Source organism: Hydrogenophaga sp. Root209, assembly GCF_001428625.1.
Classification (GTDB): Bacteria; Pseudomonadota; Gammaproteobacteria; order Burkholderiales; family Burkholderiaceae_C; genus Hydrogenophaga.
Window position 1 is genome coordinate 56,124 of sequence record NZ_LMIE01000002.1, and the last position, 54,923, is coordinate 111,046.

The 54,923-nt window shown below is 64.6% G+C and carries 58 protein-coding genes and 1 tRNA gene (2 of these 59 cut by a window edge); 27 read left to right on the forward strand and 32 right to left on the reverse strand.

The window, feature by feature from the left end:
- The 3 genes in view from ASE11_RS02990 to ASE11_RS25690 are tightly spaced (at most 3 nt apart) and all read right to left on the reverse strand, a layout consistent with a single transcriptional unit that may run on beyond the window.
- On the reverse strand, nucleotides 1-347 hold the 5' end (the start) of the coding sequence (locus ASE11_RS02990; RefSeq protein ID WP_082585481.1) for a DUF4417 domain-containing protein. It extends 856 nt beyond the left edge of the window; only the first 347 of its 1,203 coding nucleotides appear in the window; its start codon is at nucleotides 345-347; its stop codon lies beyond the left edge, outside the window.
- A gap of 3 nt (nucleotides 348-350) precedes the next feature.
- Nucleotides 351-701: a hypothetical protein gene (locus ASE11_RS02995; protein ID WP_156406214.1), complete on the reverse strand. Its 351-nt coding sequence runs from the start codon at nucleotides 699-701 to the stop codon at nucleotides 351-353.
- Complete coding sequence (locus ASE11_RS25690) at nucleotides 691-1,263, reverse strand: hypothetical protein (protein WP_162258019.1); 573 nt, start codon at nucleotides 1,261-1,263, stop codon at nucleotides 691-693. The genes ASE11_RS02995 and ASE11_RS25690 overlap by 11 nt, the downstream gene beginning before the upstream one ends.
- Before the next feature lie 657 nt (nucleotides 1,264-1,920).
- Here ASE11_RS25690 and ASE11_RS03005 point away from each other — a divergent pair.
- The 3 genes from ASE11_RS03005 to clpA all read left to right on the forward strand — a co-directional run bounded on the left by ASE11_RS03005 (nucleotide 1,921) and on the right by clpA (nucleotide 6,148).
- Entirely contained in the window at nucleotides 1,921-3,120 is a 1,200-nt protein-coding gene (locus ASE11_RS03005; protein ID WP_321166256.1) for a methyl-accepting chemotaxis protein, read from the forward strand.
- Nucleotides 3,121-3,353: 233 nt separating this feature from the next.
- Nucleotides 3,354-3,719 (forward strand): ATP-dependent Clp protease adapter ClpS, encoded by a 366-nt coding sequence (clpS, locus tag ASE11_RS03010; RefSeq protein ID WP_082585483.1) that lies wholly within the window; start codon nucleotides 3,354-3,356, stop codon nucleotides 3,717-3,719.
- Between the two features lie 92 nt (nucleotides 3,720-3,811).
- Nucleotides 3,812-6,148 carry an ATP-dependent Clp protease ATP-binding subunit ClpA gene (gene clpA / locus ASE11_RS03015; protein ID WP_056265857.1) on the forward strand — a complete coding sequence of 779 codons (2,337 nt, stop codon included), beginning with the start codon at nucleotides 3,812-3,814 and terminating at the stop codon, nucleotides 6,146-6,148.
- A gap of 65 nt (nucleotides 6,149-6,213) precedes the next feature.
- On the opposite strand, the gene ASE11_RS03020 is transcribed toward clpA, so the two are convergent.
- The gene (locus tag ASE11_RS03020; RefSeq protein WP_056265861.1) at nucleotides 6,214-6,699 is read right to left on the reverse strand and encodes a DUF1499 domain-containing protein; all 486 of its coding nucleotides are present in this window, start codon (nucleotides 6,697-6,699) and stop codon (nucleotides 6,214-6,216) included.
- A 14-nt stretch (nucleotides 6,700-6,713) separates the two neighbouring features.
- Entirely contained in the window at nucleotides 6,714-8,261 is a 1,548-nt protein-coding gene (locus tag ASE11_RS03025) for a helicase HerA-like C-terminal domain-containing protein (RefSeq protein ID WP_056265865.1), read from the reverse strand.
- A 99-nt stretch (nucleotides 8,262-8,360) separates the two neighbouring features.
- Here ASE11_RS03025 and ASE11_RS03030 point away from each other — a divergent pair, with 99 nt between their 5' ends.
- The 8 genes from ASE11_RS03030 (at nucleotide 8,361) to ASE11_RS03065 (ending at nucleotide 15,501) form a co-directional block, all read left to right on the forward strand.
- Nucleotides 8,361-9,086 (forward strand): YebC/PmpR family DNA-binding transcriptional regulator, encoded by a 726-nt coding sequence (locus ASE11_RS03030; protein WP_056265868.1) that lies wholly within the window; start codon nucleotides 8,361-8,363, stop codon nucleotides 9,084-9,086.
- Nucleotides 9,083-10,357, forward strand: a complete 1,275-nt coding sequence (gene purD, locus ASE11_RS03035) for a phosphoribosylamine--glycine ligase (RefSeq protein ID WP_056265870.1) — start codon at nucleotides 9,083-9,085, stop codon at nucleotides 10,355-10,357. Before ASE11_RS03030 ends, purD begins: the two co-directional genes overlap by 4 nt.
- Nucleotides 10,358-10,432: 75 nt before the next feature.
- Complete coding sequence (gene hemF / locus ASE11_RS03040) at nucleotides 10,433-11,350, forward strand: oxygen-dependent coproporphyrinogen oxidase (protein WP_056265872.1); 918 nt, start codon at nucleotides 10,433-10,435, stop codon at nucleotides 11,348-11,350.
- The gene (gene nadD / locus ASE11_RS03045; protein ID WP_235501180.1) at nucleotides 11,347-11,994 is read left to right on the forward strand and encodes a nicotinate (nicotinamide) nucleotide adenylyltransferase; all 648 of its coding nucleotides are present in this window, start codon (nucleotides 11,347-11,349) and stop codon (nucleotides 11,992-11,994) included. The genes hemF and nadD overlap by 4 nt, the downstream gene beginning before the upstream one ends.
- Nucleotides 11,991-12,755 carry a ribosome silencing factor gene (gene rsfS, locus ASE11_RS03050; protein ID WP_056265877.1) on the forward strand — a complete coding sequence of 255 codons (765 nt, stop codon included), beginning with the start codon at nucleotides 11,991-11,993 and terminating at the stop codon, nucleotides 12,753-12,755. Before nadD ends, rsfS begins: the two co-directional genes overlap by 4 nt.
- On the forward strand, nucleotides 12,752-13,219 hold the full coding sequence (gene rlmH / locus ASE11_RS03055) for a 23S rRNA (pseudouridine(1915)-N(3))-methyltransferase RlmH (RefSeq protein ID WP_056265881.1): 468 nt from the start codon (nucleotides 12,752-12,754) through the stop codon (nucleotides 13,217-13,219). Before rsfS ends, rlmH begins: the two co-directional genes overlap by 4 nt.
- A gap of 85 nt (nucleotides 13,220-13,304) precedes the next feature.
- Nucleotides 13,305-13,922 (forward strand): Maf family protein, encoded by a 618-nt coding sequence (locus ASE11_RS03060; protein ID WP_056265884.1) that lies wholly within the window; start codon nucleotides 13,305-13,307, stop codon nucleotides 13,920-13,922.
- A 28-nt stretch (nucleotides 13,923-13,950) separates the two neighbouring features.
- Nucleotides 13,951-15,501 (forward strand): Rne/Rng family ribonuclease, encoded by a 1,551-nt coding sequence (locus tag ASE11_RS03065; RefSeq protein ID WP_056265886.1) that lies wholly within the window; start codon nucleotides 13,951-13,953, stop codon nucleotides 15,499-15,501.
- A 9-nt stretch (nucleotides 15,502-15,510) separates the two neighbouring features.
- Here the strand turns inward: ASE11_RS03065 and msbA are convergent, their stop codons facing one another.
- A complete protein-coding gene (gene msbA / locus ASE11_RS03070; protein ID WP_082585484.1) occupies nucleotides 15,511-17,358 on the reverse strand; it encodes a lipid A export permease/ATP-binding protein MsbA in 1,848 nt (615 codons plus the stop codon).
- 152 nt (nucleotides 17,359-17,510) lie between these two features.
- Here msbA and tolB point away from each other — a divergent pair, with 152 nt between their 5' ends.
- The 8 genes from tolB to ASE11_RS03110 all read left to right on the forward strand — a co-directional run bounded on the left by tolB (nucleotide 17,511) and on the right by ASE11_RS03110 (nucleotide 23,620).
- Nucleotides 17,511-18,824 (forward strand): Tol-Pal system beta propeller repeat protein TolB, encoded by a 1,314-nt coding sequence (gene tolB, locus ASE11_RS03075; protein ID WP_056265890.1) that lies wholly within the window; start codon nucleotides 17,511-17,513, stop codon nucleotides 18,822-18,824.
- A 63-nt stretch (nucleotides 18,825-18,887) separates the two neighbouring features.
- Entirely contained in the window at nucleotides 18,888-19,472 is a 585-nt protein-coding gene (gene pal / locus ASE11_RS03080; protein WP_056265893.1) for a peptidoglycan-associated lipoprotein Pal, read from the forward strand.
- A 2-nt stretch (nucleotides 19,473-19,474) separates the two neighbouring features.
- The gene (ybgF, locus tag ASE11_RS03085) at nucleotides 19,475-20,239 is read left to right on the forward strand and encodes a tol-pal system protein YbgF (protein WP_056265897.1); all 765 of its coding nucleotides are present in this window, start codon (nucleotides 19,475-19,477) and stop codon (nucleotides 20,237-20,239) included.
- 67 nt (nucleotides 20,240-20,306) lie between these two features.
- Nucleotides 20,307-21,419 (forward strand): YeeE/YedE family protein, encoded by a 1,113-nt coding sequence (locus ASE11_RS03090; protein WP_056266258.1) that lies wholly within the window; start codon nucleotides 20,307-20,309, stop codon nucleotides 21,417-21,419.
- Nucleotides 21,416-22,252 (forward strand): ThiF family adenylyltransferase, encoded by an 837-nt coding sequence (locus tag ASE11_RS03095; RefSeq protein WP_056265899.1) that lies wholly within the window; start codon nucleotides 21,416-21,418, stop codon nucleotides 22,250-22,252. Before ASE11_RS03090 ends, ASE11_RS03095 begins: the two co-directional genes overlap by 4 nt.
- 42 nt (nucleotides 22,253-22,294) lie before the next feature.
- Nucleotides 22,295-22,370: transfer RNA gene (locus ASE11_RS03100), tRNA-Lys, on the forward strand.
- Between the two features lie 135 nt (nucleotides 22,371-22,505).
- Nucleotides 22,506-22,691, forward strand: coding sequence for a hypothetical protein (locus ASE11_RS03105; RefSeq protein ID WP_056265902.1), 186 nt, complete (start codon nucleotides 22,506-22,508; stop codon nucleotides 22,689-22,691).
- A 158-nt stretch (nucleotides 22,692-22,849) separates the two neighbouring features.
- Nucleotides 22,850-23,620 carry a DUF4145 domain-containing protein gene (locus ASE11_RS03110; protein WP_082585485.1) on the forward strand — a complete coding sequence of 257 codons (771 nt, stop codon included), beginning with the start codon at nucleotides 22,850-22,852 and terminating at the stop codon, nucleotides 23,618-23,620.
- A gap of 42 nt (nucleotides 23,621-23,662) precedes the next feature.
- Here the strand turns inward: ASE11_RS03110 and ASE11_RS25695 are convergent, their stop codons facing one another.
- Nucleotides 23,663-23,989 (reverse strand): hypothetical protein, encoded by a 327-nt coding sequence (locus ASE11_RS25695; RefSeq protein ID WP_156406216.1) that lies wholly within the window; start codon nucleotides 23,987-23,989, stop codon nucleotides 23,663-23,665.
- A gap of 299 nt (nucleotides 23,990-24,288) precedes the next feature.
- Between ASE11_RS25695 and ASE11_RS03120 the strand changes: the two genes are divergently transcribed.
- The gene (locus ASE11_RS03120; protein WP_056265910.1) at nucleotides 24,289-24,639 is read left to right on the forward strand and encodes a hypothetical protein; all 351 of its coding nucleotides are present in this window, start codon (nucleotides 24,289-24,291) and stop codon (nucleotides 24,637-24,639) included.
- 140 nt (nucleotides 24,640-24,779) lie between these two features.
- On the opposite strand, the gene ASE11_RS03125 is transcribed toward ASE11_RS03120, so the two are convergent.
- The 24 genes from ASE11_RS03125 to dapC form a co-directional block, all read right to left on the reverse strand.
- Nucleotides 24,780-26,084 (reverse strand): phage major capsid protein, encoded by a 1,305-nt coding sequence (locus ASE11_RS03125; protein ID WP_056265913.1) that lies wholly within the window; start codon nucleotides 26,082-26,084, stop codon nucleotides 24,780-24,782.
- Nucleotides 26,081-26,341, reverse strand: a complete 261-nt coding sequence (locus tag ASE11_RS03130; RefSeq protein ID WP_156406217.1) for a hypothetical protein — start codon at nucleotides 26,339-26,341, stop codon at nucleotides 26,081-26,083. The genes ASE11_RS03125 and ASE11_RS03130 overlap by 4 nt, the downstream gene beginning before the upstream one ends.
- Before the next feature lie 118 nt (nucleotides 26,342-26,459).
- Complete coding sequence (locus ASE11_RS25700; RefSeq protein WP_156406218.1) at nucleotides 26,460-26,621, reverse strand: hypothetical protein; 162 nt, start codon at nucleotides 26,619-26,621, stop codon at nucleotides 26,460-26,462.
- Nucleotides 26,618-26,872: a hypothetical protein gene (locus ASE11_RS03135; protein ID WP_056265920.1), complete on the reverse strand. Its 255-nt coding sequence runs from the start codon at nucleotides 26,870-26,872 to the stop codon at nucleotides 26,618-26,620. Before ASE11_RS03135 ends, ASE11_RS25700 begins: the two co-directional genes overlap by 4 nt.
- The gene (locus tag ASE11_RS03140) at nucleotides 26,869-27,132 is read right to left on the reverse strand and encodes a hypothetical protein (RefSeq protein WP_056265924.1); all 264 of its coding nucleotides are present in this window, start codon (nucleotides 27,130-27,132) and stop codon (nucleotides 26,869-26,871) included. The genes ASE11_RS03135 and ASE11_RS03140 overlap by 4 nt, the downstream gene beginning before the upstream one ends.
- A 1-nt stretch (nucleotide 27,133) precedes the next feature.
- Nucleotides 27,134-27,442, reverse strand: a complete 309-nt coding sequence (locus tag ASE11_RS03145) for a P27 family phage terminase small subunit (protein WP_056265928.1) — start codon at nucleotides 27,440-27,442, stop codon at nucleotides 27,134-27,136.
- 100 nt (nucleotides 27,443-27,542) lie between these two features.
- Entirely contained in the window at nucleotides 27,543-27,920 is a 378-nt protein-coding gene (locus ASE11_RS03150; protein WP_056265931.1) for an HNH endonuclease, read from the reverse strand.
- Nucleotides 27,917-28,456 carry a hypothetical protein gene (locus ASE11_RS25705; protein ID WP_156406219.1) on the reverse strand — a complete coding sequence of 180 codons (540 nt, stop codon included), beginning with the start codon at nucleotides 28,454-28,456 and terminating at the stop codon, nucleotides 27,917-27,919. Before ASE11_RS25705 ends, ASE11_RS03150 begins: the two co-directional genes overlap by 4 nt.
- A gap of 13 nt (nucleotides 28,457-28,469) precedes the next feature.
- Complete coding sequence (locus ASE11_RS03160) at nucleotides 28,470-29,846, reverse strand: primase-helicase family protein (protein WP_156406220.1); 1,377 nt, start codon at nucleotides 29,844-29,846, stop codon at nucleotides 28,470-28,472.
- Nucleotides 29,843-30,031 carry a hypothetical protein gene (locus tag ASE11_RS03165; protein WP_056265942.1) on the reverse strand — a complete coding sequence of 63 codons (189 nt, stop codon included), beginning with the start codon at nucleotides 30,029-30,031 and terminating at the stop codon, nucleotides 29,843-29,845. Before ASE11_RS03165 ends, ASE11_RS03160 begins: the two co-directional genes overlap by 4 nt.
- Entirely contained in the window at nucleotides 30,028-30,216 is a 189-nt protein-coding gene (locus ASE11_RS03170; RefSeq protein WP_056265945.1) for a hypothetical protein, read from the reverse strand. The genes ASE11_RS03165 and ASE11_RS03170 overlap by 4 nt, the downstream gene beginning before the upstream one ends.
- Nucleotides 30,213-30,509, reverse strand: coding sequence for a helix-turn-helix transcriptional regulator (locus tag ASE11_RS03175; protein ID WP_235501181.1), 297 nt, complete (start codon nucleotides 30,507-30,509; stop codon nucleotides 30,213-30,215). Before ASE11_RS03175 ends, ASE11_RS03170 begins: the two co-directional genes overlap by 4 nt.
- 42 nt (nucleotides 30,510-30,551) lie before the next feature.
- On the reverse strand, nucleotides 30,552-31,286 hold the full coding sequence (locus ASE11_RS03180) for a hypothetical protein (protein ID WP_056265949.1): 735 nt from the start codon (nucleotides 31,284-31,286) through the stop codon (nucleotides 30,552-30,554).
- A gap of 36 nt (nucleotides 31,287-31,322) precedes the next feature.
- On the reverse strand, nucleotides 31,323-31,652 hold the full coding sequence (locus ASE11_RS03185; protein WP_056265953.1) for a hypothetical protein: 330 nt from the start codon (nucleotides 31,650-31,652) through the stop codon (nucleotides 31,323-31,325).
- The gene (locus ASE11_RS03190; protein WP_156406221.1) at nucleotides 31,645-31,884 is read right to left on the reverse strand and encodes a hypothetical protein; all 240 of its coding nucleotides are present in this window, start codon (nucleotides 31,882-31,884) and stop codon (nucleotides 31,645-31,647) included. The genes ASE11_RS03185 and ASE11_RS03190 overlap by 8 nt, the downstream gene beginning before the upstream one ends.
- Entirely contained in the window at nucleotides 31,881-32,156 is a 276-nt protein-coding gene (locus ASE11_RS03195; protein ID WP_156406222.1) for a hypothetical protein, read from the reverse strand. The genes ASE11_RS03190 and ASE11_RS03195 overlap by 4 nt, the downstream gene beginning before the upstream one ends.
- Before the next feature lie 102 nt (nucleotides 32,157-32,258).
- Nucleotides 32,259-33,569 (reverse strand): integrase, encoded by a 1,311-nt coding sequence (locus ASE11_RS03200; protein WP_235501182.1) that lies wholly within the window; start codon nucleotides 33,567-33,569, stop codon nucleotides 32,259-32,261.
- 284 nt (nucleotides 33,570-33,853) lie between these two features.
- A complete protein-coding gene (locus ASE11_RS03205) occupies nucleotides 33,854-34,102 on the reverse strand; it encodes a GlsB/YeaQ/YmgE family stress response membrane protein (RefSeq protein ID WP_056265966.1) in 249 nt (82 codons plus the stop codon).
- A 106-nt stretch (nucleotides 34,103-34,208) separates the two neighbouring features.
- Entirely contained in the window at nucleotides 34,209-36,212 is a 2,004-nt protein-coding gene (locus ASE11_RS03210) for an ABC-F family ATP-binding cassette domain-containing protein (RefSeq protein ID WP_056265968.1), read from the reverse strand.
- Nucleotides 36,209-37,114: a 50S ribosomal protein L3 N(5)-glutamine methyltransferase gene (gene prmB, locus ASE11_RS03215; protein ID WP_056265972.1), complete on the reverse strand. Its 906-nt coding sequence runs from the start codon at nucleotides 37,112-37,114 to the stop codon at nucleotides 36,209-36,211. The genes ASE11_RS03210 and prmB overlap by 4 nt, the downstream gene beginning before the upstream one ends.
- Before the next feature lie 7 nt (nucleotides 37,115-37,121).
- Entirely contained in the window at nucleotides 37,122-38,294 is a 1,173-nt protein-coding gene (dapE, locus tag ASE11_RS03220) for a succinyl-diaminopimelate desuccinylase (RefSeq protein ID WP_056265976.1), read from the reverse strand.
- 4 nt (nucleotides 38,295-38,298) lie between these two features.
- Nucleotides 38,299-39,459, reverse strand: coding sequence for a PilT/PilU family type 4a pilus ATPase (locus tag ASE11_RS03225; RefSeq protein WP_056265979.1), 1,161 nt, complete (start codon nucleotides 39,457-39,459; stop codon nucleotides 38,299-38,301).
- A 37-nt stretch (nucleotides 39,460-39,496) separates the two neighbouring features.
- Nucleotides 39,497-40,330 carry a 2,3,4,5-tetrahydropyridine-2,6-dicarboxylate N-succinyltransferase gene (gene dapD / locus ASE11_RS03230; protein ID WP_056265983.1) on the reverse strand — a complete coding sequence of 278 codons (834 nt, stop codon included), beginning with the start codon at nucleotides 40,328-40,330 and terminating at the stop codon, nucleotides 39,497-39,499.
- 36 nt (nucleotides 40,331-40,366) lie between these two features.
- On the reverse strand, nucleotides 40,367-41,590 hold the full coding sequence (dapC, locus tag ASE11_RS03235; RefSeq protein WP_056265987.1) for a succinyldiaminopimelate transaminase: 1,224 nt from the start codon (nucleotides 41,588-41,590) through the stop codon (nucleotides 40,367-40,369).
- A gap of 164 nt (nucleotides 41,591-41,754) precedes the next feature.
- On the opposite strand from dapC, the gene smc reads away from it, so the two are divergent.
- The 3 genes from smc to ligA are packed head-to-tail and all read left to right on the forward strand — an operon-like array spanning nucleotide 41,755 to nucleotide 48,504.
- Complete coding sequence (gene smc, locus ASE11_RS03240) at nucleotides 41,755-45,273, forward strand: chromosome segregation protein SMC (RefSeq protein ID WP_056265991.1); 3,519 nt, start codon at nucleotides 41,755-41,757, stop codon at nucleotides 45,271-45,273.
- A gap of 11 nt (nucleotides 45,274-45,284) precedes the next feature.
- A complete protein-coding gene (locus ASE11_RS03245; protein WP_056265996.1) occupies nucleotides 45,285-46,418 on the forward strand; it encodes a cell division protein ZipA C-terminal FtsZ-binding domain-containing protein in 1,134 nt (377 codons plus the stop codon).
- 10 nt (nucleotides 46,419-46,428) lie between these two features.
- A complete protein-coding gene (gene ligA, locus ASE11_RS03250; protein ID WP_056265999.1) occupies nucleotides 46,429-48,504 on the forward strand; it encodes an NAD-dependent DNA ligase LigA in 2,076 nt (691 codons plus the stop codon).
- Nucleotides 48,505-48,512: 8 nt separating this feature from the next.
- Here ligA and ASE11_RS03255 read toward each other — a convergent pair whose 3' ends face one another.
- Nucleotides 48,513-48,827 (reverse strand): hypothetical protein, encoded by a 315-nt coding sequence (locus ASE11_RS03255; RefSeq protein WP_056266003.1) that lies wholly within the window; start codon nucleotides 48,825-48,827, stop codon nucleotides 48,513-48,515.
- Nucleotides 48,828-48,901: 74 nt separating this feature from the next.
- On the opposite strand from ASE11_RS03255, the gene def reads away from it, so the two are divergent.
- The 4 genes from def to ASE11_RS03275 all read left to right on the forward strand — a co-directional run.
- Entirely contained in the window at nucleotides 48,902-49,441 is a 540-nt protein-coding gene (gene def, locus ASE11_RS03260) for a peptide deformylase (protein ID WP_056266007.1), read from the forward strand.
- A gap of 97 nt (nucleotides 49,442-49,538) precedes the next feature.
- Nucleotides 49,539-50,960, forward strand: coding sequence for an efflux transporter outer membrane subunit (locus tag ASE11_RS03265; protein ID WP_082585496.1), 1,422 nt, complete (start codon nucleotides 49,539-49,541; stop codon nucleotides 50,958-50,960).
- On the forward strand, nucleotides 50,957-52,078 hold the full coding sequence (locus tag ASE11_RS03270) for an efflux RND transporter periplasmic adaptor subunit (RefSeq protein ID WP_056266015.1): 1,122 nt from the start codon (nucleotides 50,957-50,959) through the stop codon (nucleotides 52,076-52,078). The genes ASE11_RS03265 and ASE11_RS03270 overlap by 4 nt, the downstream gene beginning before the upstream one ends.
- Nucleotides 52,079-52,088: 10 nt before the next feature.
- Nucleotides 52,089-54,923, forward strand: the 5' portion of a protein-coding gene (locus ASE11_RS03275) for an efflux RND transporter permease subunit (protein ID WP_056266018.1). It continues 321 nt past the right edge of the window; the window shows 2,835 of its 3,156 coding nt (coding positions 1-2,835); the start codon lies at nucleotides 52,089-52,091; the stop codon falls past the right edge of the window.

A 54,923-nucleotide genomic window follows, 5' to 3' on the forward strand; every position in this document is an offset into this window, starting at 1 on the left:
AGTTCGATGGGCCGCCGGCGAGAGACTCGGCCCTCGATCAACGTGACGCAGCCAGCGTGCGCCGGTTGAGTATTAAATTCCCTGCGTGGTATGTCATTGAGCTGAAACCCGCGGACTTCATGCACCCGCCTTGCAAACCTGGTCGGTGCCTTCGGGCAGACCATGTCGCACGCGCTTGGGTCAGCGCAATGGCACAAGTCCATGCAGGTGAGCATGGCGGACCCGTTGGGCAGATGTAGTCCGCCGCATGCTTGGCGGTCCAGGCATGAGCCGCAACCCAGGAGCGCCGTTGGTGAATCGACGTCTTTCAGAAGCCAGACGCCGCTATGTGCTTCCTGGGGCAGCATGGATCAGAGCTCCGCTTCAATGTCGACGATGCCGAGATCGTCAAAGCACTCATACACGCGGCCAGCCAAGATGCCGTTATGTGTGTCGAGCGCTCTCAACAGGTCACTGGCGGGGCGGTCGATGCCGCCGACCAGGCTGACGTCCTGTGAGATGACGACGTTGCCGTCACTCAAGCGGCGGATGAGAACTTCGCTTCCATTGCAAAGGCTTGCCGCACCTTGCAGAGAGGACCGGAACACTCGATATGGGCGCTTTGGCTCGTCGGCGAAGAGGTCATCTGTTTTCCGCAGCATCTGAAGGTTCCATGCTTTTTTGTGCGGTTGGCGCTTGTTGCGCAGAAAATCAACTCCCATACGTGAGACCCCCTATGACAGGTGAATAGAACTTGCGTTTGCCGGCTTTGCGCTCACGCAGCAGGCCCATCGATTGCAATGTCACCAAGCGGTTGTTCCATGCGGTCACAACACCAGGTTCGTTCGAGAGTTGACAGACGGTCTGCGCATCTGCCTCGCCAGCTTGGATGACGAGTTGAAGGGTGCGGGCGACCTTGGGATCGAGCGGGCCGCGCAGTTCGGCCTGAGAGAGTTCGTCGACAGAGTACTTTGCGCTGATGTATGGGGTGCGCACGGCCTCCGCGACCAGATCTGCTTCTTCCTTATTTGTCTCGGAGAGGTTGGCCAGCACGACTGCGGCTCGCTCGCATTGAGGATGACGGCGAATGCCCTGCAGGAGATGTCGAAGGGCGCTACCTCCCAGGACTTCCACCGCATGAAAGTCAAGGACAACGGGCGTGTCTGGGACGTGCTTCGCAAGCTCATCGGCAAGGCAGGTCAGAGCGCGTTCGCCACCGGATACACCAGTGAGGACTGGCTTTGCTGCTAGCGCGCCGACATCAAGCGTGTTCATTTCATTCATTCATGTGAGTGAATGAAATATACATCATCGGCGAGGTATGTCAAGTAGCAGCAATGCTCAGCAAACAGGGGCGTAGCCGATGAGCGCGTGAGGCGGTTGACGCCCATGCATGCAGAGGCTTTCGCTCTGCCATGAGGCTCGATCCATCCGTATCGGTAGGAAATCGATCCCGGGTGCAGCACCTGCTCGGGCAGTTAATCGGCCGCGATACGCGTCTCCATTCGCGGTCGGCCTGACCATGCGTCTACACGCAGCCCTCGGTGGCGTCATAGACCAGCTTGTAGGGTAGGTTTGCGGCTTCACGCGTGGCGCGCGCGAAGTGCTTGTTGCAAGTCGCAGCATCGTGGAGCGAAGCCGGGCGAATGAGTTGCCGCTGCGGCCCGCGATGGCTCCATGGTTGGCTCCATGGAGCATTGCCAGCGCAACGCCGTGCCGCGGCCTGCGCAGTGCTGCAACCGCTTGAGGACTCATGATCGACAACATGTGATCGCGCTGCGCCAAGATGGTGCGCAGTGAGATTTGGCGTGTAGAACGGGGGGCAATTGCAGGCTTGAGCGGATTCAAGCGCTTGGCTTCGGTGTCGAAACAAGGGAGGCCTTCGTCGCCACCACCGCCGCTCGCCTGCAATCGTCGCTGCCTCAGGGCGAGGCGCACCAGTTGGTCACTCAGTTCCTCCAGGCTCACGCAGCCATGGGCGAGGGCTACCGCAAGGGTTTTGCGGCCTTCCCGGCGGCTGGTTTTGATGCCGCCGTGGGCGATGGGGCCGTCAAAGGCATGGACCGCGCGCCCTCCGAGCTCCTTGACAAGGCCGTTGGCGAGATCGCCGCACGCTCCACAGCATCGGCTGCTGCCGCGTCCAAGGACAGCCAGCGCGCGAGCGCGCTGAGCCTGGGCCTGATGCTGATCGCCACGCTCGCGGGCATCGGCGCGGCCGTGCTCATCGGCCGAAGCATCACGCGGCCGATCAATCAGGCCCTTCGCGTGGCCCAGACAGTCGCGGCCGGCGATTTGAGTTCGACCATTCATGTCACGAGCACCGACGAGACTGGCGAACTGCTGCAGGCTCTCAAGGCCATGAACGAGAGCCTGGCTGATGTGGTGGCCCAGGTGCGCCAAGGCAGCGAGAGCGTGGCCACCGCCAGTTCGCAGATTTCTCAGGGCAACCATGAGCTTAGCCAGCGCACCGAGGAGCAGGCCAGTTCCTTGCAGGAAACCGCTGCATCCATGGAGCAGCTCGGCACCACGGTCACGCGGAACGCCGACAATGCCCGTCAGGCCAACCTGCTCGCGCAGGAAGCCCGTCGCGTGGCCACCGAGGGCGGCCGGGCGGTGTCGGACGTGGTGCTGACCATGAAGGGCATCAACGAGAGCAGCCGCCGCATCGGCGACATCATCGGCACCATCGACGGCATCGCTTTTCAGACCAACATCCTCGCCCTCAACGCCGCCGTCCAGGCGGCGAGGGCAGGCGAGCAGGGCCGAGGCTTTGCGGTGGTGGCCGCAGAGGTGCGCAACCTGGCGCAACGCAGCGCGCAGGCGGCAAAGGAAATCAAACTCCTGATCAATGCCAGCGTGCAACAGGTGGAACAAGGCACGGCGTTGGTCGACCAAGCCGGCGCGACGATGCAGAAGACCGTGAGTTCCATCGGGCGTGTCACCGACATCGTGGGCGAAATCAGCGCGGCCAGCACCGAGCAGAGCTCCGGCGTGGCTCAGGTGGGACAGGCAGTGAGCCAGATCGACCAGGTCACACAGCAGAACGCTGCATTGGTTGAGGAATCGGCGGCCGCGGCAGCGAGCCTGAAGCACCAGGCGCAGCAACTGGTGCAGGCGGTGGCCGTCTTCAAGCTGGCCTGAACCCGGCACCTGGGCTCAGCGCGCTACCGATGGGCAGGCGCGTGAGCAAACCAACGAAAAACCGGCAAGAAGGCACCCAGCTTGGCGGTTTTCATCCGGGCTTTCGCCTCACAATGAGGCATGGAAAAGACCTTCCTCCAGCGTTCGACCTCGCTATCGGGGCGGGGCGTGGTCTTGAGTGAGAAGTCATACCTATTCCCGCGTGGCGATGTGGGCAGATGGGCGCCGCTAGAATGGTTTTCATGGCCACCCAGAACCCCAAAAAACCCGAAAACCCGACGGCGCCACCCAGCGTCAGCAACGACGAGTCGGTGGTGCTCGAACGGCGCGCCCAGCGCACCCAGCCACCCCAGATGTTTCAGGTGGTCTTGCTCAACGACGATTTCACGCCCATGGAGTTCGTGGTGCACGTCATTCAGGAGTTTTTCAGCAAGGACCGTGAAACGGCCACCCAGATCATGCTCAAGATCCATCTGGAGGGAAAAGGCATTTGCGGCGTGTATTCGCGTGACGTGGCCAGCACCAAGGTGGATCAGGTTCTTCAGGCCGCACGGGCTGCCGGACACCCGCTTCAATGCATGAGCGAGCCAGTTGAATAAAGCACAACGCTCCCCATCTGCCCCTTGATTCATTTCATTTTGTTTTTCAGACGTTTGCTTCTCCGTTCACCCAAGCCCAAAGGACGTGCCCAATGATTGCCCAGGAACTTGAAGTCAGCTTGCATATGGCCTTTGTCGAGGCCCGGCAGCAGCGGCACGAATTCATCACGGTCGAGCACCTGCTGCTTGCGCTGCTGGACAACCCCAGCGCCGCCGAAGTGTTGCGCGCCTGCTCAGCCAACATCGACGACCTCCGCAAGTCCTTGACGAATTTCATCAAGGACAACACCCCACAGGTGGCCGGCACCGACGAGGTGGACACGCAGCCCACGCTGGGTTTCCAGCGTGTGATCCAGCGCGCCATCATGCATGTGCAGTCCACCGGCAACGGCAAAAAGGAAGTCACCGGCGCCAACGTGCTGGTGGCCATCTTCGGCGAGAAGGACTCGCACGCCGTGTACTACCTCCACCAGCAGGGCGTGACCCGCCTGGACGTGGTGAACTTCATCGCCCACGGCATCCGCAAGAGCGACCCTCCCGAGCCAACGAAGTCGGGTGAGAGCGCGGCCGAGAACGAAGAGGCTGGTGAAGCCAAGAGCAATGAAAAGGCCTCGCCGCTGGAGCAGTTCACCCAGAACCTCAACCAGATGGCCAAGGACGGCAAGATCGATCCGCTCATCGGGCGCGAGTACGAAGTCGAACGCGTGATCCAGATCCTGTGCCGCCGCCGCAAAAACAACCCGCTGCTGGTGGGTGAAGCCGGTGTGGGCAAGACCGCGATCGCCGAGGGCCTGGCCTGGCGCATCACGCAGGGCGACGTGCCCGAGATCCTGGCCGATTCAAGTGTGTTCTCGCTCGACATGGGCGCCTTGCTGGCCGGCACCAAGTACCGCGGCGATTTCGAACAGCGTCTCAAAGGCGTGCTCAAGTCGCTCAAGGACCGGCCCAACGCGATCCTGTTCATTGACGAGATTCACACCTTGATCGGTGCGGGCGCTGCCTCCGGCGGCACGCTGGACGCGTCCAACCTGCTCAAGCCAGCGCTCTCCAGCGGTCAGCTCAAGTGCATCGGCGCAACCACCTTCACCGAGTACCGCGGCATCTTCGAAAAAGACGCGGCCCTCAGCCGCCGCTTCCAGAAGGTGGACGTGGTCGAGCCGACCGTGCAGGAAACGGTGGACATCCTCAAAGGCCTGAAGTCGCGCTTTGAAGAGCACCACGGTGTGAAGTACGCCGTGGCTGCCCTGCAGGCCGCGGCCGAATTGAGTGCCAAGTACATCAACGACCGCCACTTGCCCGACAAGGCGATCGACGTGATCGACGAGGCGGGCGCCGCCCAGCGCATCCTGCCGGTGTCCAAGCGCAAGAAAACCATCAGCAAGACCGAGGTCGAGGAAATCGTGGCGAAGATCGCGCGCATTCCCCCGGCCAACGTTTCCAACGACGACCGCAGCAAGCTGCAGACGCTGGAGCGCGATCTCAAGAGTGTGGTGTTCGGCCAGGACAAGGCGCTGGAGATCCTCGCCTCGTCTGTCAAGATGGCACGCTCCGGCCTGGGCAAGAGCGACAAGCCGATCGGGGCCTTCCTGTTCAGCGGCCCCACGGGTGTGGGCAAGACCGAAGCCGCCAAGCAGCTGGCCTACATCATGGGCATCGACTTGATCCGCTTCGACATGTCGGAGTACATGGAGCGCCATGCGGTGAGCCGCCTGATCGGTGCGCCTCCCGGCTACGTGGGCTTTGACCAGGGTGGTCTGCTGACCGAGGCCGTGACCAAGAAGCCGCATTGCGTGCTGTTGCTCGACGAGATCGAGAAGGCGCATCCGGACATCTTCAACGTGCTGTTGCAGGTGATGGACCACGGCACGTTGACCGACAACAACGGACGCAAGGCCGACTTCCGCAACGTCATCGTGATCATGACGACGAACGCGGGCGCCGAGACCATGAACAAGGCGACCATCGGCTTCACCAACCCGCGCGAGGCGGGCGACGAGATGGCCGACATCAAGCGCCTGTTCACGCCCGAGTTCCGCAACCGCCTGGACGCCACCGTGAGCTTCAAGGCGCTGGACGAGAACGTCATCATGCGAGTGGTCGACAAGTTTCTGCTGCAGCTGGAAACGCAACTCAGCGAGAAGAAGGTCGAGGTCACGTTCACCGATGCCCTGCGCAAGCACCTGGCCAAGAAGGGTTTCGACCCGCTGATGGGTGCGCGTCCGATGCAGCGCCTGATTCAGGACACGATCCGTCGCGCCCTGGCCGACGAACTGCTGTTCGGTCGCCTGACCGAAGGTGGCCGTCTGACGGTGGACATCGAGACCAAGAAGGACGAAGCCGGCAAAGAGGTGCAGGAAGTCCTGCTGGACATCCAGCCGCTGTCGAAGAAGGAAGGCAAGGCCAAGCCCGAAGAAGCCACGGCGGGTTGAGTCAGCTCGTCCCCCAGCAAAAAGGCCCGGTGATCCCGGGCCTTTTTGTTGGGTCGCAACGCGGCTCAGGGTGCCGCGAGGTAAGCGGCGCGAATGGCCTCGATGCGCTTGCGGTTCACGCCGAAGTCTTCCCGTCCCAGCCGGCTGGCGCTGCGCAGCTCGACCACGCCGCTGGCGGGGTTGGCCCAGAACTCCACGTCATCGACGAACTTGAGCCAGCGCGTTTGCGCCTGCGCGTAGAGATAGTCGGGGCGCTGCGCGACGATGGTCACGCCGGGCATGTCTCGCAGCACGGTTTCCAGCGCCTTGAGCGAGGCAGCAGCGCCGGCCGCCTTGAACGGCAATGGATCGATGGTGGCGTAGGCCCGCTGTGGGTGGTCGGGCACCAGTTCGGCCTGGCTGCTCACGCTGTTGCGGGTGCGCGAGGGCGGCTTGAGGCGACCGTCCTTCACACCGAGGTCTGCGGGCTGTTGACCGCTCAACAGGCCGACCTGCGCTGCCACGAGCGCCAGCACGATGGCGGCCAGGACGAGGTAGAAGGCGAATTTCATCGTGGTGACGCCGATCAGCGTTTGCCGCCCAGCAGCCCACCCAGCACGCCGCGCAGGATCTGCCGGCCCAGGCCGCTGGCCACCGTGCGCGCCGCCGTCTTGGCCATCGTCTGCACCAGGCCGTCGTACTGGCCGCCGCGTGGACCGGTGCGGCCGAACAGGGCTTCATTGACCATGCCGCCAAAGCCCCCGCCGGCGGCTTCGGGTTCCTGCTTCGCGGCGCCAGGAATGCGGGGTGCCCTGGGCGCGTCCTTGGTGGCTTCGGGCTCGGCTTCCACCCCGCGCCTGCCCGCATGGTTGGCGAACATCTCGTAGGCGCTTTCTCGGTCAAGCAGTTTTTCGTAGACACCGGCAACCAGCGAGTCCTGGCGCAGCTGCTGGCGCTGTGCATCGGTGATCGGGCCGAGCTGGCTGCCTGGCGGGATGACGAACACTCGCTCGGTCTCGCTGGGCCGGCCCTTGGCGTCGAGCAGGCTCACCAGCGCCTCGCCCACGGCCAGTTCTGTGATCGCGGCCTCGATGTCCAGCCCGGCTTTGGGGCGCATGGTCTGCGCGGTGGACTTCACCGCCTTCTGGTCGCGAGGTGTGAAGGCGCGCAGCGCGTGCTGCACCCGGTTGCCGAGCTGACCCAGCACGCTGTCGGGGATGTCCAGTGGGTTCTGGGTCACGAAATACACCCCCACGCCCTTGGAGCGCACCAGGCGCACCACCAGTTCGATGCGCTCGATCAGCACCTTGGGTGCCTCGTTGAACAACAGGTGGGCCTCGTCGAAGAAGAACACCAGCTTGGGCTTGTCGGGGTCGCCGATCTCGGGCAGGGTCTCGAACAGCTCGGAGAGCATCCACAGCAGGAAGGTGGCGTACAGGCGCGGCGCGTTCATCAGCTTGTCGGCTGCCAGAATGTTGATCACACCCTTGCCGTCCACCGTCTGCATGAAGTCGCTGATGTCGAGCATGGGCTCGCCAAAGAATTTGTCGCCGCCTTGCTGCTCGACCTGCATCAGTCCACGCTGAATGGCGCCGATGCTGGCCGCGCTGATGTTGCCGTACTCGGTGGTGAACTGCTTGGCGTTGTCGCCAATGTGCTGCAGCATGGCCCGCAGGTCTTTCATGTCCAGCAGCAGCAGGCCGTTGTCGTCGGCGATCTTGAACACCAGGTTGAGCACGCCGGCCTGGGTGTCGTTGAGGTTGAGCATGCGGGCGAGCAGCAGCGGGCCCATGTCGCTGACCGTGGCGCGCACCGGGTGGCCGAGTTCGCCGAACACGTCCCACAGCGTCGTGGGGCAAGCCTGCGAGGCGGGCAGGGTGATGCCGCGGTCCTGCAGCACCTTGCTGATCTTCTCGCCGAAGCTGCCCTTCTGGCTGATCCCGGAGAGGTCGCCCTTGACGTCGGCCATGAACACCGGCACGCCGATGTTGGAGAACTGCTCGGCCAGCGTTTGCAGCGTCACCGTCTTGCCGGTGCCTGTGGCGCCGGTGATCAGACCGTGGCGGTTGGCCAGTCCCGGCAGCAGCTGGCAGGTGGTGTTGGCGTTCTGGGCGATCAGCATCGGTTCGGCCATGGCGGAGGTTCCTTGTGTGCGGGTTCGGAGCAGGGCGGGTGAAAACGTAAAATCGCAGGCTTATTAGATCAAAGCCAGAACGGGCAAAAGGACAATTTCGTGGCCGGACACAGCAAATGGGCAAACATTCAGCACCGCAAGGGCCGCCAGGACGAAAAGCGCGGAAAGATCTGGACCCGCGTGATCCGTGAGATCACCGTGGCCGCGCGCCAGGGTGGCGGGGACCCCGCCATGAACCCGCGCCTTCGCCTGGCCATTGACAAGGCCAAGGCCGCCAACATGCCGGCCGACCGCATCAAGTACAACGTGGAAAAGGCTTCCGGCACGCTCGAAGGCGTGAGCCTGGAAGAGATCCGCTACGAGGGCTACGGCATCGGCGGCGCGGCGGTGATCATCGACACCATGACCGACAACAAGGTCCGTACCGTCGCCGAAGTGCGCCACGCCTTCAGCAAACACGGCGGCAACCTGGGCACCGACGGCTCAGTGGCGTTCCAGTTCAAGCACTGCGGACAACTCGTGTTCGCGCCCGGCACCTCCGAAGACCATGTGATGGAAGTGGCGCTGGAGGCCGGCGCCGACGACGTGATCACAGACGCGGACGGCGCCATCGAGGTGCTGACCTCGCCGACCGAATTTGAAGCCGTGAAAGACGCCCTGGAGGCTGCCGGTCTCAAGCCCGAGATTGCCGAGGTGACGATGCGCGCCGAGAACACGGTGGTGCTGACCGGCGACGATGCCGTGCGCATGCAAAAGCTGCTGGACGTCCTTGAAGATCTGGACGACGTGCAAGGCGTCTTCCACAACGCTGAAATTCACGAATGAAAGTCCTCGTCATTGGCGGCGGTGGCCGCGAACACGCGCTGGCCTGGAAACTCAAGCGCGACGAGGGCGTGAGCCAGGTCTTCGTGGCCCCCGGCAACGCCGGTACGGCGCGCGACCCGGGCCTCATCAACCTCGACATCACCGACAAGATTGCGCTGCGCGAATGGGCACAGGCGCAAGAGGTGGCGCTCACCGTGGTGGGCCCCGAGGCGCCGCTGGCAGCCGGCGTTGTGGACGAGTTCCGTGCGAACGGCCTGTCCATCTTCGGTCCCACCAAGGCCGCCGCACAGTTGGAAAGTTCCAAGGCGTTTTCCAAGGCGTTCATGCAGCGCCACGGCATTCCGACTGCGAAGTACCAGGCCTTCACCGACCCGGTTCTGGCGCACGCCTATGTGGATGCCGAGGGTGCGCCCATCGTCGTCAAGGCCGACGGCCTGGCGGCCGGCAAGGGCGTGGTGGTGGCCATGACCGCGGCCGAAGCGCACGAAGCCATCGACTTCATGCTGCTGGACAACAAGTTGGGCGTGGCGCACAACGAAGGTGGCGCGCGAGTCGTCATTGAAGAATTCCTCGAAGGAGAGGAGGCCAGCTTCATCGTGCTGTGCGACGGCGAACACGCTCTCGCCCTGGCGACCAGCCAGGATCACAAACGCCTGATGGACGCCGACCAGGGCCCCAACACCGGCGGCATGGGCGCGTATTCTCCCGCGCCGGTGGTCACGCCCGCGGTGCACGAGCGCGCAATGAACGAGGTGATCTTGCCGACGCTGCGTGGCATGGCCGCCGACGGCATTCCGTACACCGGCTTTCTGTACGCGGGCCTGATGATCACGCCCGATGGACAGGTCAAGACGCTGGAGTTCAACTGCCGCATGGGCGACCCGGAAACCCAGCCGATCATGATGCGTCTCAAGAGCAACCTCACCCAGGTGCTGCTCTCGGCCACGCGAGCCGAGCTGGACCGCGTCACACTCGATTGGGATTCGCGCGTGGCGCTCGGTGTGGTGCTGGCCGCCGCTGGCTACCCACTGAGCCCGCGCAAGGGCGATGCGATCACCGGCCTGCCGGCCGATGCCGCTGACCGCATGGTGTTTCATGCCGGCACAGCGACGGTCGGCGAAGAGGTACAGGTCTCAGGTGGGCGCGTGCTGTGCGTGACGGCCTTGGCCGACACGGTTGCTCTCGCACAACAGGGCGCCTACGAGGTAGTGAATGGCATCCATTTCGACGGCATGCAATGCCGCCGCGACATCGGATACCGTGCGTTGTGAATCCGGCTCGCTTCGCCGGCTGAACCGCCGGCCCCCTCGCAGCCTTCTGCCCACCTCCGTCGAACCGGTTTGACCATGAAACAGACTTCTCTGTCCTCTGTACGTGAGTTCCTCATCGACCTGCAGGACCGCATCACCTCCACCGTGGCCATGGTGGACGGTGGCAGCTTCGTGGTGGACCGCTGGACCAAGCCGTCCGGCGAAACACTGCAAGGCAACGGCGTCACCCAGATCCTTGAAGATGGCGCCGTGTTCGAGCGGGCGGGCTGCGGCTTTTCACATGTCACTGGCCCTCGCCTGCCGCCTTCGGCCACCCAGCACCGGCCCGAGCTGACCGGCGCGCCGTTTGAAGCCATGGGGGTCTCGCTGGTGTTTCACCCGCGCAACCCCTATGTGCCAACGGTACACATGAATGTGCGCGTGCTCGCGGCCACGCCGGCGGGTGGCGAACCTGTGTGCTGGTTTGGCGGCGGCATGGACCTCACGCCGTACTACGGCTTCGAAGAAGACGCGGTGCATTTCCACCAGTCGGTGAAGAACGCGCTCGACCCGTTCGGCGTCGACAAATACCCACGCTTCAAGACCTGGTGTGACGAGTATTTCTATTTGAAGCACCGCGATGAGCAGCGCGGCATCGGGGGTGTGTTCTTTGATGATTTCTCCGAACTCGGTTTCGACGGCAGCTTCGCCATGATGAGCTCGGTCGGTGATGCCTTCCTCGACGCCTACCTGCCCATCGTCGACCGGCGCAAGAACACTCCCTACGGCGAGCGCGAACGCAGCTTCCAGCTCTATCGCCGCGGGCGCTACGTCGAGTTCAACCTCGTGTGGGACCGCGGCACCCATTTCGGCCTGCAATCGGGCGGGCGCAGCGAGTCCATCCTGCTGTCCATGCCGCCGCTGGTGAGCTGGGCCTACAACCGCAAGACCAAGAAGGGCACGCCCGAGGAGCGGCTCTACAAGGATTTCCTGGTGCGCAAGGACTGGCTTTGAACACCGGTGCTGCTGGCCCGCGGCGCGTGGGCATGTTCGGTGGCGCGTTCGACCCACCGCACTGGGCACACCGCGCACTGGCCGAAACCGCGCTCAAGCAGCTCGGGCTGGACGTGCTGCACATCCTGCCCACCGGCCACGCCTGGCACAAGACGCGGGTGCTCTCGTCCGCCGCTGATCGGGTGGCCATGTGCCATCTCGCGTTCGACGACCTGGACCGTGTGAAGATCGACCGGCGCGAAATCCACCGCGAAGGCCCGAGCTACACCGCCGACACACTGCACGAACTCCAACGCGAGTACCCTGGCGCTCAATTGTTTCTCGTGCTCGGTGCCGACCAGTTGCTGGCCTTTCGCACCTGGGTGCGCTGGCAGGAGGTGCTGGACCTGGCCACGCTGGCAGTAGCCAACCGCGCCACCAACATCGGTGCTGACGCCCCGCTGGACCAAGAGGTCGAGACCGATCTCTCGCAGGTGGATCTGCCTTTCGAACGGTTGGACATGCCACTCAAGAACATCAGTGCGACCGCCGTGCGGGCCCGGCTGGAACAGGCTACGCAGAGTGCCCGCGCCCTGGAGGTTCTGGTGCCAGGGCCCGTCGCAAGCTACATTTCAACCCATCACCTTTATCAGAATCCCACATGACCAGCGAAACCATTGCCAAAAAAGACATCCAGAGACTCCAGCGCGCCATCGTCGACGGACTGGAGGACGTCAAGGGTCAGGACATCGTGGTTTTCAACACCGAACACCTCTCACCGCTCTTCGAGCGTGTGATCGTCGCCAGCGGCACTTCCAACCGCCAGACCAAGGCACTGGCCGCCAGCGTGCGCGACGCCGTGCGCGAAGCCGGCTTCGACAAACCCCGCATCGAAGGTGAAGACAACGGCGAATGGATCATCGTGGATTGCGGCGCTGCCGTGGCCCATGTGATGCAACCCGTGATCCGCCAGTACTACCGGCTCGAAGAGATCTGGGGTGCAAAGCCCGTGCGCCTGAAGCACGGTGCCGAGAAGCCTGTGGTGGCCGAGGTCAAGCCTGCCAAGACCAGCCGCAAGAAGCCGGTGGCCCCTGCCGCCGCCCAACCTGCCAAGAGCACAGCGCGCAAGGCTGCACAGTCGGCGGCGCGCACCGCTGCTGCAGCTCCAGCCAAGACCGCTGCCAAGAAGCCTGCGGTGAAAACAGCGTCCAAGTCGGCACCTGCAAAGACCACCCGCAAACCTGTCGCCAGCGCACCGAAAACCGCACTGCAGAAACTCGTGGTCAAGCCCCGCTCGGCCACCAAACCGGGCGCCAAGACCGCGGCGAAGCCAGCGGCCAAAGCAGCACCGAAGGTGGCCGCCAAGCCGGCCGTCAAGGCGCCCGCGCGCAAAACCACCAAGGCTGCAGCCCCCAGAAAGGCATGAAGCTGCTGATCGTCGCGGTCGGGCTACGGGTGCCCGACTGGGCCCAGACCGCCTACGACGATTACGCCAAACGCTTTCCTCCCGAGCTTCGGGTGGAACTCAAGGCCGTCAAGACCGAGCCGCGCGGCTCCAAGACCCTGGAGACGCTGCTCGCGGCCGAGCGCGAGCGCATCGAAGCCGCCATCCCGCGCGGCTCGCGCATCGTGGCGCTGGATGAGCGCGGCACCACCCTCACCACCAAGGCGCTGGCTCAACAGTTGAACGACTGGCAACTGGAGAGCGATGACGTGGCGCTCGTCATTGGCGGACCCGACGGCCTGGACCCGGCGTTTCGCGCCGCGGCGCACCAGCGTATCCGCTTGTCTGACCTGACACTGCCACACGCCATGGTGCGGGTGTTGCTGATCGAGCAGCTCTACCGTGCGTGGTCCGTCAATGCCAACCACCCGTACCACAGAGAATGACTGCCCCCACGCTCCGCCGCTGCGCGGGTCGCTGCCCCCCGAGGGGGCTGTTTCGCCTTGGGGCGGCCCGGCGGCGAAACTGCATATGACCGACTTCATCTATCTCGCTTCACAGAGCCCACGCCGCAAACAGCTTCTCGAGCAGTGGGGCGTTCGTTGCGAACTGCTGCTGCCCGATGCCGGCGAAGACGCGGAATCGCTGGAAGCCGTCTTGCCGAGTGAAGCACCTGCTGCCTATGTACAACGCGTCACCGGGCTGAAGCTGCAGGCATCGCTGACGCGTTTGAAGCACCGTGGCCTGCCTCCCGCACCCGTGCTGTGCGCCGACACCACCGTGGCGCTGGGCCGGCGCATCCTGGGCAAGCCGGCCGACGCGCAAGAAGCCGGAACCATGCTCGCCAGCCTGGCCGGCAAGCGCCACCGGGTGCTCACCGCGGTGGCGGTGGGTGTGCCTGGCAAACGCAGCTCGCGCCTCCATGCAGCTCTGTCCACCTCGTGGGTCACCTTCGAGCCGCTGACGGCCCAGCAGATCGCACGTTACGTGGTCAGTGGCGAGCCCATGGGCAAGGCCGGCGCCTATGCGATCCAGGGCCGTGCCAGCCTGTGGGTGAGCCACATCAGCGGCAGCTATTCGGGCATCATGGGCTTGCCCGCGCACGAGACAGCGCAGGTGCTGCAGGCCGCCGGTGTGCGGCTGATCTGAATCGCAACGCGCCACGGAGAAGGGCCCCATGAGCCAGGACATTCTGATCAATTGGTCGCCGCAGGAAACGCGGGTGGCCGTGGTGGAGCAGGGGGCGGTGCAGGAAGTGCACCTGGAGCGCACGCTGGAGCGGGGCCTGGTCGGCAACATCTACCTGGGCAAGGTGTCGCGTGTGCTGCCCGGCATGCAGTCGGCCTTCATCGACATCGGTCTGGACCGCGCAGCCTTCCTGCATGTGGCCGACCTCATGCCTAACATCGCCGCCAAACACGCGGCCCCACGCACGAACGCGCCTGTGGCGGCTGAATCCGAGCCCGCGGCGCCAGCGCCCGGCGCCAACGGCAAGCTGCTCACGCCCAACCCGGTGCTGCCGATCGAGCGCCAGATCTTCGAGGGCCAGGCGCTGATGGTGCAGGTGCTCAAGGATCCGATCGGCACCAAGGGCGCCCGCCTGACCGCGCAGATCAGCATCGCGGGCCGTTTGCTGGTGTTTCTGCCGCAGGACAACCACATCGGCGTCTCGCAGAAAATTCCACCGGCGCAGCGCGAGGTCTTGCGCCAGCGGTTGCTGCGGTTGACGGCCACCACCGATGGCAGCGCGGCGGGTGGGTTCATCCTGCGCACCAATGCCGAAGACGCCACCGACGAAGAACTGGCAGATGACACGGCCTATTTGCGCAAGACCTGGTTGCGCATCAAGGAAGCTGCCACGCGCCAGCCTTCGGCCACGCTGCTGCACGAAGACCTGAACCTGATGCAGCGCGTGCTGCGCGATCTGGTTGGAGCCGGCACCCATTCCATCCGCATCGATTCGCGCGAGCAGCATGGCCTGCTCACCGCATTTGCCGCCGAGTTCATGCCCGACACGGTGGCCAAGCTGCAGCACTACAGCGGCGAGCGACCGATCTTTGACCTGTTCAACGTGGATGAAGACATCGTGCGCGCGCTCAGCCGGCGGGTCGATCTGAAATCGGGCGGGTATCTGGTGATCGACCAGACCGAGGCGCTGACCACGGTGGACGTGAACACCGGTGGTTTTGTGGGTGCGCGCAATTTCGACGACACCGTGTTTCGCACCAACCTGGAAGCGGCCCAGGCCATTGCACGCCAGTTGCGCCTGCGCAACCTGGGCGGCATCGTCATTGTGGATTTCATCGACATGGTGCGTGAAGACCACCGGGATTCGGTGCTCAGCGAGTTCCGCAAACAGCTCGCGCGCGACCGCGTGAAAACCATGACCGGCGGCTTCTCGCAGCTCGGTCTGGTTGAGATGACGCGCAAGCGCACACGCGAATCGTTGGCGCACATGCTCAGCGAGCCCTGCGAAGCCTGTAGCGGCAAAGGCGTGGTGAAAACCGCGCGCAGCGTGTGCTACGACATCTTGCGCGAGATCCTGCGCGAAGCCCGCGCCTTCAACCCGCGCGAATTCCGCGTGGTGGCCTCGGCCAAGGTGGTGGAGCTGTTTCTGGACGAAGAGCGAGCCCACCTGGCGGGACTGTCGGACTTCATCGGCAAGCCGATTTCGCTGCAGAGCGAGAGCTCGATGACTCAGGAACAATACGACATTGTCCTGTTGTAAGGGGCCTCTTCAGGCCTGGGCCTCCGGCCTGAAACTTTGGGCGTGCAGTCGGGCGTAGAGCCCATCGGCCTGCAGCAGCTCGCGGTGCGTGCCTTGTTCGCTGATGCGCCCATCGGCCAGCACGACCACGCGGTCGGCGTGTTCGATGGTGGAGAGGCGGTGCGCAATCACCAGCGTGGTGCGGCCTTTCATCAGCCGGGCCAGTGCGTCCTGCACCAGCCGCTCCGATTCGTTGTCCAGCGCCGAGGTGGCTTCATCCAGGATCAGGATGGGCGCGTCCTTGTAGATGGCGCGTGCGATTGCCAGCCGCTGGCGCTGACCGCCCGAGAGCTCGGCTGCGTTGTGCCCCACGGTGCTGTGAATGCCTTGGGGCAGGCGTTCGATCAGCTCGCCGAGGTTGGCTGACACCAGTGCTGCGCGCACGCGGCCTTCATCGATCTCGTTGCCCATGGCTCCCAGGGCCACATTGGCCGCGAGCGTGTCGTTGAGCATCACCACGTCCTGGCTCACCATGGCGTACTGGCGACGCAGGCTGGTCAGGTTCCAGTCGGTCAGCGGCACGTCGTCAAGCCGGATGTCGCCGCGCTCGAATTCCACGAAGCGCGGCAGCAGGTTGACCAGGGTGGTCTTGCCCGAGCCCGATGGCCCGACGAAGGCCACCGTCTCACCGGGGTGGATGTTCAGCGAGATGCCGCGCAGGGCCACGAGGCTGTCGTCATCGCTGTGCACGATCTGATCATCCTTGGCGGGGTAGCGCACCCACACGTCGGTCAAGGCGATGGAGCCGGTCACGCGGTCGGCCGTGTGCGTGCCGCCGGGCTGCTCGGGCGTGTTCTCGATGAGTTCGAGGCCACGCTCCAGTGCCGCCAGACCGCGCGTGATCGGCGCGCTGATTTCCGCCAGGTGCCGGATCGGCGTGATCAGCATCAGCATCGCGGTGACGAAGGCCACGAAATTGCCCACAGTGACACCACTGCTGTTGCTTTGCCACAGCGCCACGGCGATCACGGCGGAGAGAGCGGCCGAGGCCAGCAACTGGGTGAGCGGCGTCATGGCCGCCATGGCGACGGTGGACTTGAGCGCCAGCCGGCGCAGCGCCACGCTCAGCACATCGAAGCGCTCGGTCTGGCGTGCCTGGGCGCCGTGCAGCCGCACCATGCGGTGGGCCAGGGCGTTTTCTTCCACCACATAGGCGAGTTCGTCGGTGGCGGTCTGGCTGTCGCGGGTGAGCTTGTAGAGGCGGCGCGAGAGCACCCGCATGATCAGGATCAGGCCTGGAAACACGGTCAGCACGATCAGCGTGAGCTTCCAGTTCAGGTAGAACAGGTAGCCCATCAACGCGATCACCGTGAGGCTGTCCTTGGTGAGCGTGAGGAAGGCCGACACCAGCATCTGCGAGCCGGTCTGCACCTCGTAGACCAGTGTGTTGGACAGTTTGCTTGCGCTCTGGCGGGCAAACAGCGTCATCTGGGCATCGTTGAGCTTGACGAACATGGCCCGGCGCAGGTTGAGCAGGCCCAGGCTGGCGGTGTAGGACAGCGTGTACTGCGCCACAAAGCCCGCCATCCCACGAATGCCGAACAGGCCCATGAGCGCCACCGGCACCATCCACAGGTCGATGTTGCCCTCGGCAAAGCCGCGGTCGAGCAAGGTCTTGAGCAGGGCAGGGATGAGTGGCTCGGTCAGCGCGCCGATCAGCGTGCTGACCGCCGCCAGGGCGATGCCGGTCTTGGCCGAGCGGAAATAAGGCCACAGGCGCAGCAGGCGCTGGGTCAGCGTGCCAGCCAGGGGCGGATTGGAGCGGTTGGATGCGGTCAAAAGCGGATCGGTCCCAAAATGTGCGGGCTTGCGGAACATTCCGCACGGCGCTGAATCAGCCTTGCACCACAAGCGCCGGCCCCGCGCGCACACATCTTGTCACGGAAGGGCCGGATGCCTCCGTTATTATCGGTCGGCTGTGCAGGGCGTTTTGCCCCTGCTGCGACCTCAGGACAAGCGACACACACAGCATGCTGGATTTGACCCGACACAACGCGCTGCCCCTGATTCCGAGACGCCGCGCGCTCGGCCTGGTTTCCACACTGCCGCTGCTCGGCTGGCCCTTGGCCTCGCAGGCCCAGTTCCGGGTTGAAGTGGCGGGCGTTGGCCTCACCCAGTTTCCATTCTCTGCCGTGGGTTTCCGCGGCAACGACGTGGCCAGCGAGAACATCGCCGCCATTGTTCGAGCCGACCTCGAACGCAGTGGCCAGTTCCGTTTTGTCGAGCCCGTTGCGGGCGGACTGGACGAAACCTCCCGCCCCGATCTCGGTCCCTGGCGCGAGCGCCGGTCCGATTCCTTGCTCACTGGCAGCGTCACCAAACTGGCCGACGGCCGCTTTGACGTGCGTTTCCGCCTCTGGGATGTCGTGCGTGGTCAGGATCTCGGTGGCCTGAGCTACCCGGTGGGTGCGCAGGACTTGCGACTGGCCGCCCACCGCGTCGCCGACTTCATCTACGAGAAGATCACCGGTGAGAAGGGCGTGTTCTCAACCCGCATCGCCTATGTCACCAAGACCGCGCAGCGCCACAACCTGTGGGTGGCCGACGCCGATGGCGAAAATGCACGTGCGGCCCTCACGAGCCCCGAACCCATCATCTCGCCGAGTTGGGCACCGGGTGGCGCACAGTTGGCCTACGTGTCGTTCGAAGCCCGCAAACCCGTGATCTACGCACACGATGTGGCGTCGGGCAAGCGGCGTCTGCTGGCGAACTTCAAGGGCTCCAACAGCGCGCCGTCGTGGTCGCCCGATGGCCGCTCGGTGGTGGCCACGCTCTCGCTCTCCGGCGGTGCACAGATCTACATCATGGATGCCAACGGTGGTGAGCCCCGCCGCCTCAGCCAGTCGGCCAGCATCGACACCGAGCCGGTGTTCAGCCCCGACGGCAAGACCATCTATTTCGTGAGCGACCGCGGAGGCTCGCCGCAGGTGTATCGCATGGGTGCGCAGGGCGGCGGTGCACAACGCCTGACCTTCAGCGGCAACTACAACATCTCACCAGCACCCAGCCCAGATGGCCGTTGGCTGGCTTTCGTCTCGCGGGTCAATGGTGCGTTTCGCCTGCACGTGATGGAGCTCTCCAGCGGCAATGTGACAGCGCTGACCGAGTCCAATGCCGACGAGAGCCCCAGCTTCGCGCCCAACAGCCGCATGATCATTTATGCCACCCGGGAAAGGGGCCAGGAAGCCCTCATGACCACCACGGTGGACGGGCGCATCAAGACCCGCCTGGCCGGCGCGCAGGGCGACATCCGGGAACCCGAATGGGGCCCGTTCCTGCGCTGATTCACACGTGGAGCCATCCAGCTCCCTTTCGCATTCATCTTTTCAATTCCAAGGAATCTTCACATGAACAACATCCAGAACACCTCCGCCGTCCGAAACAACTGGGCCCGGCGTGGCATTCGCCTGGTCGCCGGCCTCGGGCTGGCCGCCGTGCTGGCCGCTTGCAGCTCCGGTGTGAAGCTCGACGATGTGCCGGTTGAAGACCGCTCCGGTTCAGCGCTCAATTCCGGCGCTGCCGCAGGTGGTCAGGGTGGCGCGGTTGATCCGCGCGGCGTGTCCGGCGTGGCCGTGGGTGGTGCCGACTCGGCCCAGCCTGCAGCCGTGGCCCGCATCATCTATTTTGACTACGACAGCTTCGAGGTGAAGGCCGATTCGGCCGCCACCCTGGAAGCCAACGCGCGCTACCTCAATGCCAACCGCACCCGCCGTGTGAACCTCGAAGGTCACACCGACGAGCGCGGTGGTCGTGAATACAACCTGGCGCTGGGCCAGAAGCGCGCCGAAGCCGTGCGCCGTGCACTGGGCCTGCTGGGCGTGACCGAAACACAGATGGAAGCCGTGAGCTTTGGTGAAGAAAAGCCGGCGCAAGCGGGGCTGGATGAAGCCGCTTTCGCCAAGAACCGCCGCGTTGAATTGACCTACCGTTGAACATGAAGTTCTCCACCGCAGCGCCCTGGGCGCTTTCCCTGGCGGTCCTGTGGCCCTTTCAGGCCCATGCGCTGTTCGGCGACGACGAGGCCCGCAAGGCCATCATCGAACTGCGCCAGAAGGTGGATGCCAACAAGCAGGCCACCGACGCTGCAGCCGCAGAGGCGCGGGAAGGTGATGCGGGCACGCGGCGCAGCCTGCTCGAGCTGTCCAACCAGATCGAGCAGCTGCGCGCGGAGCTGGCGCGGCTGAGGGGCCAGAACGAACAGCTGGCGCGCGAAGTCTCCGAGCTGCAACGCCAGCAGAAGGATGTGCAATCGGGCATCGACGAGCGACTGCGTCAGGTGGAACCCCTGCGCGTCGAGTACGACGGTCAGACCTTCACGGCAGCGCCCGCCGAGAAGAACGACTTCGAGGCCGCGATGGCGCAGTTGCGCAAATCCGAATTCCAACCCGCGTCCGCTGCCTATGCCGCCTTCCTGCAGCGGTATCCGGCGAGCGGCTACACACCGTCGGTTCTGTACTGGTTGGGCAACGCCCAGTACGCCAACCGTGCCTACAAGGAAGCCGTGGTCACCCATGGCCGGCTGGTGCGCGAGTTTCCTGCCCACGTGCGCACGCCCGAGGCCATGCTCGCCATGGCCAACAGCCAGATCGAATTGAAAGACCCACGCACCGCCAAACGAACGCTGGAAGACCTCGTGAAGGCGCATCCAAACTCCGAAGCCGCGGCAGCGGCGCGCGAGCGGCTGGCCCGCTTGCGCTGACGCCAGACGCGCGCTTCGGCGCGTGTTCGTTCATGAGGGGCATGGGCGGCCTCCTACAATGGCGGCCATGGAAATCGCCGACCTTCTCAAACTGAACGCCCTTGTGCTCTGGGCCGCCTTCGCGGTGGCCCTTGTTTTTGGGTTCATCGCACAACGCACCCATTTCTGCACCATGGGCGCTATCAGCGACATCGTGAACATGGGCGACTGGACCCGCATGCGCATGTGGGGCATGGCAGTGGGCATTGCCATGATCGGCTTCTACGGCATGGCCTGGCTGGGCTGGATCGATCCGACCCAGAGCATCTACACGAGCAGTCGCGTGATCTGGCTCTCGGCCATTGTGGGTGGGCTCTTGTTTGGCTTCGGCATGGTGCTGGCGTCGGGCTGTGGCAGCAAGACCTTGGTGCGCATCGGCGCGGGCAGCTTGAAGTCGCTGGTGGTTTTTTTCATCATGGGCATTGCAGCTTTTGCCACCTTGCGTGGCGTGACAGCCGTACTGCGGGTCAACACCGTGGACAAGGTCAGTTTCGACATGGCCTCCGGGTCTGCGCTGCCGGCCTGGCTGGCCAGCGCAATGGGCATGGAGCCGGCACTCACCGGTTTGGTCTTCGCGCTGGTGGTGGGTGGAGCCCTCGTGGTGTGGGCTCTGGTGGGCCGGGACTTTCGCACCGGGAACAACCTGCTCGCCGGTGTCGGGCTCGGGCTGGTGGTGATCGCGATGTGGTGGGTCAGCGGCCGACTGGGTTACGTGGCCGAACACCCCGAGACTCTCGAGGCCGTCTACCTGGGCAGCAACACTGGTCGCATGGAGGCGCTGACCTTCACCGCACCGATGGCGTTCACGCTGGACTGGCTCATCTTTTTCAGCGATTCCTCCAAGGTCCTCACCTTCGGCATCGTCACGGTGGCGGGCATGGTCGTCGGAGCGCTCATCTGCGCCTTGTTCGAAGGCAGCTTCCGCTGGGAGGGTTTCCGCACCACGCAAGACACGGCGCTGCACATGGCGGGTGCCGTCTGCATGGGTGTGGGTGGTGTCACAGCGCTGGGCTGCACGGTGGGGCAGGGCATGTCGGGCCTGTCCACGCTCAGCCTGACGAGCATCATCGCCGTGACCGGGATCGTGCTGGGTGCCATCGGTGGCTTTCGATTCCAGATGTGGTTGCTGGACCGCGAGTGACGCACGACGCCAGCGAATCCTTCGAGCGCCGCTTTGGCGGCCTGCGTCGACTCTATGGCGTCGACGGAGCGCAACGCGTTTTCGACGCGCATGTGGTGGTGGTGGGCATCGGCGGAGTCGGGTCCTGGGCGGTAGAGGCCCTGGCGCGCAGCGGCGTTCGGCGCCTCACGCTGATCGACTTGGACCATGTGTCTGAATCCAACTTCAACCGGCAGATCCATGCCCTGGAGCCTACCCTCGGCCAGGCCAAGGCCGAAGCGATGCGCGAACGCATTGCGCTTTTTCACCCTGCTTGTGTGGTCGACGTGGTCGACGACTTCGTGACGCCTGACAACTGGCCCGCCTTGCTCGATGCTGTGCCGGGACTTGCAAGTTTGCCCTCGGCCGTCATCGATGCCTGTGACCAGGTGCGCGCCAAAACGACCTTGGCTGCCTGGGCGGCCGCTCACTCGGTGCCCTTCATCACGGTAGGTGCCGCCGGCGGCAAGCAGCTCGCTCATGCGGTTGATGTTGCTGATCTGGCCGAGGTCACGCACGATCCCTTGCTGGCTCAATTGCGCTACCGCTTGCGCAAGCACCACGGTGGCGCGCGCGCGGGCAGCATGGGTGTGGGCTGCGTGTTCAGTCGCGAAACCGTGGCCCCGCCCGATGCTTCGTGCAACATGGAGGGCGCTGATGGTTCGCTCAATTGCCATGGTTACGGCTCGGTGGTGAGTGTCACGGCGACCTTCGGTTTTTGTGCCGCCGGGTGGGTGCTGAACACCGTGTCGAAAGATGCGAAAGCAATCTCGACAAGGCCTTCAAAAGTCACCAAAAAAGAAGCTATAATTTGAGGCTTCGCAGGAAGCACATTGTGCAGAGCGCGAAAGCATGATGGGACGTTAGCTCAGTTGGTAGAGCAGCGGACTTTTAATCCGTTTGTCGTGGGTTCGACCCCCGCACGTCCCACCAAAATAATGGCCTATGGCCTGGAAAGCCTGCTACTTAATCGGTAGCAGGCTTTTTTATTGCGCTCCGTGGTGACAGTCTGGTGACAGTTCGCATAACGTGCAGAATGCTGTCTCCAAATCCAACTAAGGGGACTCCATGTCGATGACTGAAAAAGAAGCCACGGGGCGAGCTGACGAAGTTTTGCTTGCGATCCTGACGAATCATCCGACGCTTTTTGGCGGTAGCGCGTTGAATACCCCGAACAGCGCAAAGCAGATGGCTCTTTCTGTCGCAACTTTTCGCCAGGAGCTGATTGCGCAGTACCAAACGCAGCCAGCGTAGCGCGTCCATGCCGGACGTTAGTTCCCCACAACGTCACCCCATCGAAGGGCGCAGGCCGTAGCCGCCCTCAAGTGCGCGCGGCAGTCGCCCGCCACGGGCGGCGACCTTGCCAGGTTGTCCCCTCGGGCAGAATTGCTGGACAAAACCCTGGAGACGATATGAGTGACGGTTTCAACTGGACTTGCCCAAGCTGCGGAACGCACACCACCATAACTTCGCCGAACATAGCCAGTGGCAGCATTGAGCTGATCACAACGAAATCTCCCGACGTGATGGGGATTCAGGTAAGGGCGCAACTCATCGATTGTCCGAACCAGAGTTGTCGAGAGCAGGCGTTCAAAGTTTGGGCTCATCGTGGAACGCGTCATGCGACTGCGGTTCGAGGCTTGGGCCAAGTGCAACCCGACATGCCAGTAGGAATTGGCAAATTCACGTTCTTGCCGACAACCGCTAACCCGCTTTCGAAGCATGCACCCGAACAAGTCAAAGAGGACTACAACGAGGCCTTCCTCATCTCAACATTGAGTCCCAAGGCTTCTGCGACGTTGGCTCGGCGCGCGCTGCAGGGAATGGTCCGGGACTTTTTCAACGTTCGAGACAAGAAGACGCTTCATCAAGAATTGGAAGCCATCAAAGACAAATGCGACTCTGCGCTCTATGACGCCATGATGGGGGTAAAGAGCATCGGAAACATCGGCGCCCACCCAGAGCAAAATGTGAATTTGATCGTCGATGTTGAGCCGGGCGAGCCCGAGGCGCTGCTGCAGCTCATTCACTTGTTGGACCGCGAGTGGTACGTGGATCGAGCCGACCGCCTGGCACGGATCGAAAAAATGAAGGCGCTTGCCAGCGGCAAGGCAGCCGCACGAAATGGCAACCCGCCTACGTCGACTGACGGCAATCAAGTCATCGCCGGCCGCACTCCGTAGTCTTCCCAACGCCCTACGGGCATGCCGCGTGAGACGGGGAAATCAGTTCCAGCCTGGCCACTTGGGCACGGCCTTTTCGCAGGCGGTAACCCAGTCGGCCACTTCCTGGATCCGCTGCTGCGCTTCAGCTTCGTTCCAAGCACCGTTGTTGATCTGATCCCATACGTATTCCAGTGTGCGATCCATAGTCTGCGGATAAGCCACAGAATCTTGGTCGAAGTTGCCATACAAGAGTGGAGCACCGGTCCGATCACACTGGCCCGTGTACGCGATAGCCCCAAGGTGCCAGCCCTCTGTGTTGTGGGTCAAGTGAACCGTGGTGGGCCCGAAGCCCCAGCGATTGGTGCTGTAGCTGAAATTCAGTCGCATGATGTCCTCCTGGCAGGATTATCTGCCACGCCCCACCTTTGCGCCCGCTCCCTCAATGGGTTGCCCACCCACACCAGGCTGCCCCGATCGGCCTTTCTTACACCCATGCGTAAGGCAGCACTCGCGCACCACGGTATCCCGCAGCGCGTTCATTGAGTCGAAGCCCTGCACCTGAGCCATGCGCTCGAAGTCGAAGGCCATAGCGGCTTTCCATGGCACGCGTGATCGCACCGGGCCCTGCGCAGAAGCGGTCAGCCCGTGCATTCCTAGAATGGGCGCACCCATTTAGGAGCAGACCAATGTCCGAGCGCCCGTTGTTCAACAGTCCAGAGCAAGCCATCACAGTGACCTTTCACGCCGTTGGGCGAATGCTTGTGTTGATGTCGTGGCTGGCGCTGGTGTGCCTGCACCTTGCTGCGGGCCTGCTGGGGGCGCTGCTGATGTGGTGGTTTCAGGTGACGCCAGAACAAGTCCGGATGGCTGTCGCAGGAACGCTTTCGTCAACGACGCTCGCAGTCGCTGGTGCTCTTGGGCTGACAGGGCTGGGCATATTGACGGGCTACCTGTTTGCAATTCGTTGGCTGTGGGGAAAGACCTATGTGTCTTGGCAGTCTGAATACGTGCTCCAAGACTCGCGGCCACGCGACTGATGTAGGTACGCACCAATTCCCACCCTGCCTTCGAGTTCCAGACGCTTGAGCGCGTCCACAATTCGCCAGTCCTAGATTTACTCGCCATGGCTCGTTCCCTTCAAATGGAATGAAAGAGGGGCCCGAAGGCCCCCCGGTGATCAGGCGAATTTGAGGAACTTCAGAGCCTCGGTGTTGTTCACTCCACCGCCGACGCGACGGTATGCGTACAGGCGCACATTCGGCTTGTCGGTGTAGGGGTCGGTGAGGAACTTCGTGCCCGGCTGCTCGATGATGGTGTAGGTCTTCTCGACGTTGCCGAAGGCGATCGACAGCGAGTTGGCCGCGATGTCGGGCATCTCTTCGTCGATCTCTACCGGGTAGCCCAGCAGCATGGCGGGCTGGCCCTGCACCAGCGAATCTACCCACACGTGCCGGCCTTCGGCGTCCTTCAATTTGCGCACGGCGCCCGCGGTGAGGCGGTTCATGAGCCAGGCCGCACCTGCGCGGTACTGCGCCTTGAGCGCCATGGTCACGTCCACCAGCACGTCGGCCGGGTTGACGGTGGCCGACGACGTGGGGAATGCTCCGCTGGCACCGGTGGCGATGTGCTGGAACGTGCCCCAGGCGCGTGAGGCGTCCGTGGTCAAGGCCGTGGCGTAGCTCAAGATGCCGCGCGGCTTGGCAATACCGTCACCCGTGTGGAATGCGGTGCCTTCCTTGACGGCGAAAGCATCGCCCACCTTGGCGTTCAACCATGTCAGCGGGTTGATCGACGCCACGTCGAGCAGTTTCTGCGTTGCCTTGGGCATGGCGTAGATCTCGTGCAGGTCCACGCGAAACAAGCCGAGTTGCGGGGTGTCGGTGTCGGGTCGCGATGTGGTCTCGCCCACCCACTGCGCTTCTGCTGATTCGCGGTCGATGGGTTCTTCGAAGCCGCCACCGGTGGTCATCGGGATCTTGCGGGCCAGGCGGTAGATGGGGCTGATCTCGGCCATCACCTTGGTCATGCCGGTGCTGATGACGTCGTGGACCACATAGCCGCCGTCCGGGTCGGAGCCGACAGACATCGCCTTGGCTTCGACGAAAAGGGCGTTGGCCTTCTCCTGATTGCCGCTCAGCAGAGCGCGAGCAGCGCCGGCCAGGGCCTTGAGTTCGGGAGTGTCGAGCTTGGTGTCGGTGCTGACCAAGCCGGGGCGGCCGGACTTCTTCTGCATGTCCTCGATGGCGGCTTCGATCGCATGGTTCTTGGCGTCGTAGCGTTCCCGAAACTCGGTGAAGGCCTTGCCCTGCTTTTCGAGCACTTCGGCGATGTCACCCAACGTGTTGCCAACGGCTAGAGGGGCCATGCTGAAGCCGGCCAGGGCATCGGGCGGGATGATGGGGTGCCCCATGAGGGTGAATGCGGCCAGGACGGCCAGGACGGACACGATGGCCCAGGTGAAGGTGTGGCGAGTGAGGTTCACGGTAGTTGCCTTTCGATGCGTTCGAACAGTTTTGAATTGCGCTCGATGAGCGCGGTCAGTTCGGACAGGTCTTCGGCGGAGTCGGCATCTGCCAGGCCCTTGAACCCATGGGATGCAATCGTGCGAGCCTCGGTTTTGGAGAAACCCAGCTCGCGCAGGGCATGCTCAAACTCGCGACTCGTGCGCGGCTTCGACTTGACGGGGGGAAGTGGCAGCGTTGCTGCTGGCTCGCCGGGTTGGGTCATTGCATCGCTCACGGAAGGCACACCACGTGTCCGAAAACACGTCCGCTTCTCGCAAGCTGCATCCCACAACTGGCTTTCTGAAGGTGCGTTTGGGCATCCCACCCAAACGGCACACGCATATTGTGCCACTTCATTGGCGACCTTTCAAGGGATTTCCGAAGTAGTGAGAGGCGATCACCTTTGCCTGCTGGCGCGAACAACCGGCCTTGCGGGTGGCCTCGTCCAGCCGCCTCTTTTGAAGGGCGATGCGCAGCGCGCGCGGCTGGAAGATGCGGCGGAGCCAGGCGGTCATTCGCGATCCCCAGGAGCGATGAACTTCATGAGCGCGCCCTGCGCCGCGATGCTGCTGGACATGCGCGCAATCACGGTGCCCATGGCTTTCAAGCCAAGGTTGATCAGCTCTTTGTCGCTGGCCCGTTTCTGGATCGCGCGGATGGCATCGGCGATGCGCTGCTCGTCGGCTGTGCCCGCCGGCGGTGCTTGGTCGCCATCCATCTGGCTCGAAATGAAGTCGATCAGGGTGTCGGTGTCGGTGGTGTTCATGGTTTGCTTTCTTCGGTCAGGTTTGGAGGTGGGAGGCTGGGCAGGAAATGCGGCTTGCGCGAATAGGCGTCGAAGATGCCCGCGGCTTCCACGGGCTTGCGTGCGCCCGTCGTGAGGGTGCGGATGGCCTGCGGTCGCAATGCAGCCCAGGCCTGGGGATCGGTCCCGGCGGCGTGCATGGCGCGCAGTAGCTCCAGGCTCCCAAGCTCGGCTTCCTGTTGTTTGCGCCGGGCGCGAGGTCTGCGGTCAGGTGTGGGCATGTCAGATCTCCAACGTTGAGGTGAGGCGCAGGGCTCGGACGTGCGCCAGGATGGTTCGCCGTGCCGCTTCCTCGGCCTGCAGCAGTGGGTTGACGCGCATCTGGCCTTGCGAGCCGGCGACCATCAGCCCGCCGGTTTTGATCGCCACCTGAATCTCGCGCAGGCGGTCCAGGGTCTCGCAGAGCTGGCGCAGCAGCGCAAAGTCGGCGGCGGTCTCGAATGAGTACTCGTCATTCGTCGCCACCCAAAGGGCGCGCGCCTCCGAACTCAGGCCCGTGGGCGGCTTCGGCTTGGTGGGTCGCTTTCTCATGTCATGCTCCAAAAATCAGGAAAAGTGCCCACTGCAGTCTCTGCGTGAGGAACCGAGCGGTCCGAGAGCAGAGGGGTTGCAGAGATCGAGGCGCCCGGGGTCATACAGGCCAGCCATCGGGGCCGATCGCTCTCCGCGGTCGCTTGCCCTGCTGTTCGAGCGTGATGCGCTTGTGGCAGTCGGCATTGACTGCGCGCAGGTTGGTCTCGTCGTCCGTGCCGCCCTGTGCCTTGGGCTTGATGTGGTCCACATGGGTGGCCACGGTCAGGCGCTTCTCGCCACCCAGGCACTCAGGGCACTGGCAAAGGCCGCAATCGCGCTCCAAGATGCGCAGGCGCAGCTTGTCCCAGGCGGTGCCGTATCCACGCTCGTGGCGACTGCCTCGATTGGGGTCGCTGAATGAGCCACCGTTGATGGTGCGGAGCTTGCCACCGTTCAGGGTGGCCACGCCGGGCTTGAGGGTCTTAAGCTTGGTCACTTGCCCACCTCCTGCCCGATGGCTGCGCGAATGGATGCGATCGCGGTGTGCAGGCCAGCCTGCCATTGCGCCTCCATCTCAGAGGTCATGTGATCAGGGATTTCAGGATCCCAGTCGCACGAGCTCGACAGCTTCCCATCCACCATGCGGTGCACGGTGAGGGTGACGGTGCAGTGGCCCACCTGCCAGGTGCGGATGTGGACGTCGCGGCGTTCGGTCATGGTGTTTTCCTTTTTTTGGTCAGGTTTAGCAAAGCCGACCTTCACCGTCGGTCCTGTGCTGGAAGGCGGGAAGACGGAGGCCGCCCCCTGTCCAAGCGCCGAAAAAAAAGTTTTCAACTTGCGGGTGAACGCACGCGGAGTACCAGTCGGTCCGGGAGGCAGAAGGTCCAAAGGCTGAGGGGGTGGGGGTGCCTCGGTCAGTCTGGTCAGTGAGATCAGTGGTTTTGCATCCTGCTCACGGGAATTCGAAACATCTCTCGATCGATCAAGAAGCGCACACATGAGAGAAAGCTGGTGATGGGGATAGGTTTTCACTGACTTCACCTACTCAACTGACCGCACGGGCCGCCTTGATCTGGCTGGCCAGGGTGAGAGCGCGCTGGGCGTAAACCGTCTGACGCTTGCCTTGGATCTTGAAGAGCCCATCGTCGGCGTCGGGGTTGCGCACAGGTACATAGCCCACACGCTCCAGCTTGTGGGGCAGGGCGCGGCGGTTGCGGCGGTCCTTGAGCTCGCTGGCCAGGTCGAACAGCTTCAGGCTCTCAGAGCCACAGATCAGATCGAGCAGGGTCAGGCACTCGGGGTTCTCGCACTCATCAATCACGTCGCGCAGCTCACCAGACTCGGGCGCTTCACCGGCCTGCACTGCAGCCCAGAACGCCGCGGTCTTGGGTGGTGGCGCCTTGGGGTCGAAGGTTTCCAGGTTGAGCGTGCGCAGGTAGGCCACGACGTGCTGCATGCCACCATCGGCGTACCAACCGTACAGCCGGGTCCAGTAGTCGGGGTCGAATTCCTCGCGCTTGGCCTCACTCCACGCCACGAAGTGCCGGCGGTCATCTGCAGGTAGGTACAGGCCATCGGTCTTGTGGTTGGTGGTGATGATCACGCCGCACACGTTGGCCACGTAGTGCTCCCGCAGGTTCTTCTCGTCCACGCGGATCACGTCAGGAGGCGCGGCGATGTAGGTCTTGCTGTGGTCGTAGAAGGCGAAGCGATCCACGTCGCCCAGGTCGCGCGCCTCGTTCACCCGCACGACAACAGCCTTGGCCCAGCCGTTGAAACGGCCAAGCATCTGCCCGGGGTTCACGTCCTGCCAGTTCCACGGCCCCACGCCCAGCTTCAACGGCTCAAGGATGGTGTCCTTACCAATGCCTTGCGAGCCTCCCAGCACCAGCGCGTGGTTGCACTTGTCGCCTGGGTACTGCACCCGGTGCGCGAGCCACTGCGTGATGTGCAGGCGCTCGTCGGGGTAGACACGGTGCAAGTGGTCGATCCATGGTTTGGCCAGGCTGGGATCCCCGTCGCTGTGCTCGGGTGCCCGGTACAGGTTGAACACCGTGGCGCCCTCGTGCTGCGCCCATCCTGAAACCTGCATCACGCGGTCGTGCACCAGCATTTCGCAAGCCGGGTGCCAGGTCATCTGCTCGATGGGGCGATTGCGGTCAAGCCAGTCCGAGGGGCGGACTTTCTTCGCGCCGTTCTTGGGCCACTGGACGCGCCCGTTCACGCTGCTGGCCGGCCACAGTTCACGCGTGGGCACGAACAGGTAGCTGTGGCTGGGCATGTATGCGTAGAAGTCCCCCAGCGAGATCCCTGCGGTGGGCTGCTCGTATGCCTCTGCAGGTGGTCGCTCTCTGCGTGGGCGTGACTTGCGCGGTGTGGTGACAGGCCCAGGCTCAAGGCCGAGCTCATCAACGATGCTCACGATTTCGGCCTCCATCCGTTGGCGATGAAGCGCAGCCGGAGTTCCTCCTTGAGATAGTCCTCAAGCCACTCGCGGTGGGCCGGCCAGCTTGGCCCGTGCGCCTTTTCCAGAATTGCGAGCTGTTTCTGATACCAGGCTTCGCCGGCCGTGACCATTTCCTCGTGGCTCATGGTCTTGGCGATCATGCAGCCTCCACCTGTGCCGCGAAGCTCTCCAAGTCGGCCAGGGCCGGGCAGAACTTGGTGAGGTTCCACTTGGCAACGAACCAGCCCCCGGTGCTCACGTCGTGGACTGCAAAGCCTTTCAGTGCAAACAGCGCCTTCAAGTTGGCGAGTCGTTTTTGGTCCGATGGTGTGGTGACGGCACTCATTGCTGAGCCTCCACGCGGGCCTGCAGGTAGTCCAGTACGGTGCCCGCTCTCCAGCGGCTGCAGCGTGGGCCGTCGCGCTCAGGCGCTGGGAACTTGCCAGCCGCGATTGCCGCGTAGATCTTGGATTTTTTGGTGCCGGTCAACGCCTCGACGGCGGCCAGCTTCAGGCGCTGCTCGGGGTGCAGCGTGGTTGGCAAAACGGTAGGGTTCTTTTTGATCACAGCATCACCACCTTTCAAATACGGTGGGTTGCTGCTTTCCGGCTTCTGCCGTTTCCCACCGTGCTGGTTCACGATGGACGAAGTTTCAAGCCGCGTTTGGCGCGCAGTTCAGGTCTAAGAGGTCACCTTAAACATGAGGTTTTGCGCCTGCTCCCAAAGCTGGTGGCCAGCAGCGGGTGTGTTCCCGTCGACACGTCTATCGTGCTCTTCCACCAGCAGCACGGACCCCACTATTGCGCTCCAAAGTTGCTCAAATGTGGCGCCCTGATCTCTGGCATCAAGGGCCCGCAGGTAGTTCGGCCATAGGCTGACGTGCTGCCTCTGCGGCTTGAGGACTCCGCCACGTTCCTCACGCTGGCGGGCTTCGAAGAAGTGCTGCACACGCTCAGCCTGTTCCTTAAAGGGGCGGTTGATGTCGAAGGCAAACAACATGATTCCCTTGTACTCGAGTTCGTTGTGGCGATCAACGATCGACTCGATCGGGACGTCTAAGGAGGGCGCCCCCATTGCCCATCCATAGGTGGTCCGCCAGAAATGAACACCAGGCTCTGCCAGCCATGGAGCTGCAATGCGCTCGACGCCGAAAGGTTCGCACACGTCGCGCCAGGTTGAACCGACCCCCCGATATTCCTCTCGTCTGTCTTTCAGTAGCCCGTCCTTGTCCATCTCGTCATAACGAGCTTGGCACTTGTCGAAGTGGTCCACCCACGCCTTGCGGTAGTCCGGCCGGCGGCGCAGGAATTCCCAGCGCCACTGGCTGGCACTGAGAGGACGATCGCTAGGGTAGGCCTTCGCGTCCATCCAGCGAGGCACCCCCAGGGAATTTTTCGGGTCAGTGATCAAGGCCATGTTTTTGAGTGCCACGCCCGAAGGCGTGGCTGTGGTTCAGGCAGGCTCGGGCACGACAAGCTGCTCGTTGGCAAGATGCAGCAGCACCGAGGCCGCGTGCAGCAACTGGTCGTCGAGATCCACATTGACCTTGTCGATCAGGTCGGCCAGGCAGCCAATCCGCACGAAGGCCTCGTCCTGCGCATCGACCGCTGCCAGCGCTGCTTCAGCGTAGGAAACGAGTCCCTCTGCGGCGTGATGCAGAGACATGACGGCGTCAACGTCGCTGTCACGCTCGAAGGCTGCGGCTTTGAGCACTGCGGTCGCGTTGTAGATGTTGCTCATGCAGTCGAGCAAGGCCGCGTTGTTGAAGGTTTGCTCAGCCATGTTGCACCTCCACGCCCTTGCGCGCCAGACTGCGCGTGGAGAGTTCGTCCAAGCTTGTGAGGATGGCATTTGACATGTCTGCGCAAGCCCACATGTAAGCATCCTGCGCTTCATCGCTCATGTTGCGAAAGCTCTCACCGCTTTCGCCGTAGGTGTTTGCGAGCAGTGCGGAAAGTTGTGCTGCGTTCTTGTCGATCACATTCCGTAGATCAAGATCGGTTTGTGTGGTCATGCTTGCACCCCCGTATTCAGGGCGACCCCGTGCACGGTCAAGTGCAGGTCCGAGACCTCATGCATCTCGTCATCCAGCGCGCTCATCACCACCTTGCTCAGGTCGCGGATTCTGATCACTGCGGCCTTGATGCCTTCGTCACCCGAAATGTTGATCTTGGAGATCTCGGACAGGATCATGTGACTTAGCGCCTCTACCTGCCAAGCAGACTCAAGCGCCAGTCGATTCCTCGGGGAGTGGTCATCACCGTTGGGGATAATGGGATCAGCCATTTTTGAACTCGCTTTCATTGATGGTCAGGGTGGCTGGTCGGTTGTATCGACCGGCTACCCGCCTTTTTGCCCTGCATAGACCGGCGCAGGGCTTGCCGGTATTCATGCGCGCTTGAACGCGATCACCTTGCTGCCTTTGACGGGCTGCAGCAGTTGATAAAGCCTCTTCAGCGCTTCCAATTTCTCTGTCATGTAGTCGTGGCCGTCATAGTGGCGGGCCTGCACGCCAGCCACGCCATGCGACTGCAGACGGCCCCGAATTTCGGAACTGATGCGCGCGCCGGCCAGCACCGTCTCAACGCCTGAGCGGATCCGCTTGGCCTGAAAGTCAGGGATCAGATCGCCCACGGCTTCAACCGCCCAGGCGCTCAGCGTGGTAGCGCCCAGGTGGGTCTTTCCGCCGTCCGTGGAGATTGCAAACTCGCCGGCTGGGGCGCACTGCTTGAGCGCTGCAGCGGCTTGGGTGGTCAATGGGATCGTGTGGGGGCGCGGCGCGCTGCCCGGGCGGCCCTTGCCGTCGTGCAAGGTGATGGCATTCGCCGCAATGTCGGCGGTGCGCAGGTTCACCAGTTGCTCGATCCGCTGGCCACCAGTGAGCAGGTGCAGGCGCAAGGCGGCCCCTTTGAAGCCTTCAATGTCTTTGATGGTCTGCCAGTAAGCCCGCATTTCATCCGGATTCAGCGGGCGCTTGTCGGGCTTGTTGGCCGATTCATCCGGGCTGGTGTCGGCGGCGGGGTTCAGGGTGATGTTGTACGCCTTGAACTTCATCGGGATACTGGCCTTGGACCGCGAAGCCTTGGCGGTCTGGTACGCGGCGCGCACGTAGCTGCGCAGCTTGTTGGCGGTGCGGCCTTTGCCCATCTCAAGCGTGCGGCGCATCATGTCGGCCACTTGCTCCATGGTGACGTGCTGAGCGGGCAGGGCGGCAACGTCTGGCCAGGCCTCAATCACATGAAGCTTGAAGATTGACCGCGCGTCCTTGTGAGCCTTCCGTCCCAACGCCTCAAGGTGGTCGGCGTAGTCATCCAGCAAGCTCTCAAGCGTGTACTTCCGTTCATCAGCGGCTGTGGCCACCGCCTTGGCTCTGGCGACCTTTTCAGCCTGCTTCAGTACCGCGTGCCCGCCATCTGCTTTGTGGGTGTCGTGACGCTGAGCCAGCACCTCGGCGGCACGGATGGCGGCCTGCACCGAGTAACCGCGCTCTGAGGGCTTGAGGGATTTCGGGCTGGCTGTGGAGTCATAGGTGCCGATCGGCTCCCGCAGGGTCTTCCCGCCTGCGGTGACGCGCCAGTAGAACGACACGGCCCCGCTGGAAAGCTTGCGGGCTTCAAGTGACCCGTGGGGGATCACCTTGGTGATGCGGGAGAACTTCCCGGCCTCCAGCTCAGCGATCACTTGTCCTGCGGTTTTCATAGTCCGTTGATTCTCGTGGTGACAGTCTGGTGACAGTTTAGACGAGGATCACTTTGTATGTCAACGGACTAACGTGGACAACAAGACCATGAAAATCAACGAGTTATGGTGCTGGTGACAGTCCGGGGTTGTCCATGGTTTTCCGGTGTTTTAGGACTTTTAATCCGTTTGTCGTGGGTTCGACCCCCGCACGTCCCACCAAAACATGTGAAGCCCTGATCGAAAGATCAGGGCTTTTTTGTTGCCCGCTGCATGTCATGCGGCGGGCGGCGCCGCGCAAAAACTCAGCGTTTCTTGAAGAAGCCGTAGATCACCAGCAGGATGATCGCGCCGACCACCGAAGCCAGGAAGCCGACCGGATCGCCCTGGCGGTACAGACCGAGTGCGGCGCCGAGATAGCCGGCCAGGAACGCGCCGGCGACACCGAGGAGAGCGGTCATGATCCAGCCCATGCTGTCGTTGCCAGGCTTGATGGCGCGTGCGATGAAACCGGCGATCAGGCCGATGAAGAGGGTGCCGAGGATGGACATCATTCGCGAGGCTCCTGAGAGTTGGGGTTGATACAAAAGCAATAGAGCATGCACTCTAGCTGCTTTTTACCCTCGTTCCCCGCCGAGCCTGCGACGGCCCACCAAACGATCAGGCGCTGACGGCCTCGATGGCTTCCGTGAGCTCCAACCAGCGCGCTTCGAGCGCTTCGTTTTCGTCGTTCAACGCCTTGAGCTGCTTGCCGTTGTGGGCCAGGTCGGCCGGGCTGAGAGGTTGGCTCATGCTGGCTTCCAGCCGAGATTTTTCCTGTGCGAGTTGCGCCATGCGTTTCTCGGTCTGCTCGAGCTCTTTCTTCAGCGGCCTGGCCTTCTCAGCCAGTTGCTGGCGGCGCTGGGCATCGCTGCGTTTCTGCTCGGGCGAACGGTTCGGCTCGACCGTCCTGGTCTTCTGCTCGGGCGCGGCCACGGGGGTCGCCACCGGACTGCGCTGTGCGTCGCGTTGTTCCTGGCGTTGTGCCTCGCGCGATTGTTTGGCCATGTCCAGCAGGTAGCGCTGGTAGTCGTCTAGGTCGCCATCAAACGGCTCGATGCCGCCGCGCGAGACCAGCCAGAACTCGTCGCACACCGCGCGCAACAGGGCACGGTCGTGGCTGACCAGCATGACGGTGCCTTCGAACTCGTTGAGTGCCACCGACAAGGCCTCGCGGGTGGCGAGATCCAGGTGGTTGGTGGGCTCGTCGAGCAGCAGCAGGTTGGGGCGCTGCCAGACGATCATGCACAGCACCAGACGGGCTTTTTCGCCGCCACTCATGCTGCCCACGCTCTGCTTGACCTGGTCGCCGGTGAAGTTGAAGTTGCCCAGAAAACTGCGCAGGTCCTGCTCGCGTGTGGGCTGGCCGCTCAGTCGGCCCTCGGCGGTGCATTCGCGAACCAGGCGGATCATGTGTTCGAGCGGCGTGTCGGCCGGGCGCAGCACGTCGAGCTCTTGCTGCGCGAAGTAGCCGATGTTCAGGCCCTTGCCCTCGGTGATCTGGCCGGCCAACGGCTGCAGGTCGCGCGCGATGGTCTTGACCACGGTGGACTTGCCCTGGCCGTTGGCACCCAGGATGCCGATTCGCTGGCCCGCGAGCACCGAGCGGCTGATGTTCTTGACGATGATGGTGGGCTCACTGCCTTCGTCCGGCGGCGGATAACCGAAGCTGGCGTCGCTCATGGCCAGCATCGGGTTGGGCAGGTTTTGCGGCTCGGTGAATTCAAAGGTGAAGTCGGCATCAGCCAGCACCGGGCCGATCTTCTCCATGCGCTCCAGCGCCTTCACGCGGCTTTGCGCCTGCTTGGCCTTGCTGGCCTTGGCCTTGAAGCGGTCGATGAACTTCTGCAGGTGCGCCATCTTGTCCTGCTGACGGGAATAGGCCGACTGCTGCAACGCCATCTGCTCGGCGCGCATGTCTTCAAAACGGCTGTAGTTGCCGCCATAGCGCGTGAGCTGCGCGGTGTGGATGTGGATGGTGACGTTGGTCACCGCGTCCAGAAACTCGCGGTCGTGGCTGATGACCAGCATGGTGCCTTCGTAGCGCTTGAGCCAGGCTTCCAGCCAGACCAATGCATCGAGGTCCAGGTGGTTGGTGGGCTCGTCGAGCAGCAGCAGCTCGCTGGGGCACATCAGCGCGCGCGCGAGTTGCAGGCGCATGCGCCAGCCGCCCGAAAAACTGTTGACCGGGCGCTCAAGTTCGTCGGTGCGAAAACCCAGGCCGAGGATGAGGGCCTGCGCGCGGGCGGGCGCGTCGTGTGCGCCGGCGTCGTGCAGCGCCATGTAGGCGTGCGCCATGCGCTCGCCGTCGCCGCTGTCTTCCGAGGCGGTTACTTCCTGCTGGGCCGCCAGCAGTGTCACGTCGCCCTCGATCACGAACTGCGTGGCCGATTGGTCGGTCTCGGGCATGTCCTGCGCCACCTGCGCCATGCGCCACTGCGGAGGCACGTAGAAGTCGCCCTTGTCTTCGTGCAGTGTGTGGTTGAGCAGCCCGAACAGGCTGGACTTTCCCGCGCCGTTGCGCCCCACGAGACCGACTTTTTCACCCGGGTTGATGGTGCAGGACGCGTTGTCGAGCAGGACCTTCACACCACGGCGAAGGACAAGGTTTTTCAAAGTGATCATGGAGCGGGCGTCTGCGAGGTGGGCAGCGCCAAAAGGGATTCAAGGGTGAGCAGGAGAACCTGGTCGTCGCCGGCGCTGGTGGCGAGCCAGACGGTTTCCAGGTGGGGGAACGCAGCTTCAAAGTGCTCGCGTTCGTTGCCGATTTCCAGCACCAGCACGCCCTGGGGCTTGAGCCGTCTGGGGACGTCGCGAATCAGCTGGCGCACGAAGTCCATGCCGTCCACATTGCCGGCGATGTTGCCGTCCAGAGCCAGGGCGGGTTCGGCGCGGTATTCGGGTGGGAGCGCGGCCATGCTGCGGGCGTTCACATACGGCGGGTTGCACAGGATGAGGTCCCAGGGGCCGGGGCATTTCTTCAGACCGTCGGACACCACGAGCTTGATACGGTTCTGCAGTTCGTGACGCGCCACGTTGATACGCGCGACTTCCAGTGCCTCGATCGAGATGTCGGCGCCGGTCACGCGCACGTCGGGGTAGGCCATGGCCGCGAGCACGGCCAGGCTGCCGTTGCCGGTGCACAGATCGAGCACGTCGCGCGTCTTCTCGTCCAGCCAGGGGTCGATCGAGCCCTCGGCCAGCAGTTCGGCGATGAAGCTGCGCGGCACGATGGCACGCCGATCCACGTGGAAGGGAACACCCTGCAGCCAGGCTTCGCCGGTGAGGTAGGCCGCGGGTTCGCGGGAGTCGATCCGGCGCTGGACCAGCGCCTCCACCTCGGCTTGTTGCTGCGCCGTGATGGGTTGGCGAGCCAGGGCGTCCAGGTCGCTGTCCAGCGGCAGGCCAAGCTGCCACAGCACGAGCCAGGTGGCTTCGTCGCGCGCATTGGTGGTGCCATGGCCATAGGCCAGATGGGCCGCATCCAGGCGGCGGGTGGCCGCAGCCAGCAGGTCTTTCAGTTTCACGGGGCGCTCAGTCGGGAGAGCCGGCAAGGCGGGACAGGTTGTCCAGCGTGCGGCGGTAAATGTTCTTGAGCGGTTCGATGTCGGCCAAGGCCACGTGCTCGTCGATCTTGTGGATGGTGGCGTTGGGTGGGCCGAGTTCGATCACCTGCGGGCACACCTGGGCGATGAATCGCCCGTCGCTGGTGCCGCCTGTGGTCGAGAGTTCGGTCTCGATACCGGTTTCGCCGCGGATGGCGTCACGCACCGCGTCCACCAGCGTGCCCGGTGGGGTGAGGAAGGGCCGCCCGCCCAGCGTCCAGGCGAGGTCGTAGTCGTCCCCGGCCTGAAGACCATGGCGCGCCAGCATCCCGACCACGCGCTGCTGCAAGCTTTCGGGCGTGGACTCGGTGGAAAAGCGGAAGTTGAAGTCGATCACCACCGTGGCGGGGATCACGTTGCTCGCGCCGGTGCCGCCGTGGATGTTGCTGATCTGCCAGCTGGTGGGCGGGAAAAACGCATTGCCCGCGTCCCAGCTGGTGGCGGCCAACTCGGCCAGCGCGGGGGCGGCGAGATGGATCGGGTTCTTTGCCAGGTGCGGGTAGGCGATGTGGCCCTGGATGCCCTTGACCGTGAGCTTGCCGCTCAGGGTGCCGCGGCGGCCGTTCTTGATCATGTCGCCGGTGCGTTCCACCGACGTGGGTTCACCCACGATGCACCAGTCCAGCCGCTCGCCGCGTTGCTTCAATTGCTCGCACACCACCACCGTGCCATCCAGCGCAGGGCCTTCCTCGTCGCTGGTGAGCAAGAAGGCGATGTCGATGACGGGCTTGGGATGGGCGGCCACGAACTCTTCGCAGGCCACCACCATGGCTGCCAGCGAGGTTTTCATGTCGCTGGCGCCTCGGCCGTAAAGCTTGCCGTCGCGGTGCGTCGGAGCGAACGGATCGCTGCTCCACGCGGTCGAGGGCCCGGTGGGCACCACGTCGGTGTGGCCGGCAAAGATCAGCGTGGGCTGTTGGCCGGTGCCCAGCCGGGCCCACAGGTTGGTCACCCGGAAATCGTCGGGGCCGCTTTCGATGGTCTCGCAGACAAAGCCCAGCGCCGAGAGGCGCTGCGCAATGATCGACTGGCAGCCCTCATCGCGCGGCGTGACAGACGCGCGGGCGATGAGCTGTTCGGTCAGGCGCAGGGTATCGGTCATCGGGTCAATATTTCACGTCGAGCGTGAACTCGGTGAAGGTGGCGTTTTCGGTGGTGTCTTCGTCGCTCGCGTTGGCCGCATCGTTCGACTTGCTCGCGTGGAAGTCGTTCTGCAAACGCCACAGCAGGTTGTTGGGCGAGTCGGCCTGTGCCAGGCCTTCGTTGCGCGTGACCAGACCGTCGTTGATGAGGCGGGCCAGATCCTGCTCGAAACTTTGTGAACCATCGGCCAGCGACTTCTCCATGGCTTCGCGAACGCCGGAGAAATCGGCCTTCTGGATCAGGTCGGCGATCAAGGAGGTGTTGAGCAGCACCTCCATGGCCGGCACGCGGCTGCCGGTGTGGGTGCGCAGCAGCCGCTGCGACACGATGGCGCGCAGGGCGGCTGCCAGGTCACCCAGCATGGTGGGGCGCACCTCCACCGGGTAGAAGCTCAGGATGCGGTTGAGGGCCTGGTAGCTGTTGTTGGCGTGCAGCGTGGCCAGGCACAGGTGACCCGACTGGGCGTAAGCGATCGCGGCCGACATGGTCTCGCGGTCGCGGATTTCACCGATCAGGATCACGTCGGGCGCCTGGCGCAACGCGTTCTTCAGCGCGATCTGCAACGAGGCGGTGTCGGGCCCGATCTCGCGCTGGTTCACCACCGACTTCTTGTTGCGGTAGACGTACTCGATCGGATCTTCGATGGTGAGCACGTGACCGCTGGCGGATTCGTTGCGGTGATCGATCATGGCCGCCAGCGTGGTGCTCTTGCCGGCACCGGTGGCGCCCACCATGAGCACGAGGCCACGCTTTTCCATCACCAGATCGGCCAGCACGGGCGCCACATTCAGCGAATCGAGCGCCGGAATGTCGCCCGGGATGTACCGGATCACCACGGCCACCTGGCCGCGCTGGCGAAACGCGCTGATGCGGAAGTTGCCCAGCGCTTCCAAGGGCACCGCCATGTTGAGTTCGCCGGTTTCCTGGAGCTCTTCCATGCGGGTGGAGGGGACGATTTCCGAGAGCAGGTTGCGCGGAGCCTCGGGCGGCAGTACCTGGCTGTTGATCGGGATGGTCTGGCCGTTGATCTTGATCATGGCCGGCGCATGCGCCGTCAGGTACACGTCCGAGGCCTTCTTCTCGGCCATCAGGCGCAGGATGCGCTCCATTGTTCCGCTGCTCATGTCGTGCCTTTCCCTTGGAGTTCCAAAAACCGGAGATTCAGTCTCTGAGGAGGTCGTTCAGGCTGGTCTTGGAGCGGGTCTGCGCGTCCACCGTCTTGACGATGATGGCCGCGTAGGTGCTGTAGTCCTTGCCCGATGCCGTTTTCTTGGGCAGGCTGCCACTGATCACCACGCTGCCGCTGGGCACGCGGCCAAACACCACCTCGCCGGTGTCGCGGTTGAAGATGGGCGTGCTCTGGCCGAGATAGACGCCCATGCCCAGCACGGAGTTCTCTTCGACGACGACGCCTTCAACCACCTCGGAGCGCGCGCCGATGAAGCAGTTGTCTTCGATGATCGTGGGGCCGGCCTGCAGCGGCTCCAGCACACCGCCGATGCCGACACCACCCGAGAGGTGCACGTTCTTGCCGATCTGCGCACAGGAACCGACCGTGGCCCAGGTGTCGACCATGGTGTTTTCATCGACGTAGGCGCCGATGTTGACGTAGCTGGGCATGAGGATGGCGCCCTTGGCAATGTAGCTGCCCCGACGCGCCACGGCAGGCGGCACCACGCGCACACCGCTGGCCTTCATCTCGGATTCGCTCAGGTGGGAAAACTTCGTCTTGACCTTGTCGAAGAAGCCCAGATCACCCGCGCGCATGATCTCGTTGTCCTTCAGGCGGAACGACAGGAGCACCGCCTTCTTGATCCACTGGTGCACCGTCCACTGGCCCACGGCCTCGCGCGTGGCCACGCGCAGGCGGCCCTTGTTGAGCTCGGTGATCACGTGCTCCACCGCGTCCAGCACTTCCTTGGGTGCAGAGGCTGGTGAGAGTTCGGCGCGGTTGTCCCAGGCGTTGTCGATCAGGGTTTGCAGTTGTTGTGTCATGAGGCAGGTCGAAGGAGGAGAAAAGAAAAAGGGAAGTCAGGCGTGCCCGGCCATGAAGGCCCTGATGCGGTGGGCTGCCTCCAGGCATTCGGCGGGTTCGGCCACCAGGGCCATGCGCACGCGGCCCGTGCCCGGGTTGGATCCGGCGAAAGTGCGGGCCAAGTAGCTGCCGGGCAGAACCGTCACATTGTATTGAGCCAGCAGGGCGCGGGCGAAGGCTTCGTCGGCGCTCAAGCCCGCGCTGGCATCGGCAAAAGACGCCGGCACGCCGGCCCACAGGTAAAAGGAGGCATCGGGCAGGGCCACATCGAGCACCTCGGACAGCAGGGGGGTGACCTGGGCGAACTTCTCGCGGTACTGGCGCCGGTTGTCCACCACATGGGATTCGTCTGCCCAGGCGGCACGGCTGGCTGCCTGCACCACCGGGCTCATGGCGCCGCCGTGGTAGGTGCGGTAGAGCAGGAAAGGCTTGATGAGCGCTGCGTCACCGGCCACAAAGCCGCTGCGCAGGCCCGGCACGTTGCTGCGCTTGGACAGGCTGGTGAAGCTCATCAGGTTGCGAAAATCGGTGCGGCCGAGCGCTCGCGCCGCCTCCAGCCCGCCCAGCGGCGGCTCGTCGCGGAAGTAGATCTCGCTGTAGCACTCGTCGGAAGCGATCACGAAGCCGTGCCTGTCGCTCAGGTCGAACAGCTTGCGCCACTCATCCAGCGGCATCACCGCGCCGGCCGGGTTGCCCGGCGAGCACACAAACAGCAACTGGGTGCGGGCCCAGACCTCGGCCGGCACGGCGGCCCAGTCGGCCGCGAAATTGCGCGCCGGGTCACTGGCCACATAGAACGGCTCGGCGCCGCCCAGCAAGGCTGCGCCCTCGTAGATTTGGTAGAAAGGGTTGGGAAACACCACCGTCGCGCCCGGGCGGCTCGGGTCGATCACGGTCTGGGCAAAGGCGAACAGGGCTTCTCGCGAGCCGTTGACCGGCAGCACCTGGGTGGCCGGGTTCACCGTCACGCCATAGCGCCGCTGCACCCAGGCCGCACAGGCTTCGCGCAGGGCGGGCTCGCCGGCGGTGGCGGGGTAACTGGAAAGGCCTGTGTCCAGCGCGGCGGCCAGGGCCTGTTTCAGGAAATCGGGGGCGGCGTGTCTGGGCTCGCCAATGCCCAGGCTGATGGGGCGCAGCGCCGGGTTGGGGGTGATGTCGGCAAACAGCCGACGCAGACGTTCGAAAGGGTAGGGCTGCAGGCGGGACAGGAGCGGGTTCATCCCCCGATTATCCGTTTGCCCCGCATACCCCCGCCCCCAGGGGACGTTCACCGCTTTGGTGATCGCCGCCCCGGGCAGGCCCGCAGGGGCAGCGGGGTATCATTTCGCTCGCGTCGTCGGCCTCGGGCGGGCGTTTCTCATCCAGTCAGTCATCGGGCAGCGCCGTGCGTCTCAACTCCATCAAGCTCTCCGGCTTCAAGTCCTTCGCCGAACCGACCAATTTCATGCTCCCGGGCCAGCTGGTGGGCGTGGTTGGGCCCAACGGATGTGGCAAGTCCAACATCATGGACGCCGTGCGTTGGGTGCTGGGCGAGTCCAAGGCCTCCGAGCTGCGCGGCGAGTCCATGCAGGACGTGATTTTCAACGGCACCAACACGCGCAAGCCTGCCAGCCGTTCCAGCGTGGAGCTGGTGTTCGACAACAGCGACCACCGCGCAGGCGGCCAGTGGGGCCAGTTCGGCGAGATCGCGGTCAAGCGCGTGCTCACGCGAGACGGCACCAGCAGCTACTACATCAACAACCAGCCGGTGCGCCGCCGCGACGTGCAGGACGTGTTTCTGGGCACCGGTCTGGGCCCGCGCGCCTACGCCATCATTGGCCAGGGCACCATCAGCCGCATCATCGAGAGCAAGCCCGAAGAGCTTCGCCTGTTCCTCGAGGAAGCCGCGGGCGTCTCCAAATACAAGGAACGCCGCCGCGAGACCGCGCACCGCCTGGCCGATACGCGCGAGAACCTCACGCGGGTGGAAGACATCCTGCGCGAGCTCAATGCCAACCTCGACAAGCTGGAGAAGCAGGCCGAGGTGGCCGCGAAGTACAACAACCTGCAGGCCGGCGTCACGCTCAAGCAGCACCAGCTCTGGTTCATGAAGCGCGGCGAGGCCGAGGCCGACCAGGCGAAGGTCAAGACCGACGCGGCCCAGGCGATCAACGATCTGGAATCGCGCACGGCCGATTTGCGCCGCATTGAGAGTGAGCTGGAAACCATCCGCCAGGCCCACTACGCCGCGGGCGACCAAGTGAACCAGGCACAGGGCAAGCTCTACGAAGCGAGTGCCGAGGTCGGCAAGCTTGAAGCCGAGATCCGGTTTGTGGTGGAAGGTCGCACCCGCGTGGAACAGCGTCTGGTGCAGCTGAAAGAACAGATCGCCTCGTGGTCCACCCGCAGCGAAGACGCGGCGGTGGAGCTGGAGCAGCTGGCCGAATCGATGGTGCAGGCCGAAGACCAGTCGGTGGTGTTGGCCGCGCAAGGCGAAGAGCAATCAGGCGCATTGCCCGCGCTCGAAGACAGCCTGCGCCAGGCCCAGGCCCGCGCCAACGAGCAGCGCGCCAGCGTCACGCAGGTGCAGCAGCAGATCCAGGTGCTCGCGGCCGAGCAGCGCAACATCGAAGAACAGAGCCGTTCGCTCAACCAGCGCCGCGAGCGCCTCACGGCCGACCGCAACGCGCTGGCGGCGCCCGACGAGGCGCGTCTGCTGAGTGCGCAGACCCAGCTCGCCAGTGCGCAGGAAACCGCCGAGCTCAACGAAGCGGTGCTGCACGAACTCCAGGACAGCGTGCCCCAGCTTGACGACGCGCGCCGCACCGCGCAGCAGGCCGTCAACCAGGAATCGGCCCGGCAGGCCGACCTCTCGGCCCGCATGGAAGCGCTCAAGGCGCTGCAGGACAAGGTCAAGACCGACGGCAAATTGAAACCCTGGCTGGCCAAGCATGGGCTCGATGGCTTGCAGGGCCTGTGGAGCCGCATCCACATCGAAACCGGTTGGGAAAACGCATTGGAAGCCGCGCTGCGCGAGCGCCTGGGTGCGCTCGAAGTTTCACGCCTGGACATGGTGCGTGCCTTTGGCAACGACGCACCACCGGCCAAGCTGGCCGTCTACAACCCGCCATCGGGCGGCGCTGCCGCCGTCAGCACCACCGGCCTCAAACCCCTGGCCGCCTGGCTGCGCCTGAACGACGCCAGCCAGCAGGCCCTGCTGGCTGAGTGGCTGCACGGCTGCCTGACCGCGTCCAGCCTTGAAGACGCGATGGCGCAGCGCGCCCAGTTGCAAGCCGGCGAGGTGATCTTCGTGGCCAGCGGCCATGCGGTGACGGCGCACAGCGTGAGCTTCTACGCGCCCGACAGCGAACAGGCCGGCCTGCTGGCGCGCGCGCAGGAAATCGAGAACATCGACAAGCAGCTCAAGGCGCAGGTGCTGATCAACGAACAGGCACGCTCAAGCCTGATCCGCGCCGAAGCCGCCTACACCGACGCCTCGCAGCGCCTGGTGAGCGCCCGGCGCGATGCCGCCGAATCGCGCAGCCGCGCGCACGAACTGCAGGTGGAGGCCCTGCGCCTGACCCAACTGGCCGAGCAGACCCGCGCGCGCAGCGAGCAGATTGCCTCCGATCTGGCCGAGGTCGACGCCCAGCTCGACGAATTGCAGGAGCGCCGCGTGACCGCTGAGGCGCGGTTTGAAGAGCTCGACATGCAACTGGCCGACAGCCAGGAGCGCCACGCGCAACTGGACGACACGGTGATCGCGGCCGAGCGTTCGCTGAACCAGGCGCGCGAACAGCAACGCTCGCTGGAGCGCACCGCACAAGAAGCCACGTTTGCCTTGCGCAGCCTGCAGGCGCGTCAGGCCGAGCTGCAGCGCTCGCTGGAGACGGCCGCCACGCAGGAAAAGTCACTCGCGGACGAACAGCAACGCGCCGCCGAAGAGCTGGGGCGCCTCAACGACGCCGCCGCACAGGCCGGCCTGCAGAACGCGCTGGCCATGAAGCTCGAACGCGAGCAGGCGCTGGGCGCGCTGCGCAGCCAGTACGACGACCTCACGGCCAAGCTGCGGGCCAGCGACGAGCGCCGCCTGCAACTGGAGCGTGAACTCGATCCGCTGCGCAACCGCATCACCGATTTCCAGCTGAAAGAACAGGCCGCGCGCCTGGGCGTGGAGCAGTACAGCCAGATGCTCGAAGAAGCCCAGGCCGATCTGGCCGCCGTGGCGCAAAGCATCACGGAGAACAACGTGCGCCTGCCCGGCATGCAGGGCGAGATCGACCGCCTGCACCGCGAGATCCAGGCCCTGGGCGCAGTCAACCTCGCCGCGCTGGACGAACTCACCGCTGCGCGCGAGCGCAAAACCTTCCTTGATGCGCAGACGGCCGATCTGGTCGAGGCCATGAACACGCTGGAAGACGCGATCAAGAAAATCGACAACGAAACGCGCGATTTGCTGGGCAGCACCTTCGAGACCGTCAATACGCATTTCGGCAAGATGTTCCCCGAGCTCTTCGGCGGCGGCAACGCGCGCCTGGTGATGACGGGCGAGGAAATCCTGGACGCTGGCGTGCAGGTGATGGCACAGCCACCGGGCAAGAAGAACCAGACCATCCACCTGCTTTCGGGCGGCGAGAAGGCGCTCACCGCCATCGCGCTCGTGTTCGCGATCTTCCAGCTCAACCCCGCGCCGTTCTGCCTGCTCGACGAGGTGGACGCTCCGCTGGACGACGCCAACACCGAGCGCTACGCCAAGCTGGTCACCCACATGTCCAAAGAGACGCAGTTCCTGTTCATCAGCCACAACAAGATCGCCATGGAAATGGCCGAGCAGTTGATCGGTGTGACCATGCAGGAGCAGGGCGTCTCCCGCATCGTGGCGGTGGACATGGAATCGGCCGCCGGCATGCTCGAACCCACCTGAACACAAACACCATGAGCACTCTGCAAATCGGTCTGGCCATCATCGGGGGGCTCGTGCTCGCGGGCGTGGTGGCCTACAACGCCTGGATCACGCGCAACAGCGTGCCGCGACTGGCGCGCGACCGCTCGGCCCACGCTCCGGGCGACTCTGCAGAAGACGAAACGGTGCCGTATTCGCCCGAAGACCTGACCGGCCACGAGATCCAGCGCATCGATCCGGTGCTCGGCGACATGCCCGGTGCCACGCCGCAACCCGATCCGGCAGCGATTGCCGTGGCCGCTGCTGCGGTCAGTGTGAACCCGCTGCTCCACCAGCCGGAAAAACGTCCCGGCCTGGACGCCTTGATCGACGTGATCACACCGCTGGTGCTCGATCACCAGGTCTCTGGCGACGCTCTGCTGGCCGCATTGCCCGGCACCCGCCGCGTGGGCAGCAAGCCGTTTGCGGTCGAAGGGCTTTGTGATGCGAGCGGCGAATGGGAAACCCCGCGCCTGGGGCAGCGTTACCGGGCACTGCAGGCGGGCGTGCAACTGGCCAACCGGGCCGGGGCGCTCAACGACATCGAGTTTTCCGAGTTCGTGGTGAAGGCGCAGGCCTTTGCCGACGCGGTGGGCGCTGCCCCCGAGTTTCCCGACATGCGCGCTGAAGTGGCACGCGGGCGTGAACTTGATGCCTTCGCCAGTGGGCATGACGCGCAACTGGGCTTCACGCTGCGCGCGCGCCGTGCCGCCTGGAGCCCGGGCTACGTGGCACAGCACGCTTCCAAGCTGGGTTTTGTGGCCGGCGCCTTGCCCGGGCGCATGGTGCTCTCGGGCAGCGAGAGCGGTCAGGCACCGGTGTTGAGTCTGGTGTTCGATCCGCAAGCCGCCATGGCCGACGATCCCGAGCAGAGCGCGCTGCGCGAGGTGGCGCTGTCGCTGGAAGTCACGCACGTGCCGCGCAGCGAGCAGCCCTTCGTGCGCATGCGCCAGGCGGCCAAGGCACTGGCCGAGGCCATGGATGGCGTGGTGACCGACGACGCGGGCCAGCCCCTGTCCACCGACACCATGGACCGCATCGGTGCCGACCTGGAAAGCCTGTACGACGCGCTGGACAGCCGCGACCTGTCGGCCGGCTCGGCGCAGGCCCGGCGCCTGTTTTCTTGACCTGACTGTCATGACACCCGATCTTTTCGCTGCGGGGCCGGGCCCCGCCGAGCGAGCCGCCGAGTTGCGCGCTCAGCTGCACCACCACGCTCACCGCTACTACACGCTCGACGAGCCGGAGATTCCCGACGCCGAGTACGACCGACTGTTCCGTGAGCTTCAGTCCATCGAGGCCGCGCACCCCGAATTGCTCACGCCCGACTCACCGACCCAGCGCGTGGGTGGCCGCGTGCTCGACGAGCTGGTGGCCGTGCGTCACCGCTTGCCCATGCTCTCGATCAACACCGAGACCGACACCGAGCCCAGCGGCGCGCGCAACTTCGACACCCGCGTGCGCAGGGCCCTGGGCCTCGCCGAGGTCGATCCGCCGGTGGAATACGTGGCCGAACTGAAGTTCGATGGTCTTGCCATGAGCCTGCGTTATGAAGCCGGGTTGCTGGTGCTGGCCGCCACACGCGGTGACGGCGAGGTGGGTGAGGATGTGACGAACAACATCCGCACCATTCGCAACATCCCACTGCGCCTGCCCGCCGACGCGCCGCCCGTGCTGGAAGTGCGCGGCGAGGTCTACATGCGCCGCGCCGATTTCGAAGCGCTCAACGACCGGCAGCGCGCGAAGATCGCCGCTGGCGCCAAGGGCGAAAAGACCTTCGTCAACCCGCGCAACGCCGCTGCCGGTGCCGTGCGCCAGCACGACTCGTCCATCGCAGCGCAGCGGCCGCTGAGTTTCTTTGCCTACGGTCTGGGCGAGATCACCCCGCCCGAGCAAGACGGGCCGGCTTTCGAAACCCACTACGACATGCTCATGCAGCTCAAAGCCTGGGGTTTTCCGGTGGCCGAGCAGACCACGCTGTGCAGTGGCGCCGACGCGCTGGTCGCCTTCCACCACCGCATCGGGAGCAGCCGCGACCAATTGCCCTACGACATCGATGGCGTGGTCTACAAGGTCAACGCGCTCGCGCTGCAAAGGCGACTCGGATTCGTCACCCGCGAGCCCCGCTGGGCCGTGGCGCACAAGTACCCCGCACAGGAACAACTCACGACCGTGCTGGCCATCGATGTGCAGGTGGGCCGCACCGGCAAGCTCACGCCGGTGGCCAAACTCGCGCCGGTGTTCGTGGGTGGCGTGACAGTGACCAACGCGACGCTGCACAACGAAGATGAAGCACGCCGCAAGGACGTGCGCGTGGGCGACACGGTGATCGTGCGCCGTGCGGGTGATGTGATCCCCGAGGTTGTGTCGGTGTTGCTCGACAAGCGCGTGGGCAACCCCGAGCCGTTCAGCCTGCCGCGTCAGTGCCCCGTGTGTGGCAGCGACGCCGTGCGCGAAGAGGGCGAGGTGGACTACCGGTGTTCAGGCGGGCTCTTCTGCGGCGCCCAGCGCAAGCAGGCCTTGCTGCACTTCGCTCAGCGTCGCGCGGTGGAGATCGAGGGCCTGGGCGACAAGCTGGTGGAGCAGCTGGTGGACGCCGGCGTGGTCAAGATACTGCCCGATCTGTACCGCCTGGGCCTCACGTCCTTGCTGGCGCTGGACCGCATGGCCGAGAAGTCGGCACAGAACATTCTGGCCGCGCTGGAGAAATCCAAGCGCACCACCTTGCCCCGCTTCCTGTTTGGCCTGGGCATCCGCCACGTGGGCGAAGCCACGGCGAAGGAACTGGCGCGCCATTTCGGTCAGCTGGACCGCATCATGGACGCGAGCGTGGAAGCCCTGTCGGAAGTCAACGACGTCGGCCCGGTGGTGGCGCAGAGCATCCGCACCTTCTTCGACCAGCCCCACAACCGCGAGGTGGTGGAGCAGCTGCGCGCCTGCGGTGTGAGTTGGGAAGAAGGCGAACCCGCCGAGCGGGCGCCCCAGCCGCTGGCGGGCAAGACCTTCGTGCTCACTGGCACCTTCCCCACGCTCAAGCGCGAAGACGCCAAGACCATGCTCGAAGCCGCCGGCGCCAAGGTGGCGGGCTCGGTGAGCAAGAAGACCGACTACGTGGTGGCCGGCGCCGAGGCCGGCAGCAAGCTGGACAAGGCGAACGAGCTGGGTGTGGCTGTGATCGACGAGGCCGGCATGCTGGCTCTGCTGACCTCCTGAAGACATGCCTACTTGAACTTGTAGTGGTCCCGGTTGAGCACCGCCGCGATGGCGGTGACTTCTTCGGGAAAGAGTTGCAGGTTCAGCTGCGTGCTGCAGTTCTCCACCATGCCGCGCAACAGGCTGGCGTTGTTGATGCGGCCTTGCGGGCGGTAGATGGCGCTGCCGTCGCCGCCGACCTTGCTGGCGTGGCATTGCGCGCATTTGTTGTCTGCAATGAGCTTGGTGCCCAGGGCCAAGTCGGCGCCTTTGAAGATCTCGGCGCCCTGGGCCTGCGCCAGCGGGGGCACGAACAGGGCGAGGGCGAGCAGGGTGGTCTTCATGGGTTCTCCTCGGGTGGTCGCGTGGGGTGTCGTGATCAGCGAAACTAAACCCATCTCCCCCGCTTGTCCAACCCATGACCATTCACACCATTCTGAAAATGGGCGATCCGCGCCTGCTGCGCCATGCCCAGCCCGTCACCCACTTCGACACGCCCGAGCTGCATCAACTGGTGACCGACCTGCAGGACACCATGGTGGCGGCCAATGGCGCCGGTCTGGCCGCGCCGCAGATCGGCGTGGACCTGCAGGTGCTCATCTTCGGCAGCGGCACACCCAACCCGCGCTATCCGGAGGCGCCCGTGGTGCCTCGCACCGTGATGGTGAATCCGGTCATCACGCCGTTGGGTGACGAGGAGGAAGAGGGCTGGGAAGGCTGTCTGTCGGTGCCGGGCTTGCGTGGCGTGGTGCCGCGTTGGCGCCGCATCCGCTATCAGGGTGTCGACGAGTGGGGACGGGCCATTGACCGCGAGGCCGAGGGCTTTCATGCACGGGTGGTGCAGCACGAGTGCGACCACCTCTGGGGCACGCTCTACCCCATGCGGGTGCGCGACTTCACCCGTTTCGGTTTCACCGAAGTGCTCTTTCCGGGCCTGGACGCAGGTGACGACGATTGAAACAATTCGTCGCGCGATTGAAATGAATTGAAATGTTCGTGCGGGCAAATCAACTAGAGTCATGCCCGGCAAACCAACGAACAGGGACTCCCATTTCATGAAGCACATGCTTGCCGTGGCCGCCTGCGCCGCCTTGCTGAGCGCCTGCAGCGTGACCAAGCCACCGCCCGAGGTGGCGGTTGACCTGGCCAGCACCTGGTACGCGCCGCCCCTGGCCCACCAGGGCAACACACAAGAGCTCACCCGCTGGTGGGAGCGGTTTGACGATCCGGTGCTCACCGACTGGATCGCCCGTGCGCAGGCACAGAGCCCGACGATCGCCACCGCCCGTGCGCAGGTGTTTGCTGCCCGCGCAGCAAGATTCGGCGTGGAGGCGCAGAACGGGCCGCAGGTGAATGCGGTGGCCAACGCCACCCGTGGCATCACCGATCCGACCGTTCCCTTGGGCACAACGCTCAGCGCAGGCCTGCAGGCCTCGTGGGCCATTGGTCTCTGGGGCGAGCGCCAGGCCCGCCTGGGCAGCGCTCAGGCACAGCAAGACGCGGCTGGAGCGGGTTGGCACGAAGCCCGCGTGCTGGTGGCCTCCGAGCTGGCGCAACTCTATTTTTCGCAACGCCTGTGCCGCGAACAGCTCGCGGTGGCCTTGCGTGACCGCGATTCGCGCGCGGTCACCTCGCAGAACAACACCACGTCGGAGCGCGCAGGCCTCACTGCGCCGGCGGTGGCTGCGCTGGCCCGCGCCAGCGCGGCGGAGAGCGCGGCGCGTCACCGGCAGCAGAACGAGACCTGCGAGCGTCAGGTGAAGTCGCTCACGGCGCTCACCGGCGTGCCTGAGCCCGAGGTGCGCCAGCGGCTGGCCAGTGCGCCGGCCTTGCTGTCGTCGCAGCGGCTGGCCAGCATGCTCTCGGTGAGCGCCGTGCCCGCCGAGGTGATCCGCCAGCGGCCCGACGTGTACCGCGCCCAGCGCGAGCTGGTGGCCGCCAGCGAAGACGTGGGCGTGGCGAAGGCGGCGCTGCTGCCGGGCCTCTCGCTCTCCGGCAGCCTGCTGCGCAACCGTTTCTCGGGCGGCGGCACCGAAGGCACGTTCAACACCTGGGCCATCGGCCCGCTCAGCCTGAGCCTGCCGCTGCTCGGGCGCGACAGCCTGCGCGCCAGCACCGACAGCGCGCAAGCCCGCTACGAAGCCGCCGCCGTGGCTTATGCCAGCACCCTGCGCCAGGCCGTGGCCGAGGTGGAGCAGGCGCTGGTGACGCTCTCCAGCCTGCGCGAGCGCGAGGCGTCCACCGAGACCGCGGTGGCGGGCTACGAGCAGTCACTCAAGGGCACCGAGGCGCGGTACCGCGTGGGCCTGGCCAACCTCAACGAGCTGGAGGAGGCCCGCCGCCTCAAGCTCAACGCCGACAGCAGCGCGGTGGCGCTGCAGCAGGAACGCATCAACGCCTGGATCCAGCTCTACGTCGCCTTGGGCGGTGGCTTCGATCCCGTGAACAACCCCAACGCACTCAAAGACCCCGCATGAATGCCACACCTTCGCAATCGCGCAAACGCTGGCTCTGGCTGGCCATCGCACTGGCCCTGGTGCTGCTGGTGGTGTTCTGGATGTTCATCAAGAAGCCGCCGGCACCCGAGGTCGATGCGGTGGCCGCCGACGCCGGGCCCAAACCTTCACTCACCGTGACGGTGGCCCGGCCCGAACGCAGCAGCCTGCCGATCCGCCTGCAGGCCAACGGCAACATCACCGCCTGGCAGGAAGCCAGCGTGGGCGCTGAACTCAACGGCCTGCGGCTGGCGTCGGTGAACGTGAACGTAGGTGATGTGGTGCGCAAGGGCCAGGTACTGGCCGAGTTCGCCCGCGAAACCACGCAGGCCGACAGCCTGCAGAGCCGGGCCAGCCTGATGCAGGCCGAGGCCAGTTTCGAGAACGCCAAGGCCGACGCCGACCGCGCACGCTCCATTCAGGACAGCGGCGCGCTGTCGGCATCGCAGGTGGCGCAGTACCTCACGCAGGAGAAGGTGGCGCGCGCGCAGCTGGAAGCGGCCAAGGCTGTGTTGAGCGCGACCGAGGTGCGTCTGGGCAACACCAAGGTGCTCGCGCCTGATGACGGCGTGATCTCCGCGCGCGGCGCCACCGTGGGCGCGGTGGTGAGTGCGGGGCAGGAGCTGTTCCGCCTGGTGCGCCAGAGCCGCATGGAGTGGCGCGGCGAGGTCACGCCCAGCGAGGTGGGCCGCATCCGCACCGGCCAGAAGGTGCAGGTCACCGCGGCCAGCGGGTTGGAGATCACCGGTCAGGTGCGCGCGATCGCACCCAGCGCCGACCCGCAGACGCGCAACATCCTGGTGTTCGTGGACCTGCCCCGTCATGCCGAACTGAAGGCGGGCACCTTTGCCAAGGGCTTCTTCGAGCTGGGGCAGAGCGAAGCGCTCACGGTGCCGAGCGAGTCCATCGTGGTGCGCGACGGCAGCAACTACGTCTTCGTGATCGACCCGCAAAACAAGGCTGGCCAGCGCAAGGTGCAGACCGGCCGACGCGTGGGCGAGCGGGTCGAGGTGCTCGAAGGCGTGAAGGCCGACGAGCCCGTGGCAGTGCACGGTGCCGGCTTCCTGAACGAAGCCGACCTCGTCAAAGTGGTGAAGTGAGGACCGGGCCATGAACGTTTCAGCCTGGTCCATCAGGAATCCGATCCCGGCGGCGATGCTGTTCTTCATGCTCACGCTGGCGGGGCTGTTCTCGTTCCAGCAGATGAAGGTGCAGAACTTCCCCGACCTGGACGTGCCCAACATCACGGTGAGCGCCAGCCTGCCGGGTGCCGCGCCCAACCAGCTCGAGAACGACGTGGCGCGCGTCATCGAGAACAGCCTGGCCTCGCTGCAAGGCATCAAGCACATCACCACCAAGGTGCAGGACGGTTCGGTCACCATCACGACCGAGTTCCGCATCGAGAAGAACACCCAGGAGGCGCTGGACGATGTGCGCTCGGCCGTGGCCAAGGTGCGTGGCGATCTGCCGGCCGATCTGCGCGAGCCCATCATCAACAAGATCGAGCTCGCTGGTGGCGCGGTGTTGGCCTACACCGTGTCGTCCGACAAGATGGACGCGGAAGCCATCTCCTGGTTCGTCGAGAACGACATTGCCAAACTGCTGCTGTCGGTGCGCGGCGTGGGTGCCATCAACCGCGTGGGTGGCGTGGACCGCGAGGTGCAGGTGCTGCTGGATCCGCTGAAACTGCAGGCCCTGGGCGCGAGCGCGGCCGATGTGTCGCGCCAGCTGGCCAAGGTGCAGATCGAAAGCGCCGGTGGCCGGGTGGACCTGGGTGGCAGCCAACAGCCGCTGCGCACGCTGTCGTCGCTGCAATCGGCCGAGGCCATCTCACGCCTCGAACTGTCCCTGACCGACGGTCGACGCATCCGGCTGGACCAGATCGCGGAGATCAAGGACACCGTGGCCGAACCGACCGCTGCGGCCTTCCTCGATGGAAAACCCGTGGTGGGTTTCGAGGTGGCGCGCAGCCGCGGCGCGAGCGAGATCGAAGTGGGCGATGGCGTGCGCGCCAAGCTCAAAGACCTGCAGGCCGCGCGGCCCGATCTGCGCATCACCGAGTCGTTCGATTTCGTCACGCCGGTGAACGAAGAGTTCGACGGCTCCATGACACTGCTCTACGAAGGCGCCATCCTGGCGGTGCTGGTGGTGTGGCTCTTCTTGCGCGACTTCCGGGCCACGGTGGTCTCGGCCGTGGCGCTGCCGCTGTCGGCCATCCCGGCCTTCATCGGCATGCATTACATGGGCTTCACCATCAACGTTGTCACGCTGCTGGCCATGTCGCTGGTGATCGGCATTCTGGTGGACGACGCCATCGTGGAGGTGGAGAACATCGTGCGCCACATGCGCATGGGCAAGACGCCGTACCAGGCGTCGATGGAAGCCGCCGACGAGATCGGCCTGGCCGTGATCGCCACCACCTTTGCGTTGATCGCGGTGTTCCTGCCCACGGCCTTCATGTCCGGCATTCCGGGCAAGTTCTTCAAGCAGTTCGGGTGGACGGCCTCGTTTGCCGTGTTCGCCTCGCTGGTGGTGGCGCGCGCGCTCACGCCCATGATGGCGGCCTACCTGCTCAAGCCGGTGGTGCTGGCCAAGGACATGCCGCGCTGGGCGCGCAGCAGCCGCGTGACGGGTGCGATCTGGCGTTGGATGACCAACCAGGACGAACCGGCCTGGCTCGACACCTACCGGGGCTGGGCCGCCTGGTGCATCCGCCACCGCTGGATCACCATGATCGGCGCCGGCGTGTTCTTTTTCGCCTCGCTGGCGCTGATCCCGCTGCTGCCGCAGGGCTTCATCCCGGCCGACGACAACTCGCAGACGCAGGTCTACATCGAGTTGCCGCCGGGCGCCACGCTGCAGCAGACCATCGCCAGTGCCGAACGCGCGCGTCTGCTGGTGGTGGCGGTGCCGCATGTGAAGTCGGTCTACACCACCATCGGCTCGGGCTCGGCCGGCAGCGACCCGTTTGCGCCACAAGGCACGGCCGAGTCGCGCAAGGCAGCGCTCACCATCCAGCTCGACGCGCGCGGCACGCGGCCACGCAAGCAGGTGATCGAAAACCAGATACGTTCGGCCATGTCCAATCTGCCGGGCGTGCGCAGCAAGGTGGGGCTGGGCGGTTCGGGTGAAAAGTACATCCTGACCCTGACCGGCAACGACGCCGCCGCACTGACGACGGCCGCCACCGCGATCGAGCGCGACCTGCGCACCATCGGCGGTGTGGGCAGCATCCAGTCGACCGCGTCGCTGGTGCGCACCGAGATCAGCGTCACGCCCGACCTCGCGCGCGCCGCCGAGATGGGCGTGACCAGCAGCGCCATCGCCGAGACCCTGCGCATCGCCACTGTGGGCGACTACGACACCGCCCTGCCCAAGATGAACCTGCCGCAGCGGCAGATCCCCATCGTGGTCAAGCTTGATGCCGCGGCGCGCCACGACCTGGACTTGCTCGGACGCCTGTCGGTGCCGGGCAGCAAGGGCCCGGTGATGCTGGGACAGGTGGCCACGCTGAGCTTTGGCGGCGGCCCGGCCGTGATCGACCGTTACGACCGCTCGCGCAACATCAACTTCGAGGTGGAGCTGGCCGGCATCGCGCTGGGCGACATGAAGACCGCGGTGGAGAAGCTGCCCAGCATCAGCAACCTGCCACCGGGCGTGTCGGTGCTGGAGATCGGCGACGCCGAGGTGCAGGGCGAGCTGTTCGCCAGCTTCGGCCTGGCCATGCTGACCGGCGTGCTGTGCATCTACATCGTGCTGGTGCTGCTGTTCAAGGCTTTCCTGCATCCGGTCACCATCCTGGCGGCGCTGCCGCTGTCGTTGGGCGGCGCGTTTGTGGCGCTGCTGGTGGCGGACAAGAGCTTCTCCATGCCGTCGCTGATCGGCCTGATCATGCTGATGGGCGTGGCGACCAAGAACTCCATCCTGCTGGTGGAGTACGCCATC

Excerpts from the sequence above, each read along its gene's own strand:
- ASE11_RS02995 (WP_156406214.1), bottom strand. The coding sequence starts at position 701 with ATGGGAGTTGATTTTCTGCGCAACAAGCGCCAACCGCACAAAAAAGCA.
- ASE11_RS25690 (WP_162258019.1), bottom strand. The coding sequence starts at position 1,263 with ATGAATGAAATGAACACGCTTGATGTCGGCGCGCTAGCAGCAAAGCCA.
- clpS (WP_082585483.1), top strand. The coding sequence starts at position 3,354 with ATGGTTTTCATGGCCACCCAGAACCCCAAAAAACCCGAAAACCCGACG.
- clpA (WP_056265857.1), top strand. The coding sequence starts at position 3,812 with ATGATTGCCCAGGAACTTGAAGTCAGCTTGCATATGGCCTTTGTCGAG.
- ASE11_RS03020 (WP_056265861.1), bottom strand. The coding sequence starts at position 6,699 with ATGAAATTCGCCTTCTACCTCGTCCTGGCCGCCATCGTGCTGGCGCTC.
- ASE11_RS03025 (WP_056265865.1), bottom strand. The coding sequence starts at position 8,261 with ATGGCCGAACCGATGCTGATCGCCCAGAACGCCAACACCACCTGCCAG.
- purD (WP_056265870.1), top strand. The coding sequence starts at position 9,083 with ATGAAAGTCCTCGTCATTGGCGGCGGTGGCCGCGAACACGCGCTGGCC.
- hemF (WP_056265872.1), top strand. The coding sequence starts at position 10,433 with ATGAAACAGACTTCTCTGTCCTCTGTACGTGAGTTCCTCATCGACCTG.
- rsfS (WP_056265877.1), top strand. The coding sequence starts at position 11,991 with ATGACCAGCGAAACCATTGCCAAAAAAGACATCCAGAGACTCCAGCGC.
- rlmH (WP_056265881.1), top strand. The coding sequence starts at position 12,752 with ATGAAGCTGCTGATCGTCGCGGTCGGGCTACGGGTGCCCGACTGGGCC.
- ASE11_RS03060 (WP_056265884.1), top strand. The coding sequence starts at position 13,305 with ATGACCGACTTCATCTATCTCGCTTCACAGAGCCCACGCCGCAAACAG.
- ASE11_RS03065 (WP_056265886.1), top strand. The coding sequence starts at position 13,951 with ATGAGCCAGGACATTCTGATCAATTGGTCGCCGCAGGAAACGCGGGTG.
- msbA (WP_082585484.1), bottom strand. The coding sequence starts at position 17,358 with ATGTTCCGCAAGCCCGCACATTTTGGGACCGATCCGCTTTTGACCGCA.
- tolB (WP_056265890.1), top strand. The coding sequence starts at position 17,511 with ATGCTGGATTTGACCCGACACAACGCGCTGCCCCTGATTCCGAGACGC.
- pal (WP_056265893.1), top strand. The coding sequence starts at position 18,888 with ATGAACAACATCCAGAACACCTCCGCCGTCCGAAACAACTGGGCCCGG.
- ybgF (WP_056265897.1), top strand. The coding sequence starts at position 19,475 with ATGAAGTTCTCCACCGCAGCGCCCTGGGCGCTTTCCCTGGCGGTCCTG.
- ASE11_RS03090 (WP_056266258.1), top strand. The coding sequence starts at position 20,307 with ATGGAAATCGCCGACCTTCTCAAACTGAACGCCCTTGTGCTCTGGGCC.
- ASE11_RS03105 (WP_056265902.1), top strand. The coding sequence starts at position 22,506 with ATGTCGATGACTGAAAAAGAAGCCACGGGGCGAGCTGACGAAGTTTTG.
- ASE11_RS03110 (WP_082585485.1), top strand. The coding sequence starts at position 22,850 with ATGAGTGACGGTTTCAACTGGACTTGCCCAAGCTGCGGAACGCACACC.
- ASE11_RS25695 (WP_156406216.1), bottom strand. The coding sequence starts at position 23,989 with ATGCGACTGAATTTCAGCTACAGCACCAATCGCTGGGGCTTCGGGCCC.
- ASE11_RS03120 (WP_056265910.1), top strand. The coding sequence starts at position 24,289 with ATGTCCGAGCGCCCGTTGTTCAACAGTCCAGAGCAAGCCATCACAGTG.
- ASE11_RS25700 (WP_156406218.1), bottom strand. The coding sequence starts at position 26,621 with ATGACCGCCTGGCTCCGCCGCATCTTCCAGCCGCGCGCGCTGCGCATC.
- ASE11_RS03135 (WP_056265920.1), bottom strand. The coding sequence starts at position 26,872 with ATGAACACCACCGACACCGACACCCTGATCGACTTCATTTCGAGCCAG.
- ASE11_RS03140 (WP_056265924.1), bottom strand. The coding sequence starts at position 27,132 with ATGCCCACACCTGACCGCAGACCTCGCGCCCGGCGCAAACAACAGGAA.
- ASE11_RS03145 (WP_056265928.1), bottom strand. The coding sequence starts at position 27,442 with ATGAGAAAGCGACCCACCAAGCCGAAGCCGCCCACGGGCCTGAGTTCG.
- ASE11_RS03165 (WP_056265942.1), bottom strand. The coding sequence starts at position 30,031 with ATGATCGCCAAGACCATGAGCCACGAGGAAATGGTCACGGCCGGCGAA.
- ASE11_RS03170 (WP_056265945.1), bottom strand. The coding sequence starts at position 30,216 with ATGAGTGCCGTCACCACACCATCGGACCAAAAACGACTCGCCAACTTG.
- ASE11_RS03180 (WP_056265949.1), bottom strand. The coding sequence starts at position 31,286 with ATGGCCTTGATCACTGACCCGAAAAATTCCCTGGGGGTGCCTCGCTGG.
- ASE11_RS03185 (WP_056265953.1), bottom strand. The coding sequence starts at position 31,652 with ATGGCTGAGCAAACCTTCAACAACGCGGCCTTGCTCGACTGCATGAGC.
- ASE11_RS03190 (WP_156406221.1), bottom strand. The coding sequence starts at position 31,884 with ATGACCACACAAACCGATCTTGATCTACGGAATGTGATCGACAAGAAC.
- ASE11_RS03195 (WP_156406222.1), bottom strand. The coding sequence starts at position 32,156 with ATGGCTGATCCCATTATCCCCAACGGTGATGACCACTCCCCGAGGAAT.
- ASE11_RS03200 (WP_235501182.1), bottom strand. The coding sequence starts at position 33,569 with ATGAAAACCGCAGGACAAGTGATCGCTGAGCTGGAGGCCGGGAAGTTC.
- ASE11_RS03205 (WP_056265966.1), bottom strand. The coding sequence starts at position 34,102 with ATGATGTCCATCCTCGGCACCCTCTTCATCGGCCTGATCGCCGGTTTC.
- ASE11_RS03210 (WP_056265968.1), bottom strand. The coding sequence starts at position 36,212 with ATGATCACTTTGAAAAACCTTGTCCTTCGCCGTGGTGTGAAGGTCCTG.
- dapE (WP_056265976.1), bottom strand. The coding sequence starts at position 38,294 with ATGACCGATACCCTGCGCCTGACCGAACAGCTCATCGCCCGCGCGTCT.
- ASE11_RS03225 (WP_056265979.1), bottom strand. The coding sequence starts at position 39,459 with ATGAGCAGCGGAACAATGGAGCGCATCCTGCGCCTGATGGCCGAGAAG.
- dapD (WP_056265983.1), bottom strand. The coding sequence starts at position 40,330 with ATGACACAACAACTGCAAACCCTGATCGACAACGCCTGGGACAACCGC.
- dapC (WP_056265987.1), bottom strand. The coding sequence starts at position 41,590 with ATGAACCCGCTCCTGTCCCGCCTGCAGCCCTACCCTTTCGAACGTCTG.
- ASE11_RS03245 (WP_056265996.1), top strand. The coding sequence starts at position 45,285 with ATGAGCACTCTGCAAATCGGTCTGGCCATCATCGGGGGGCTCGTGCTC.
- ligA (WP_056265999.1), top strand. The coding sequence starts at position 46,429 with ATGACACCCGATCTTTTCGCTGCGGGGCCGGGCCCCGCCGAGCGAGCC.
- ASE11_RS03255 (WP_056266003.1), bottom strand. The coding sequence starts at position 48,827 with ATGAAGACCACCCTGCTCGCCCTCGCCCTGTTCGTGCCCCCGCTGGCG.
- def (WP_056266007.1), top strand. The coding sequence starts at position 48,902 with ATGACCATTCACACCATTCTGAAAATGGGCGATCCGCGCCTGCTGCGC.
- ASE11_RS03265 (WP_082585496.1), top strand. The coding sequence starts at position 49,539 with ATGAAGCACATGCTTGCCGTGGCCGCCTGCGCCGCCTTGCTGAGCGCC.
- ASE11_RS03270 (WP_056266015.1), top strand. The coding sequence starts at position 50,957 with ATGAATGCCACACCTTCGCAATCGCGCAAACGCTGGCTCTGGCTGGCC.